This is a genomic window from Nostoc sp. KVJ20, assembly GCF_001712795.1.
Taxonomy (GTDB): Bacteria; Cyanobacteriota; Cyanobacteriia; order Cyanobacteriales; family Nostocaceae; genus Nostoc.
Map to the genome: position 1 here is coordinate 1 of NZ_KV757561.1, position 57,671 is coordinate 57,671.

The 57,671-nt window shown below is 41.7% G+C and carries 54 protein-coding genes and 1 pseudogene; 27 read left to right on the forward strand and 28 right to left on the reverse strand.

Features of this window, described 5'->3' with window-relative positions; translation table 11 throughout:
* A partial coding sequence (locus A4S05_RS04075) for a M90 family metallopeptidase (protein WP_069068548.1) occupies positions 1-752 on the forward strand: 752 nt, incomplete at its 5' end.
* A gap of 121 nt (positions 753-873) precedes the next feature.
* Here the strand turns inward: A4S05_RS04075 and A4S05_RS04080 are convergent.
* Together A4S05_RS04080 and A4S05_RS04085 are read right to left on the reverse strand one after the other, a co-directional pair.
* Positions 874-1,329 (reverse strand): EVE domain-containing protein, encoded by a 456-nt coding sequence (locus A4S05_RS04080; RefSeq protein WP_069068549.1) that lies wholly within the window; start codon positions 1,327-1,329, stop codon positions 874-876.
* A gap of 135 nt (positions 1,330-1,464) precedes the next feature.
* A complete protein-coding gene (locus A4S05_RS04085) occupies positions 1,465-2,109 on the reverse strand; it encodes a class I SAM-dependent methyltransferase (RefSeq protein WP_069068550.1) in 645 nt (214 codons plus the stop codon).
* A 278-nt stretch (positions 2,110-2,387) separates the two neighbouring features.
* Here A4S05_RS04085 and A4S05_RS04090 point away from each other — a divergent pair, with 278 nt between their 5' ends.
* From A4S05_RS04090 to A4S05_RS04110, 5 genes are all read left to right on the forward strand, one after another.
* Positions 2,388-4,046 (forward strand): ArnT family glycosyltransferase, encoded by a 1,659-nt coding sequence (locus tag A4S05_RS04090; RefSeq protein WP_069068551.1) that lies wholly within the window; start codon positions 2,388-2,390, stop codon positions 4,044-4,046.
* Between the two features lie 74 nt (positions 4,047-4,120).
* Positions 4,121-4,588: a MarR family winged helix-turn-helix transcriptional regulator gene (locus A4S05_RS04095; protein ID WP_069068552.1), complete on the forward strand. Its 468-nt coding sequence runs from the start codon at positions 4,121-4,123 to the stop codon at positions 4,586-4,588.
* A gap of 158 nt (positions 4,589-4,746) precedes the next feature.
* Complete coding sequence (locus tag A4S05_RS04100; protein WP_069068553.1) at positions 4,747-6,189, forward strand: HlyD family secretion protein; 1,443 nt, start codon at positions 4,747-4,749, stop codon at positions 6,187-6,189.
* Positions 6,190-6,391: 202 nt separating this feature from the next.
* On the forward strand, positions 6,392-7,972 hold the full coding sequence (locus A4S05_RS04105; RefSeq protein WP_069068554.1) for a DHA2 family efflux MFS transporter permease subunit: 1,581 nt from the start codon (positions 6,392-6,394) through the stop codon (positions 7,970-7,972).
* Between the two features lie 48 nt (positions 7,973-8,020).
* A complete protein-coding gene (locus A4S05_RS04110) occupies positions 8,021-8,602 on the forward strand; it encodes a Uma2 family endonuclease (protein ID WP_069068555.1) in 582 nt (193 codons plus the stop codon).
* On the opposite strand, the gene A4S05_RS04115 is transcribed toward A4S05_RS04110, so the two are convergent.
* From A4S05_RS04115 to acs, 7 genes are all read right to left on the reverse strand, one after another.
* Positions 8,599-9,357, reverse strand: a complete 759-nt coding sequence (locus tag A4S05_RS04115) for a Uma2 family endonuclease (RefSeq protein WP_069068556.1) — start codon at positions 9,355-9,357, stop codon at positions 8,599-8,601. The genes A4S05_RS04110 and A4S05_RS04115 overlap by 4 nt on opposite strands.
* Positions 9,358-9,507: 150 nt before the next feature.
* Positions 9,508-10,203, reverse strand: a complete 696-nt coding sequence (locus A4S05_RS04120) for a dCTP deaminase (RefSeq protein ID WP_069068557.1) — start codon at positions 10,201-10,203, stop codon at positions 9,508-9,510.
* A complete protein-coding gene (locus A4S05_RS04125; RefSeq protein ID WP_069068558.1) occupies positions 10,200-11,156 on the reverse strand; it encodes a nucleoside triphosphate pyrophosphohydrolase family protein in 957 nt (318 codons plus the stop codon). Before A4S05_RS04125 ends, A4S05_RS04120 begins: the two co-directional genes overlap by 4 nt.
* 103 nt (positions 11,157-11,259) lie before the next feature.
* On the reverse strand, positions 11,260-11,790 hold the full coding sequence (locus A4S05_RS04130; protein ID WP_256090819.1) for a DUF1643 domain-containing protein: 531 nt from the start codon (positions 11,788-11,790) through the stop codon (positions 11,260-11,262).
* A gap of 45 nt (positions 11,791-11,835) precedes the next feature.
* Positions 11,836-13,098 carry a nucleotide kinase domain-containing protein gene (locus A4S05_RS04135; protein ID WP_176726907.1) on the reverse strand — a complete coding sequence of 421 codons (1,263 nt, stop codon included), beginning with the start codon at positions 13,096-13,098 and terminating at the stop codon, positions 11,836-11,838.
* Positions 13,099-13,158: 60 nt separating this feature from the next.
* Complete coding sequence (locus A4S05_RS04140) at positions 13,159-13,839, reverse strand: tetratricopeptide repeat protein (protein ID WP_069068560.1); 681 nt, start codon at positions 13,837-13,839, stop codon at positions 13,159-13,161.
* Positions 13,840-14,078: 239 nt separating this feature from the next.
* Positions 14,079-16,052 (reverse strand): acetate--CoA ligase, encoded by a 1,974-nt coding sequence (gene acs, locus A4S05_RS04145; protein ID WP_069068561.1) that lies wholly within the window; start codon positions 16,050-16,052, stop codon positions 14,079-14,081.
* Between the two features lie 226 nt (positions 16,053-16,278).
* On the opposite strand from acs, the gene A4S05_RS04150 reads away from it, so the two are divergent.
* The 8 genes from A4S05_RS04150 to A4S05_RS04185 all read left to right on the forward strand — a co-directional run bounded on the left by A4S05_RS04150 (position 16,279) and on the right by A4S05_RS04185 (position 24,404).
* Positions 16,279-16,923, forward strand: a complete 645-nt coding sequence (locus tag A4S05_RS04150) for a restriction endonuclease subunit R (protein WP_069068562.1) — start codon at positions 16,279-16,281, stop codon at positions 16,921-16,923.
* A 30-nt stretch (positions 16,924-16,953) separates the two neighbouring features.
* Positions 16,954-17,682: a Uma2 family endonuclease gene (locus A4S05_RS04155; protein ID WP_069068563.1), complete on the forward strand. Its 729-nt coding sequence runs from the start codon at positions 16,954-16,956 to the stop codon at positions 17,680-17,682.
* A 92-nt stretch (positions 17,683-17,774) separates the two neighbouring features.
* Positions 17,775-18,464 carry a hypothetical protein gene (locus A4S05_RS04160; RefSeq protein ID WP_176726908.1) on the forward strand — a complete coding sequence of 230 codons (690 nt, stop codon included), beginning with the start codon at positions 17,775-17,777 and terminating at the stop codon, positions 18,462-18,464.
* Between the two features lie 68 nt (positions 18,465-18,532).
* Positions 18,533-18,973: a hypothetical protein gene (locus tag A4S05_RS04165; RefSeq protein WP_069068649.1), complete on the forward strand. Its 441-nt coding sequence runs from the start codon at positions 18,533-18,535 to the stop codon at positions 18,971-18,973.
* A 724-nt stretch (positions 18,974-19,697) separates the two neighbouring features.
* The gene (locus A4S05_RS04170) at positions 19,698-20,045 is read left to right on the forward strand and encodes a hypothetical protein (protein WP_176726909.1); all 348 of its coding nucleotides are present in this window, start codon (positions 19,698-19,700) and stop codon (positions 20,043-20,045) included.
* Between the two features lie 25 nt (positions 20,046-20,070).
* Positions 20,071-22,362 carry a hypothetical protein gene (locus A4S05_RS04175; protein ID WP_069068565.1) on the forward strand — a complete coding sequence of 764 codons (2,292 nt, stop codon included), beginning with the start codon at positions 20,071-20,073 and terminating at the stop codon, positions 22,360-22,362.
* Positions 22,340-23,005 carry an OmpA family protein gene (locus tag A4S05_RS04180; RefSeq protein WP_256090820.1) on the forward strand — a complete coding sequence of 222 codons (666 nt, stop codon included), beginning with the start codon at positions 22,340-22,342 and terminating at the stop codon, positions 23,003-23,005. The genes A4S05_RS04175 and A4S05_RS04180 overlap by 23 nt, the downstream gene beginning before the upstream one ends.
* Positions 23,006-23,018: 13 nt before the next feature.
* Positions 23,019-24,404: an EH signature domain-containing protein gene (locus A4S05_RS04185; RefSeq protein ID WP_069068567.1), complete on the forward strand. Its 1,386-nt coding sequence runs from the start codon at positions 23,019-23,021 to the stop codon at positions 24,402-24,404.
* Positions 24,405-24,424: 20 nt separating this feature from the next.
* Here the strand turns inward: A4S05_RS04185 and A4S05_RS04190 are convergent, their stop codons facing one another.
* Together A4S05_RS04190 and A4S05_RS04195 are read right to left on the reverse strand one after the other, a co-directional pair.
* Positions 24,425-24,778 (reverse strand): DUF5615 family PIN-like protein, encoded by a 354-nt coding sequence (locus A4S05_RS04190; protein WP_069068568.1) that lies wholly within the window; start codon positions 24,776-24,778, stop codon positions 24,425-24,427.
* Complete coding sequence (locus tag A4S05_RS04195) at positions 24,775-25,011, reverse strand: DUF433 domain-containing protein (protein ID WP_069068569.1); 237 nt, start codon at positions 25,009-25,011, stop codon at positions 24,775-24,777. Before A4S05_RS04195 ends, A4S05_RS04190 begins: the two co-directional genes overlap by 4 nt.
* A gap of 274 nt (positions 25,012-25,285) precedes the next feature.
* On the opposite strand from A4S05_RS04195, the gene A4S05_RS04200 reads away from it, so the two are divergent.
* Entirely contained in the window at positions 25,286-26,008 is a 723-nt protein-coding gene (locus A4S05_RS04200; protein ID WP_069068570.1) for a TerC family protein, read from the forward strand.
* 105 nt (positions 26,009-26,113) lie between these two features.
* On the opposite strand, the gene ndk is transcribed toward A4S05_RS04200, so the two are convergent.
* Complete coding sequence (gene ndk / locus A4S05_RS04205; protein WP_069068571.1) at positions 26,114-26,563, reverse strand: nucleoside-diphosphate kinase; 450 nt, start codon at positions 26,561-26,563, stop codon at positions 26,114-26,116.
* A gap of 231 nt (positions 26,564-26,794) precedes the next feature.
* On the opposite strand from ndk, the gene speA reads away from it, so the two are divergent.
* Positions 26,795-28,810: a biosynthetic arginine decarboxylase gene (gene speA / locus A4S05_RS04210; RefSeq protein ID WP_069068572.1), complete on the forward strand. Its 2,016-nt coding sequence runs from the start codon at positions 26,795-26,797 to the stop codon at positions 28,808-28,810.
* Between the two features lie 109 nt (positions 28,811-28,919).
* Here the strand turns inward: speA and A4S05_RS04215 are convergent, their stop codons facing one another.
* The 3 genes from A4S05_RS04215 to A4S05_RS04225 form a co-directional block, all read right to left on the reverse strand.
* Positions 28,920-30,089 (reverse strand): nucleotidyltransferase family protein, encoded by a 1,170-nt coding sequence (locus A4S05_RS04215; RefSeq protein ID WP_069068573.1) that lies wholly within the window; start codon positions 30,087-30,089, stop codon positions 28,920-28,922.
* 231 nt (positions 30,090-30,320) lie between these two features.
* Positions 30,321-31,151: a segregation/condensation protein A gene (locus tag A4S05_RS04220; protein WP_069068574.1), complete on the reverse strand. Its 831-nt coding sequence runs from the start codon at positions 31,149-31,151 to the stop codon at positions 30,321-30,323.
* 314 nt (positions 31,152-31,465) lie between these two features.
* A complete protein-coding gene (locus tag A4S05_RS04225; protein WP_069068575.1) occupies positions 31,466-32,551 on the reverse strand; it encodes an AI-2E family transporter in 1,086 nt (361 codons plus the stop codon).
* 115 nt (positions 32,552-32,666) lie between these two features.
* Between A4S05_RS04225 and pdxH the strand changes: the two genes are divergently transcribed.
* Positions 32,667-33,311: a pyridoxamine 5'-phosphate oxidase gene (pdxH, locus tag A4S05_RS04230; protein ID WP_069068576.1), complete on the forward strand. Its 645-nt coding sequence runs from the start codon at positions 32,667-32,669 to the stop codon at positions 33,309-33,311.
* 134 nt (positions 33,312-33,445) lie between these two features.
* Here pdxH and A4S05_RS04235 read toward each other — a convergent pair whose 3' ends face one another.
* Entirely contained in the window at positions 33,446-34,063 is a 618-nt protein-coding gene (locus A4S05_RS04235; protein WP_069068577.1) for an FMN-dependent NADH-azoreductase, read from the reverse strand.
* A 149-nt stretch (positions 34,064-34,212) separates the two neighbouring features.
* On the opposite strand from A4S05_RS04235, the gene A4S05_RS04240 reads away from it, so the two are divergent.
* The gene (locus A4S05_RS04240; RefSeq protein ID WP_069068578.1) at positions 34,213-34,608 is read left to right on the forward strand and encodes a winged helix-turn-helix transcriptional regulator; all 396 of its coding nucleotides are present in this window, start codon (positions 34,213-34,215) and stop codon (positions 34,606-34,608) included.
* A gap of 6 nt (positions 34,609-34,614) precedes the next feature.
* Here A4S05_RS04240 and A4S05_RS04245 read toward each other — a convergent pair whose 3' ends face one another.
* Positions 34,615-35,436, reverse strand: a complete 822-nt coding sequence (locus A4S05_RS04245; RefSeq protein WP_069068651.1) for a DUF3153 domain-containing protein — start codon at positions 35,434-35,436, stop codon at positions 34,615-34,617.
* Between the two features lie 415 nt (positions 35,437-35,851).
* Positions 35,852-36,394, reverse strand: coding sequence for a tetratricopeptide repeat protein (locus tag A4S05_RS04250; protein ID WP_069068579.1), 543 nt, complete (start codon positions 36,392-36,394; stop codon positions 35,852-35,854).
* 172 nt (positions 36,395-36,566) lie between these two features.
* On the opposite strand from A4S05_RS04250, the gene A4S05_RS04255 reads away from it, so the two are divergent.
* Complete coding sequence (locus A4S05_RS04255; RefSeq protein ID WP_256090822.1) at positions 36,567-37,001, forward strand: hypothetical protein; 435 nt, start codon at positions 36,567-36,569, stop codon at positions 36,999-37,001.
* A gap of 41 nt (positions 37,002-37,042) precedes the next feature.
* On the opposite strand, the gene argB is transcribed toward A4S05_RS04255, so the two are convergent.
* Positions 37,043-37,939 carry an acetylglutamate kinase gene (gene argB, locus A4S05_RS04260; RefSeq protein WP_069068581.1) on the reverse strand — a complete coding sequence of 299 codons (897 nt, stop codon included), beginning with the start codon at positions 37,937-37,939 and terminating at the stop codon, positions 37,043-37,045.
* 347 nt (positions 37,940-38,286) lie between these two features.
* Between argB and A4S05_RS04265 the strand changes: the two genes are divergently transcribed.
* Positions 38,287-38,889: a Uma2 family endonuclease gene (locus A4S05_RS04265; RefSeq protein WP_069068652.1), complete on the forward strand. Its 603-nt coding sequence runs from the start codon at positions 38,287-38,289 to the stop codon at positions 38,887-38,889.
* 7 nt (positions 38,890-38,896) lie between these two features.
* On the opposite strand, the gene A4S05_RS04270 is transcribed toward A4S05_RS04265, so the two are convergent.
* Together A4S05_RS04270 and A4S05_RS04275 are read right to left on the reverse strand one after the other, a co-directional pair.
* A complete protein-coding gene (locus A4S05_RS04270) occupies positions 38,897-39,442 on the reverse strand; it encodes a shikimate kinase (RefSeq protein ID WP_069068582.1) in 546 nt (181 codons plus the stop codon).
* Between the two features lie 220 nt (positions 39,443-39,662).
* Positions 39,663-40,229, reverse strand: a complete 567-nt coding sequence (locus A4S05_RS04275; protein ID WP_069068583.1) for a transposase — start codon at positions 40,227-40,229, stop codon at positions 39,663-39,665.
* A gap of 762 nt (positions 40,230-40,991) precedes the next feature.
* Here A4S05_RS04275 and A4S05_RS04280 point away from each other — a divergent pair.
* Positions 40,992-41,189 (forward strand): hypothetical protein, encoded by a 198-nt coding sequence (locus A4S05_RS04280; protein WP_069068584.1) that lies wholly within the window; start codon positions 40,992-40,994, stop codon positions 41,187-41,189.
* Positions 41,190-41,208: 19 nt separating this feature from the next.
* Here A4S05_RS04280 and A4S05_RS04285 read toward each other — a convergent pair whose 3' ends face one another.
* The 3 genes from A4S05_RS04285 to A4S05_RS04295 all read right to left on the reverse strand — a co-directional run bounded on the left by A4S05_RS04285 (position 41,209) and on the right by A4S05_RS04295 (position 45,082).
* A complete protein-coding gene (locus A4S05_RS04285; RefSeq protein ID WP_069068585.1) occupies positions 41,209-41,916 on the reverse strand; it encodes a hypothetical protein in 708 nt (235 codons plus the stop codon).
* A 173-nt stretch (positions 41,917-42,089) separates the two neighbouring features.
* Positions 42,090-42,710: a flavin prenyltransferase UbiX gene (locus A4S05_RS04290; RefSeq protein WP_069068586.1), complete on the reverse strand. Its 621-nt coding sequence runs from the start codon at positions 42,708-42,710 to the stop codon at positions 42,090-42,092.
* 17 nt (positions 42,711-42,727) lie between these two features.
* The gene (locus tag A4S05_RS04295; protein WP_069068587.1) at positions 42,728-45,082 is read right to left on the reverse strand and encodes a ribonuclease R family protein; all 2,355 of its coding nucleotides are present in this window, start codon (positions 45,080-45,082) and stop codon (positions 42,728-42,730) included.
* A 1,063-nt stretch (positions 45,083-46,145) separates the two neighbouring features.
* Here A4S05_RS04295 and A4S05_RS04300 point away from each other — a divergent pair.
* Together A4S05_RS04300 and A4S05_RS41325 are read left to right on the forward strand one after the other, a co-directional pair.
* On the forward strand, positions 46,146-47,033 hold the full coding sequence (locus tag A4S05_RS04300; protein WP_069068588.1) for a hypothetical protein: 888 nt from the start codon (positions 46,146-46,148) through the stop codon (positions 47,031-47,033).
* Between the two features lie 536 nt (positions 47,034-47,569).
* Positions 47,570-47,749, forward strand: a pseudogene (locus tag A4S05_RS41325) (hypothetical protein); the annotation flags it as partial.
* Between the two features lie 245 nt (positions 47,750-47,994).
* Here A4S05_RS41325 and clpP read toward each other — a convergent pair.
* On the reverse strand, positions 47,995-48,606 hold the full coding sequence (gene clpP, locus A4S05_RS04310) for an ATP-dependent Clp endopeptidase proteolytic subunit ClpP (RefSeq protein WP_069068590.1): 612 nt from the start codon (positions 48,604-48,606) through the stop codon (positions 47,995-47,997).
* A gap of 479 nt (positions 48,607-49,085) precedes the next feature.
* Between clpP and A4S05_RS41330 the strand changes: the two genes are divergently transcribed.
* The 4 genes from A4S05_RS41330 to A4S05_RS04325 all read left to right on the forward strand — a co-directional run bounded on the left by A4S05_RS41330 (position 49,086) and on the right by A4S05_RS04325 (position 53,499).
* Positions 49,086-49,241 carry a hypothetical protein gene (locus A4S05_RS41330; RefSeq protein WP_176726910.1) on the forward strand — a complete coding sequence of 52 codons (156 nt, stop codon included), beginning with the start codon at positions 49,086-49,088 and terminating at the stop codon, positions 49,239-49,241.
* A 283-nt stretch (positions 49,242-49,524) separates the two neighbouring features.
* Positions 49,525-51,582 carry a thioredoxin domain-containing protein gene (locus tag A4S05_RS04315; RefSeq protein ID WP_069068591.1) on the forward strand — a complete coding sequence of 686 codons (2,058 nt, stop codon included), beginning with the start codon at positions 49,525-49,527 and terminating at the stop codon, positions 51,580-51,582.
* A gap of 144 nt (positions 51,583-51,726) precedes the next feature.
* A complete protein-coding gene (locus A4S05_RS04320) occupies positions 51,727-52,878 on the forward strand; it encodes an outer membrane protein assembly factor BamB family protein (RefSeq protein ID WP_069068592.1) in 1,152 nt (383 codons plus the stop codon).
* A gap of 27 nt (positions 52,879-52,905) precedes the next feature.
* Positions 52,906-53,499: a molybdenum cofactor guanylyltransferase gene (locus A4S05_RS04325; RefSeq protein WP_069068593.1), complete on the forward strand. Its 594-nt coding sequence runs from the start codon at positions 52,906-52,908 to the stop codon at positions 53,497-53,499.
* A 100-nt stretch (positions 53,500-53,599) separates the two neighbouring features.
* Here the strand turns inward: A4S05_RS04325 and A4S05_RS04330 are convergent, their stop codons facing one another.
* The 3 genes from A4S05_RS04330 to cofH all read right to left on the reverse strand — a co-directional run bounded on the left by A4S05_RS04330 (position 53,600) and on the right by cofH (position 57,207).
* Positions 53,600-55,102, reverse strand: coding sequence for a family 10 glycosylhydrolase (locus A4S05_RS04330; RefSeq protein ID WP_069068594.1), 1,503 nt, complete (start codon positions 55,100-55,102; stop codon positions 53,600-53,602).
* A 380-nt stretch (positions 55,103-55,482) separates the two neighbouring features.
* Positions 55,483-55,887: a photosystem II protein Psb27 gene (gene psb27, locus A4S05_RS04335; RefSeq protein WP_176726911.1), complete on the reverse strand. Its 405-nt coding sequence runs from the start codon at positions 55,885-55,887 to the stop codon at positions 55,483-55,485.
* A gap of 174 nt (positions 55,888-56,061) precedes the next feature.
* Positions 56,062-57,207 (reverse strand): 7,8-didemethyl-8-hydroxy-5-deazariboflavin synthase subunit CofH, encoded by a 1,146-nt coding sequence (gene cofH / locus A4S05_RS04340; protein ID WP_069068596.1) that lies wholly within the window; start codon positions 57,205-57,207, stop codon positions 56,062-56,064.
* Positions 57,208-57,671: the final 464 nt, after the last annotated feature.

The window sequence follows — 57,671 nt, forward strand, 5'->3', positions numbered from 1 at the left end:
CCCCACTTTTAAAACATCCTCTGAAGAATCGTCCTTTTCCTCCACTTTGGAATGCCATTATTGAGAATAATCTTCCTATCTTTCTCTGCCTTTCTCCCGATGAAATCAGGCGACTTCAGGGGCATATTCAAGTTTTCTTAGCAGAAAAGCAATTTATTGGCTGTAGAGGATTACAGGTAACGGAGGAAATGAAACTGATCCTTGCTGCGATCGCCTGTTTACTCCTATTAAATGAACGTGGGCAGTACTTTCCCAAACTTCGTTCAATTCTGGTATATCCCAATGCTTATTTTGTTCAGGAAACGAATTCTGTCGGACAATATGTTGTTGAAGAAAGGCGTGTAGCAAGACTGGGTGAATCGTGGACAAATGACCAATTAGTAGTGTCTTGGGAACAGGTGAAACAAGACACAAATAACTGGAGAGATGGACGTAATGTTGTGCTTCATGAATTCGCCCATCAATTAGATCAAGAAAATGGTAAAGCTGAAGGAGTTCCGATACTGCAACACAACTCAGACTATACTATTTGGGCGAAGGTGATGACAGAAGCATATCAGCAACTTTGTAATGATGTTTTACAAGGTGTAAAGACGGTAATGGATAGCTATGGTGCAACAAATCCCGCAGAATTTTTCGCCGTAGCGACTGAGACATTCTTTGAGAAACCGCACCAATTGTTATCCAAGCATCCGGCACTTTATGAGCAACTGCAACGTTACTATCAATTAGATCCTGTGCAATGGGCGTGAAGTAAGCAAGAACGAATCACGACATTATGTCCAGTTAATCAACTTACTTCAAAAATGTTTTACAAATTACGAATTACGTTAGCGACGCAGGAGCGTCATTACGAATTACGAATTATTTTAATTAGGAGGTTTTCATCGCCAGAATCTTCAAAGCTATTGCTTCAGGGACAGGCATTACAGATAACCGATTTCCTTGTCTCAGCAACATTAACTCTTCGGCGCTAAACTTCTCTTTGAGTATTGATAGTAATATGGGGTTAGAAAAAGTCTCGACAAATTCCACTACAACTGTTTGCCAGCGAGGGGATTCAAAACTTGATTTCGGGTCGTAGTATTTACTTTCTGGATCAAATTGGGTCGGGTCAGCAATATCTTTTTTCACTACACGCATTAACCCAGAAATACCGGGAGGATTAGTGCTGGAGTGATAGAAAAAAGCTAAGTCTCCTTCATCCATTTGGCGCAAAAAGTTGCGAGCTTGGTAATTGCGAACACCGTCCCAGATAGTCTCGTTCTGCTGTTGCAAGTCAGCAATACTATAGGCTTCTGGTTCTGATTTCATTAACCAATAATTCATCTACAGAAATTATGTATATACAAAAGTATTTTATTTTTGAGCAGGCAAGTAAGTTCGTAGTAAGGACTTTATTCCTTATTTTCTAAGCACTAAAGTGCTTACTACAAGCCTTCTTGCACTAGGGAATAATTTAGCTTAACTGCGGTAAGCTATAACAGCATAAAACGGATCTCCTCCAGGTGCGCCCAACCACTGCAAGAAATTCGGTAATGTTGATTTTTGAGCTATAACCTCTGCGGTTGTAAATCCTGGAACTGACGCGAAGTAAGCTTTGACTAATTCCACTCGCTGTGCTTCTGAAGCCTCTCGCCAAGCTTGAATTGCTTTTTCAAAAAACATCCGGTTAGAAAAGCTGATAATTGCGACACCACCAGGTTTCAGGATGCGGTAAATTTCGGAAAATATTGCTTCTGGATATTGCACATACTGCACTGATACGCAATTTAGAACAGCATCAAAATCTCCATCTGGTAAGGGTAACTGCGGATTTTCGTTAAGATTTTGGACAAAGTAATGATTTAAGCGGGAATTTCGTGCTAGTTCCTCGGCATTGAGTCCGTGTCCCTCCACATGGTCAAACTCCATCTCTTCTGGTAGATGAGACACCCAGCTGCTCATCATATCAAAAATACGGGTGTTGGGTTTTAGGCGATCGCGATATAAATCCGTTAACTGTTGAATAAATCCTTCATCCACATGGGTTACGAAGCGGGGATAGGCATAGAATAGCTTATCGTCTTTATCGTCTAATTTCAGGCGTTGATTCGGTCTTAACTGCATAAATCCCTATTTTGGAAGACTGTTTCCGACAATTGCGGCAATTTCAGGTATTTTTAAACAATCCCTATGTAAGATATTTTATTGAAGAAGAATTCAGAAGTCAGAATTCAGGAGTCAGAATCAAGACGCTCGAATACTCGCTAACGCTGCGCTATCCGCCACTCGCACAGAATTCATTCTGAATTCTGACTCCTGACTCCTGACTCCTGAATTCTGTTTCGATAACAGCAGGACACTTAAACGAATCTAAGTAGCAGCATTCAATTTTTATCAATTCAATGTTATATAAATTACCATTGTTGCAGTATATTTGGCGTCAAATCCGCCTAGTCGGATCATTACCCTATTTTAGTTTGTTAGTTTGGATACTCCCCTTATTATTATTTACTTCTGGGCACAATAGTCTGATGGCACACGATGAAGCTCTTTATGCTTCGCGGGCCCGTCTGATGTTTGATTCTGGTAATTGGATAGCTCCTTGGGAAAAGGCACATCACAAAACCCCTGGACCTTATTGGCTAATTGCTAGTTTCTACCAGCTCTTTGGTGTTAGTGATACTACTGCGCGTCTTCCTAGTATGATTGCTGGCATTTTGAGCTTATGGCTTGTGTATGAAATCGGCAAAATTATGCTAGGCAAAAAATTAGCTTGGCTAGCTGCTGCAATTTTAAGTGTAGAATTTCTCTGGCTACAATACTCTCGCTTAAGTACACCTGATGTAGCTATGGTTCTTTTGGTTCTTTTAGCTATTTGGTCTTTTATTAAAACGGAATTACATCCTAAATATCGCTATTTTTGGACTTTTCTAGCTGGTTTAAGTTTAGGTTTAGGCTTCTTAGTCAGAAGCTTTATGATTTTTTTGCCAATCACAGGTTTATTACCTTATTTAATTTGGGAACATCGCCGTCATCGTCATCTTACTAACCCCATTTTATATTTAGGATTTTTCGTAGGTTTAATACCTACTTGTGTTTGGCTGTGGTTAAGTTGGCTGCACTATGGAAATCAGAGTTTTGAAGAGTTGCTCAACTTTCTTTTGTTTCTAAGTTCTAATGACCCTTATGATAATGGGCCGCTATTCTATATATGGAATATTCCTTTAAAATCATTTCCTTGGGCTTTCTTCGGACTTTTAGGTTTGTTTTTGACTGTCCGTCGTCCAATTAGTCGCTACAATTTAATATTAGTTGGCTTTCCACTTGTCTTATTTTTGGAACTGAGCTTTTTTACTACTCGTTTCCCTCATTATAGTCTTCTCCTTTATCCATTCATAGCTTTGCTTGCATCTGTAGGTTTAAACTGGCTAGGTAATATTTATCAAACAAGAAATTCCTCAGAATTACCTCTTCCAAAAGGTAAAAAAAATGTATCAAATCTTTTCGCCAAGCAGAATCTTCCCCGGAATCTTAGTTATGGCTTTGGTGGGTTAGGTATTTTACTGATTATGGCGAGTATTGTGATTATTAGTTGGGGTGGTTCTGATATCCGTAAGTATGCAACTATTGGCTTGGCTATGGGATTGGGTTGGCTAATTTTACCTGGGGTGTGGATTAGTCGTTACCACTTTGGCAAGAAGTTTCTTACAGCCCGTTACTGGATTGCAGGTTGGCTAATTCCCTGTTGGCTAGCTTTGGCGGCGATAGGTAGCATAGGCCTGTTAAGCGATTATAATCCTGTTTTTAGAACTTTTTTACAACAACCTGCGATCGCCTCAATTCTCCAATCTCATCCTATCTACTTTGTGCAAATGGACGATAAAATCCAAGTAATGCTTGATTTCTATCTTCCTATTCAAGCTCAACCGGTTGTCTCTATTTCCCAAGTACCCGCTTTAAGCTATGCTTGGATTTATACTAACCAGACCCCTAAATTATCTCGGCCTCACCGTATTATCGATACAGTCAAAGAGTATCAGTTTATTCAAGTTCTTCCCTAAGATAGATGCAAAGCAACTGTTGCTAAAAAAGATTAATCTAGTTACAATAGTACGTACACTAAGTATTTTGCTAAATGGTTTCTACATCTAATCAGTCCCCAGCTTTAGAGTCGTGGCAGCAAAATCTGGCACCATACAATTTAGGTTACAGAATCAAATTAGTTTCACAATTGCTCAGTCGCAAATTTACTGAGAGGCTAGAACCCTTTGGATTGACGCCATTTCACTGGCTGGTTTTGTGCTGTTTATGGCAAGAAGATGGTTTACCTACTTCTAGTATTGGGGACAAACTCAAACAAGTGGGAGGGACTTTGACAGGTGTACTAGATCGCATGGAAGAACGCGGCTTGGTGCGTCGAGAACGCGATACCCACGATCGCCGGATCTGGCGGATTTGGCTAACCGATGCAGGTAAAGAACTAGAAGCTGTCTTACCGCCAATCGCCGCAGCCGTGCGTGATGAAGCGATGGAAGGTATTTCTTTTGCTGACCGAGAACTGTTTTCCCAAATCTTGAATCGGGCGATCGCTAACCTCTCCTAAAAGCTCATCCTATAATCACCCGACCGGGGGAAGTGATGTCAGGATTGGTTTTGAGATAATACTACGCATACTAAGGAAAAAAGATTTTTTTCAGGAAATATTACGCATTCTAAATAAACGACTATCAATCAAATTATCGAACAAGCGAGTTAAGAATCATGAGCGCTAATACTTTTAACGGACACAACCAAAACAAGATCCCAGTTATAGAAAAAGAAATGATTCCTGATTCAGAGACTTTAGAAGCTGTGACTGTAACAACAGAAGCACCTGAGATCGGGAAAGAAGTTCCACCGAAGCGGAAAAAACCGACTGCTTTAATTTTGGCAGGATTAGGTGTCGCTGCGATCGCCGCAGGTACTTTTGGTTATCACTACTGGCAATATGCCTCTACCCATCAGGAAACAGACAACGCCACCGTTGCGGGAAATATTCACCAAATTAGTAGTCGCATTCCCGGAACCGTAAGTCAGGTGCTTGTGAATGATAACCAACTGGTGCAACCAGGACAATTGTTAGTGGAGTTAGATCCACGAGACTATCAAAGTAAGGTACAACAAGCCGCCGCAGCCCTAGAAAATGCTCAAAGTCAAGCGCAAGCTGCCCAAGCAAATATTGCTTTAACTTCACAAACCACTAGTGGGAAGACAACCCAAGCGCAGGGGGATGTCAGCGGTGCAGTAGCAGCAATTTCCACAGCCCAAGCAGCAGTACAAGAAGCCCAAGCTGGGATACCCGCCGCGCAAGCCCAAGTCAGACTAGCCCAAGCAGGAATTCCCGCCGCCCAAGCGCAGGTAGCGCAAGCCAATGCGAATTTGGAAAAAGCTCAAACAGATTACAATCGCTACAACGAGTTGTATAAGACAGGTGCGATCGCTCGTCAGCAGTTAGACACCGCTAAAGCAGATTATGATGTCGCTTCCGCACAAAAAAACGCCGCCATTCAGGGAGTAGAACAAGCCCAAGCCAAGTTAGCCTCCGCCAAAGTTGGTGTAGCCCAAGCCCAATCTCAATTAGCACAAGCACAAGAAAATGTAGTTAGCGCCCAAGCTAAATTGGCAGCATCCAAGGGTGGATTGCAACAAGCTACCGCCGGTGGACAAGATACAACAGTAAAACGTAGTCAATACGAAGCGGCAAAAGCTGCGATCGCGCAATCAGAAGCATCGCTTAAAGACGCACAATTGCAACTATCCTATGCCAACATTACCGCGCCCAGTGCCGGACGCATAGGTAGGAAAAACGTGGAAGTTGGCAACCGAGTCCAATCGGGAACACCATTAATGGCGATCGTGGATAACAGCTATTGGGTAATTGCAAACTTCAAAGAAACTCAATTAGAAAAGATGCGGCCACAAGAGCCAGTAGAAATCAAGCTAGATGCTTTCCCTCATCATACCTTTATTGGTCGTGTTGACAGTATTTCGCCAGCTTCCGGCGCTCAGTTTGCCTTATTGCCACCGGATAACGCTACAGGTAACTTTACCAAAGTTGTGCAGCGCATTCCAGTAAAAATAGTTTTCGACCAAAAGAGTATTCAAGGTTACGAATCGCGGATTACACCGGGGATGTCTGCGGAAGTTGCTGTGGAAGTTAAGTAGGTCATTTGTCATTGGTCGTTTGTCATTGGTCATTTGTCACAAGATAAACGAATAATGACGAAAATTTTAATACGATTTAATCATCAGAATTTGTGCTAAGTAAATCGGTGGGAGTAAAGCAAACTATTTTCAAACATCATCTTAAAACCATTACTAATGACAAATGACAAATGACAAATAACTTTAAAACAGGAAAAACATTATGGCTAATACAGGTGTAATTTATCAGCAAGCGCCGCCAGAACGTGTCCCGATAAAAACGTGGATTGGTGTATTAGCCAGTATGCTTGGCGCATTTATGGCGGTATTAGATATTCAAATAACTAATGCTTCGCTGCAAGATATTCAAGCAAGTTTGGGAGCAACTCTAGAAGAAGGTTCTTGGATATCTACAGCGTATCTTGTTGCAGAAATTGTGGTCATTCCTCTCACAGGATGGTTATCACGAGTGTTTTCTCTGCGGCGTTATCTATTAGTAAATACTGCACTATTTATTTTCTTTTCTATATGCTGTGCTTGGTCGTGGAATCTCAATTCCATGATTTTATTTCGCGCCTTACAAGGTTTTAGTGGGGGAGTATTAATTCCCACCGCTATGACAGTTGTCTTAACAACTTTACCCCAATCTAAGCAATCAGTTGGACTGGCTGCATTTGGATTTAGTGCAGTTTTTGCACCCTCAATTGGCCCAACATTGGGAGGTTGGTTAACAGAAAACTTTGGTTGGGAATACAACTTTTATATAAATGTAATTCCAGGGGCATTAATGCTGGCTGGTGTTTGGTACGGAATTAAGCAAGAACGTCCCCAAATTAGTTTACTGAAACAAGGTGATTGGTGGGGAATTATTGCAATGGCTCTTGGGTTAGGTTCCCTACAAATTGTTTTAGAAGAAGGTAGCCGCAAAGATTGGTTTAGTTCAGCACTGATTTTGCGCTTAAGTGTAATTGCAGTAATTTTTTTGGCAATATTTTTCTTTATAGAATTAACTCGGAAGCAACCATTTATTAATTTACGACTTTTGTTTAGGCGTAACTTTGGTTTAGCCAGTATTGTCAATGTGTCGCTGGGAGTAGGATTGTATGGTTCAATTTATATTTTACCGCTGTATCTCGCCCAAATTCAAAAGTACAATGCGCTGCAAATTGGTGAAGTACTAATTTGGGCTGGTATTCCCCAACTTTTTATTATTCCCCTCATACCCAAATTGATGCAACGCATTGATGTGCGCTTAATGGTAGCCGTTGGTGTAACATTGTTTTCTATTAGTGCATTTATGAACTCTGGAATGACTAATGAAACAGGATTAGATCAGTTATGCTGGTCGCAATTTGTGCGTGCAATGGGACAACCTCTAATTATGGTACCACTGACATCTATCGCCACTGCTGGATTAAGTCCAAAAGAAGCAGGTTCGGCAAGTGGTTTATTTAATATGATGCGGAATATGGGCGGTTCTATAGGAATTGCATCTTTAGCAACTTTATTAAGTAATAGAGAACAATTTCACTCGAATAGATTGGGTGATGGAATATCTTTATATAACCCAGAAACTCAACAGCGAATTGACCAAATGACACAGTATTTTATCAGTCGAGGAGCAGATTTGAGTACAGCGCAAAATCAAGCGATCGCATCTATATCCAACATCGTCCGCCGAGAAGCATTTGTGATGGCTTTTAACGATTGTTTCTACTTTATTGGCATTGCATTGTTGCTCAGTGGAATTGCCGTTTTATTCTTCAAAAAGGTGAAGCCAACTGCTGGCGTTGTCGCTCATTAGATTTGTTCTATGGGTTAAAATGTTTGATAAAGCTACTAAGGTACTAAAATGGTCATTAGCCAAAGTGAGTACTATATCTCCCCAGAAGAATATTTAGAGGGCGAGAAATTTAGTGAAATCAAACACGAATATATTGATGGTCAAGTCTACGCAATGGCAGGAGCAAGTGATGCTCATGTCACAGTTAGCCTAAATGTATCTATGCTACTGCGTAACCATCTCCGGGGTAGTGGATGCCGTGTCTATATGTTAGATATGAAAGCACAAATTGATGTCATCAACCGCTATTTTTATCCAGATGCAATGGTGACTTGTGATATACGAGATAAAGAATTTGAATATTTTAAGTGTTATCCTTGCTTAATTATCGAAGTGCTTTCTGAGTCAACAGAAGGCTATGACAGAGGGAAGAAATTTGCTAGTTACCGACACTTAGAATCACTACAAGAATATGTGCTAATTTCACCAGACCGAATGAGTGTAGAATGCTTCCGCCGTAATGAAGAAGGACATTGGGTACTTTATCCTTATGAAAAAGGGGAAGAAGTGCATTTAGCTAGCGTTGATTTTCGTTGTGCGATCGCAGAAATATATGAAGATGTATTATTAGTAGATGAGAATATTTCCTAATCCAACATTTCTGGGTCAATTCCTAAAGCATTGAGTTGTTCAGCAGAGAGCGATCGCAATTTCTCTACAATTCTCTCCCGCTTTTGTTGCTCAATCACAGCACGTTCCTCACCCGTTAACAGTAAATTTCCTTGTGCATCCCACCAGCGCAACCAAGGTAACTCTGCATTCTGATAAAATCCTTGCCAGATTCCTAACTCTACATCCATAGGAACAATTGGGTAATGTCCCCGTTCATTGGGTTTCATCAGTTGATAAGTATTATCAACTAGGTGGTAAACTTCCACTTGCGCTTTTGCTACTTCATAAATCCCATAATAAGGCACTCGAATTGCCTGCTCATAAACCCAAAACTTACCAACATTTCCACCTTCCCCTTGAGATGGCGGTGTGTTATCTCGTTCTTCGGAACCATCTCCAGAGACAAATTCCAGCACAATCAAGGGTGCAATATACTCCTTCCACAGCACATAAGAACGGCGCATTTTACCGTCAAGTGTCGGTGGTACATTGGGTACATAAAACCAGTCTGGTGCTTCAGCCCCTTTCTCAGGAGGATCTGTCAATCCCCAGTAGATACCAGAATCTTGTCCGATACAATATTGATTGTCAGGATGAAGTTTCTCTAGAACAGGTTTAATTGAATCTGTGATTAAAATGCTTTGTGAATGCTCCTGAAGATTTTTCACAAATGTACCGTCTGAGTCTGGTAACTGGGTGTGATCAGGTAAAGTTAATGCCGATAAAGAAGTCATAGGCACAACCAAGATTATATTTGTATTTTATTTATTATCCTAATAAATCTAACAAACTTTGTTGTGCTACAGGACTTGATACTTAGGAAGTTTGTACTTATTTCGTGTAAGGAAATAGGGACAGTTTGGATTAATTTCACCAATTGAGAATTAATAGATTGTAAAAGAAGATTTAATGATATTGAGTAATGGCTGTATAAATATATCCACTATTGGCTTTGCAAAAGCAAGTAAAACTCCAATAGTAATCGTCAAGACTAAAGTCTGTTTAATAGAATAATTTTCTACTTTTTTTTCCAGATCATCCAAACGTTTTACCAAATAAGGAAGAGAAGAAACTAAATCAGGACGATTCATTAAATCAGTGGGAATTGAATTATAACCTATCTTCTTTCGAGGATCTTCATCATCTTGATCCAAGTCTGCATACCATATAGGAAAAAGCCTCTCCCCTTTTTCTACTTGAATGTTAATAGGTCCAGCATTATAAACAGCGAAAATTAGTTTGCCATTATAGCCAGGATCGACATGAAAACCTGAAACATTAATCAGTCCATCTGATTTATGTTTAAATTTCATTGAAATAAACGCAAGTGCATTGTTAGGAACTTTTATTGTTTCAGAAGTTATCAGAAATGCAAACTGGCCTGGAGGAATAGGAACAGTTTCCTTCTCTCTAAGAATAATTTTTTTCCGTTCTCTCAGAGGTGTATCAGGAAGGGCTGAAATATAAACTTCTTCCCCTAAGCACAATTCGTATGATGCAGACTGAATTTGATCCTTATTAAATGGTTCAATTAAACTAGGAAGACGAGAATTCAAAGTTTGTGATGACCAAAAACTCATTTTTTCCCCCGCAATATATCGTTAAGTGAATGTTTTATTTCTACAGAGGCTAAACGCATACTAGACTCTTCCAAATAGGTTATCAAGCGTGCATCAAGGTCAACGACTACCCTTCCTCCCCTATTTTTCTCTACCTGTCGCCAGACATCATAGCCCATCAGAATCGCCTTTTCCCAATCACCCAACGAACATTGAGAAACTTCTAAATGGGATGTCATATTTTTAATAGTCTTCAATAGTTGGTAATCTAATGTTGAAACTCCTTCTAAGAAACCGTGATTTTTGGCATAGCTAAATACAAGTGCCGATATACCTTCTTCAATGGCTATTGCACGGCCGCCGTCTTCAACCTCGTCAACACTATAATTACTTTTGCGCTTACGTTTAAGCATACTACGAGTAATAACAGACCAACCTAAAACTGCGGCGTAGGAAAAATGGAAAACATCATGGAAGCGGTAGCCATCACTTGTATAGGAATTATCGGTGAGGTCATTTCCAATTTGTTGTTTGTTGATAAATGCCTTCATTTTGATTGAGTTATCTTTGCTTACCTCCGTAATTTCTACTTCAAACTGTCGTGGTAAACTTTCATTTTCGGGAAAGTCATTGTCGAATATGTAGGTTGTAGCTTTATCATCTATTTGTGCTAAATCTTTCCATTCCCAACGGTCACGGCACTTTCTCAGATTATCTTCTGCAATTTCTTCCAAATTCAGGTTAAACTTGCTTGCCAAGTTGGAAATATACCAAAGCATATCTCCCAATTCTTCCGCGATGCCTTCTTTAAATAGTTTGTGTGCATCACCGTCACGTAAATGTTTTTTATACTCAGTCATCAATGAACCAACTTCGCCAACTAAACCTAGTAGCGGTATGATTAGTTCAGTACCTTCGGCAGCAGGAATTTGATCTGTGTTCAGTGCTTGTGTTTGATACTCAGAAAAATTCATAATGAAACTGATCCAATTTCAAAGTTTTTGATTATAGGGATTATCATTGAGAAAAATATAAATCTGAGAATACTTAAAAACTATCACTATTAAAGTCTCAAATTCAGCTATTTTTATAGGGAAAAATAATTGGTTCTATATTATTTTTAAGACCTCTTGGATGGTGTGGGTCTTTATCCTTTGTCAGCTTTAGGCAGTGAAGAGGTTGTTGACCAGAAATTAGATTTAGCACTTCTTGATTACGGTTATTAATTCTGGGATACTTACCCGTACCCCATGCCAAAATAATTAATTCAGCGCGTTTTGTTGCTTCTTGAATATGGAAGTTATTTTTTTCCCCTACAGGATCATTTACTTTGGGTTGGGAAAGTTCAGGAGGTTGTGTAGCAATATAAGCGAATAAATTAACCACTTCAAGAGAACCATACTTTTTCCAAAACTTGGCAAAGTCAATACATCTAGTAAGAGTGGAATCACCTTTCTTCTCGTCAGCCTTGCTTGGATTAAGCATTACAAAAGTAACTTGCGGCAAAGTTGCATCCCATCTACACCATAGTGAGTAGCGATACTTTCTACTAATATCATCGTCGAACTTGACATCTCTTTCCATGTCTAGATATTTTTTTATTTCCATGTATTTTACTCTTAATTAAAGTTGATTTATAAATAGTATAATTCCTTAAAATAGGCACAACTGATGAGGCTTTTCTAACTCGTAACTTTGCAAAAGGTTTGTTTTTTTATTCTGAGTTTTCGGTTCAGATTTTTTCTTATTTTTTGATACATTGTCTGATGTTTCAGATGTTGTTTTTACCAGAGAATCTAACTTTAAACATAATTGTTGACAGTTACTATTTAATCGCAGAGTCTCAATATATAATCTTGGCAATCTCTGTACTAAACTTTCTTGAATTTTATCGTTAATATGCCATTTGGGTGGATAAAAATAATCAATTGGTTGAGGCGTTGAAGTAAATTTTGATTTTATCTTTTTGCGATTACTTTTCAAGTCGGGAAATGCTGCCCGGCAGTATTTATCAGTTTCACAAAAAAGATTTTGGCAGTCTATAGCTTGTAATGGACGACCCCAGAGCGATTGAAAATTTAACCCTAACCGTTGAAACTCTCTTTCTTGGTTTTCAGTCATCCAATGAATTATATCAGTATATGTTTTACCATCTGTATCAATGAAACACTTGTTGATACCACGTTCGGCTCCTGGTCCTGCTATAGTAAAACTGTTTTCATCAAAGTTGATGATTTCACTATAGTTGATATCTGTGGCTAATTGGTAAGCCATAAACTTACCTAGCAATGGATATTCTTGAATAATATGAAAAACATCTTCAAATTTTTTAGCTTTGACTATGCGATTATCTACTCTATCTTGGACAATCATTTTATCAATTAATGCCAAATGATTCTGGTGCTTCTTATCATAACCAAACTCTTTGCTGGCACAAGACATATATGCACTGGTATAAATGACATACCCAAGATTCATAGCCTCTTGTAATATATCTGAATATACATTTGAGTCGAAATTAGACAGTGTAATATAATCTCCTATTTTATTTTCTAAGTATTCCCAGGTTTCTATTTTATTAAAGATTTTAAATAATAGAATCCGTAAAATTACTTCTTCTTCATTCTTGCTCCTATTTTCATCGTAAATTACGTTTTTGATCAGATATTGTGAAACGCGATCGCTTGCTCGATATGCATTACAAAATTTATAAGTATTAATAATCGGGTCACTCGTCCAGGGTGGTGGTACATTGTTAATTTTGTTGAAAAATACTTCCTGGCGCATAGTGGCAAATCGCCAATAGGTATCAAAAATTTCTTGTCTTACTTGCATACACTGTTCTCCTGGTTTGTCGTCATCATTTTCAAACCTATTTTTTATCCATGAGGCAAGATTATGCGACAACTGCCGCATAATCTTCGTATCCGATCGCAACAACTCTTTTTAGCTTTTATCCACTGAATAATGTGATTCTCACGAAATACCAGGATCATCAGCAGTTTTGATCTCTTTCAAAATTCGTTCTACTTGGTTAACTTTTTCACCTCTATTCTGTTCTTTGAAAATATTTAAAGCTTTTTCTAAAGAAGATAGTGCCTCATCTTTTTTATTTGTTTGCCACAATGCCAGTGCAAAATTAGTCAGCCCCTCGGCATAATTAGGATTAATGTCTAGAGCTTTTTTATATTCAGCAATGGCTTCTTCCCAGCGACTTTGGCTTGCATAAACCATACCGATCGCATTGTGAGCTAGAGCGTATTTTGGCTGGAGGCGAATGGCTTCTTGATAGGCGCTAATTGCTTCTTCTGGTTTCTTTTGGCGAAAAAGCACATTTCCTAGTTGAAAGTGTCCAAAGGTATCTTTTGGGAATTGTTTAATTAATTTGCGTAAATTTTCCTCCGCACCTGTCAAGTCTCCCTGATTCAACAAAGCATTGGCTTGTTGCAGGAGTTGCGATCGCTCTGATGGCCCTGTATCGGAAAACTGTGCTAGTTTTTGTGGTTGTCTCTGTGCATTCTGTTCTGGCGTATGCAAAGAAACTTTGCCCGGAACCGCTAACACTAATGGTGATAGACCAACTACAGTTATGATACTCAGCATCATGCCGCTAAAAGATTGAACAAATGCTGATTTGGGTTTGTGCTTCACCTTCATGGCCCTGAGTGCCTCAATAATGTTCTTATCTTTATGATAAATTGGCGTGTGTTAGCGCGTAATGCGTCACAAGACAGACCGGTAAGGGTCGCATATATAAATGAGAGCCAGAGCGAATAGAATTCGCGGCTACACAGGCAAAGTCCGCCTCCGCGGACTAAGAAAAAATTGAGGGTTTGAAACCCACGGAGGTGGGTTTTGTTTGTGTAGACGCGGTTTCTAACCGCCGTTTTAACTCTTCATGCGCCTTCCCGTAATTTATCCAACACGCTTCTGTCTTCCAATGTCGAAGTATCTCCAGATACCTCTTGACCGGCAGCTAGATTCCGCAGCAAGCGCCGCATAATTTTACCCGATCGCGTTTTGGGCAAAGCATCGGTAAAGCGGATTTCTCCCGGACGTGCGATCGCACCAATTTCTTTAACAACGTGCAGTTTGAGTTCTTTAATCAGTTCCTCACTTCCCTGATAAGTGCCTTCTAGAGTCACAAAAGCAACTACTTCTTCACCCTTAAGATCATCCGGTTTACCCACTACCGCCGCTTCTGCAACCGCTGGATGCGAAACTAACGCGGATTCTACTTCCATTGTACCGAGTCGATGTCCTGAGACATTCAGTACATCATCCACACGACCCATCACCCAGAAGTAGCCGTCTTCATCTTGTCTTGCGCCATCACCAGCAAAGTAAGTATATTTACCATCTTGGGGTAGAATGTGTTCCCAATAGGTGCGGCGGAAGCGTTCTGGATCGCCGTAAACTGTCCGCATCATTCCTGGCCAAGGATGGCGAACTGCTAGATAACCGCCTTCGTTATTGGGTACAGTGTTTCCTTCCAAATCCACGACATCTGCGATAATTCCAGGGAAAGGAAGAGTTGCGGAACCGGGTTTGGTGGGAATTGCCCCCGGTAATGGTGTAATCATGATACCGCCAGTTTCCGTTTGCCACCAAGTATCAACGATTGGACAGCGATCGCCACCAATTACTTTGTGATACCACATCCAAGCTTCTGGGTTAATTGGTTCGCCGACGGTTCCCAGCAAACGCAACGAAGACAGGTTTCGCGCATTGGGATGTTGTTCGCCCATTTTAATAAATGCCCGAATTGCCGTAGGTGCGGTATAAAAAATATTAACGCCGTATTTTTCAATTACATCCCAGAAACAGCCAGGATTAGAAGCACGGGGCGCACCTTCATACATCACCGTGGTTGCACCATTGGAAAGGGGACCGTAAACTATGTAGCTGTGTCCAGTAATCCAACCTACATCGGCAGTACACCAATATACATCCGTGTCTTGCAGGTCGAATATCCATTTGGTGGTGATATGGGTATACAGATTATAACCAGCAGTTGTATGGACTACGCCCTTCGGTTTGCCCGTGCTGCCGGAAGTGTAGAGGACAAACAGCATATCTTCGCTGTCCATCGGTTCGGCGGGACAATCTGCTGATACTCCTTTTTGCAAATCATGCCACCAATGATCGCGTCCGCCCAACTGCATATCAGTTTCTTGTCCAGTGCGTTTGACAACTAGGACATTTTCAACACTGGGAACAGCACCATCAGCTAAGGCTTTATCTACCTGTTCCTTGAGAGGAACGATCGCATCTTTGCGCCAACCACCATCAGCCGTGATTACTAGTTTAGCTGTGGCATCAATTAAGCGATCGCGCAAAGCTTCGGCACTAAAACCACCAAATACCACACTGTGGGGTGCGCCAATTCTGGCACAGGCTAACATTGCGATCGCAGCTTCGGGAATCATTGGCATATATATACCAACGCGATCGCCTTTTTGTACACCCAGTTGCTTCAATACATTGGCAAACTGGCAAACTTCCCGGTGCAGTTGGGAGTATGTGAGAGTACGCGAATCCCCTGGTTCTCCTTCCCAAATCAATGCTGCTTTATTTTTGCGCCAAGTACTGAGATGTCTGTCAAGGCAGTTGTAAGAAATATTAATTTTACCGCCAACAAACCACTTAGCAAAAGGTGGCTGCCAGTCTAATACTGTATCCCATTTTTGGAACCATTCTAATTCTGTTCCAGCCAAATCTGCCCAAAATTGCTGCGGATCAGCTTTAGCTTTCTCGTAGAGGCGCTGATAGTCATCCAGGCTTTTGATATGGGCGTTTTGTGAGAATTCTGGAGCAGGATGAAAGAGGCGGTTCTCTTGTAGGATTGATTCTATAGTTGGTTGAGACATGATTACATTTACAAACGGTATTGTTACTGAAAACTATTTTTAGTTTAGTTGTGTTAGACGGTGTTTAGATTTTCGTTAAGCTAGGTAGAAATTGCCGAGTCATTTAGTTTACATTCATTTTCATCTACCGAAAGCAAGCGATTAAAAAATTTAAAGACGTTTTACAACCTATTTACCAGGAATGTTGCAATATTGTAAGTAGTCTTGACAAACAAAGGCTGAAATTATGACGCTTACCGTCGAAGCCAGTAGCTTATCACTCAACGATGTTCATCGCTTTCTTAAACTAGAAAAGCTTTCAAATGCTTCATTCACAGACTTCTTAACTCTAGAACCACTCTCTGAGTTTGAACAGCAGGATTTATTACGAATCAGAAACGACTTTGATCGTTATTTAAGCGCAGGGAAAATTTCTGAAGGATTGGTTAAATTTTTAACAATTGCACCCTTAATGCGGCTCTCAGGATTCTACGATGTGCCGATTCGGTTGACAATGGAAGATAGCATTGCGATCGCAGTTGAGGATGAAGACAGAAAAATCACCGGGCGGATGGATATTTTAGCAATCAACAATCCTCAAAGTAATATTGCGCCACCATTTTGGGTTTTAGTTATTGAAACAAAAAATAGTTCAGTCAATGTGATTGAGGGTTTACCTCAATTACTCACTTATGCTTTTAAGAGTTTACAGCAACAACCATCAGTTTGGGGTTTGGTAACTAATGGACAGCTTTATCAATTTGTTTATCTAAGACATGACAACCAGTCAACTTATGAGTTAATGCCATTATTAAATTTGAGTGAATCTCCTGACGCAATAGAGTTATTACAAGTTTTCCAAGCCATCTGCAAGTTACCGAACTTTCAGTAAAATAAACGTAGAATTGCGGGGCGATCGCTAATGTCTGAACCTGCTACCCTAGAATTTATCTCTGATAATATTTCAGAGGATGAAGTTATTTTTCCTCCTGGCGATATACTGAGTGATGAACCACCCTTGGAAAGTGACCTGCACCGTGACCAAATCGATTTGCTGATTCGCATCCTTAAATTATGGTGGCGAGAGAGGCAAGATTTCTACGCTTCTGGCAATTTGACTATTTACTACAGTCCTAACCAGAAAAAATCAGAACATTTCCGCGGCCCAGATTTTTTTGTAGTTTTGGGAACCGAGAAAAAAGACCGTAAGAGTTGGGTAGTTTGGCAAGAAGATGGCAAATATCCCAACATGATTGTGGAAATTTTGTCAAGTTCAACAACAGCCGTTGATAAAGGTTTAAAAAAACAAGTTTATCAAGATACCTTCCGTACACCAGATTATTTCTGGTTTGACCCTGTAACAATGGAACTTCAGGGATTTCATTTAGTTGATGGTAAGTATCAAGAAATCCAAGTAACTACTGATGGACGTTTGTGGAGTCAGCAGTTAGAACTTTATTTGGGAGTTTATGAAGGTAAATTAAGATTCTTCACTACTGAAAATCAATTGATACTATCATCAGAAGAATTGGCTGAACAAGAACGTTTACGTGCTGACCAGGCAGAAAGACGCGCCCAACAAGCAGAGCAAGAAATTGCTCGACTACGGGAGGTTTTACGTACACAGGGCATCGACTCAGAGAATATTTAATGACATCAAGAAATTAATTCAGTACATTTTCAAGTTAAGATTTAGTTATAAATGTGTAAAAAAAGCGTTATCTTCTGAAAGTAGGGCATCGTTTGCAAGCAAAAGAGATTAAGGATAAGCTAAAGTCCCTTATCGAGCAAGCCTCCTCGATAGATTATAATTTAGCGAAAAAATTAGATGAAATCAATCGTTGGGTAAAGAATATCAAGCCAGGTTCTCTGACTGCAAAACCTTTTGTCATTGCTTTTCTCTTAGAGGTGATTACGGACTCTACCATTTGGCTGATCATCAAATCCTTACCTTTGGAAGAACAAAAAGCAAAGTTCGAGCAAATGACACCCATTGAGAGATATTGGTATGGTTATCTCTTTCCTAGATGGATTAATGCAAGTGACTCCAAGTTTTATATTTGGAAACAAAAATTGATGGCAGGTGAATTTAATCAGGTTGATGATGATATCATTAAATCAATAGCCCAAGATGTTGTAAGTCGAGAAGGTAGTTTTTGGCAGCGTTATATCGCCGACCTATCGATGGCAACAGACCTAATTGTAAGTAGTCGTAACAATCAACCACTGTGCATTCAAGTAACTAGTGTATCTGAAGAACTTAATTACCAAAAGTACCAAGCTTGGCAAAATACACTGCGATCGTGGGAAATAGAGAGAGGACTGTTCTTAAGTTACAATCCCAAGGACGCTAATTTTGTCAACCAGTTAGTCAACGTGGCCCTGTATAACAGTGATTACCTTTCTGGTGGCAAATATTTAAAATTTTCGTGAAACTTCTGGAATTCGATACTCAAGGTTTGTGTTCTAGCCTATATACTTACGTGCTAATTATGGCTTTTATGGCTAACAAAAGAGAAACTCACTGCAACAATCAAGTAGATACATTTGCTGAAGCTTTAGAAACAGCGCGACAAATGCAACAGAACTGGCTAACTTACGGGGTTGATTTTGTCAATTTTTACGTTGAAGATGTGGATGGAGACTGGCTAGAAACGTGGGGACATGACGAAATATTAGGTAATTTTAAATTAGATACAATTAAAGAATTTTTGGTAAGTAGTGATGCTGTAGCTGTTAGGGTAAGAGAGCATTTAGGAGAGCGATCGCTATTTGATTTCGCAGTAAACTTAGAAGAATCTTGGAGAATTTCTGAAGTAGATGAGAAGTTATCTGCTGTGAGAACCTTGTTAGCTGGTGAAGGAAATAGTATTGATACTAATGATATCAGGTTCTTGGATTTAGCAAATACTCTGGTGGTAAAGTTAGCAGAGATTTTGTGATATTTTTAGTTACGTAGTGGTAAATTCAATTGCCCTTAAAGTATTGAATTTGCAATGGTAATGTTGAGCTACTAAAACAGAATATTAGCGATCGCTGTTTGATTTTACAGTAAAAAACCTCACCTTGTCCTATCAGACATCCCTCTCTTTACTAAGCCTACGGTGTACACATAAGTCAAACTACCCCCCTCAATCCCCCCTTGTAAAGGGGGGAAGCCGGAAATCCAGTTCCCTCCCCTTTGCAAGGGGAGGGTTAGGGTGGGGTAAAAAACAAATTTGTAAACTACTTCAGACTTATATGTACACCATAGCGTTACTAAGGAGAGAGACAAATTTTACATAATCAAATCAAGGTGAGGTATCTTAATTGCACATACCCTAAGTATTTATTGCAAAATTTCAATTTTTTATTGCCAATGTTCAAACAATTGTTACTCACGTTAAAGTCTTTATAAGAAAGGCTTAAGTATTTCTTGCAAAGATTAAATATTTTCTTATAAATGTTAAAGCAGTTGTTACTCAGGTTGAAGCATTTATAAGAAAGGTTTAAGCATTTCTTACAAAGATTAAATACTTTCTTATCAATGCTGAAGCAATCGCCCAAAAAGCGGCTTGGTATCAAAAAGTACTTTTATCAAAATAGATTTACCAATAAAAGTTAAATAAAAGTTCCTATTTTGGGAATTATAGACCTATTAAAGCTCAGGCAAGTAGGTCAAAAGCATTGATTAGTGAAACCGCAAAACTACTTTACCCATCGGTGGAAAAATTGGTTAACGAAATTGTGGCGGTTAACCACGCTTGGAAAGTTGCTAGTGAATTATTTGGAGAAGATTCACCCCTATCTATTTCTTCACGGGATTTAAAAACCTGTTTGCAGGTGCGTTTGTTGCGAAGCTATGCACCAGAACAGGTTTATTTAATTGAGGATAAAGAATCAGAAGGTGAACCACTTTACAGCTTACGTCTCCGAGAACCTATAGGAGAACGCCTGTATGCAGAGCATCTCCCAATGCGGATAGCTCAAGAAGTTTTTGCGGATAAAGAATTAGAACTATTCAAAAAGATATAACCAAGATAAACAAGAAAGGTGCAGCGTGGAAATAGCAAAAGTTTGGGACATTATTTGGGATAACGAACCTTTTCATTGGGCAACTGCTTTTGTCTTAATAGCCGCAATTATTGTCGAGCTTTGCACACTATTTCAGTATTGGCGCTCAGAGTGTGGCACAACTGGAGCCTCTATTAAATTTTTGAGTAATTTGAAAAATGGTAAAAATGTAAAGCTTTCAAACGAAGTTCGACAATGGTTAAAAGATCATTTAGGAACTGATGACTCCAGTAGATTCAGACAAAAAGATGGTAACTTCATACTGATAAAATATCCATCTGTTTTAGCCCACGCCATACCTCGTAGTTCCCTACGCTTCGTGACAACCTTGTGTACTGCCATCGGCGTTTTAGGAACCTTTTATGGTATACAACAGGGACTCCAAGGAATCAATTTATCTACAGAAGATACCAAAGAACTGATGACTGCCAGTAAAGAGTTGCTGGTGGGAATGAAAACAGCCTTTTCCACTTCCCTAATGGGGCTTGGTTCGGGTAGCTTGTTTACTCTAGTTTTGTTTGGGTGTGATTCGCTACGGCAGAAACGGCGCGATAGTTTGCGTCAGAAATTGAAGGCGATCGCAACTTTGAAAACGGCAGAGAACGACAACCATGAAGTAGCTGAAGCACTTAGTCTTGTAGCAAAAAACTTGACTGGGTTAAAGCAGCTAAATGCAGAAGGCATTGGTCAAGCTGTAGGTAGGAGTATTGCAGAACAATTCGCAGGTTTAAATCAGTTGTCAGCCCAAGCTATAGGTCAAGCTGTAGGAGAGCAAGTGCAGACTGCTATCCTAGCAGCGCTACGAGCAATTTTTAAAGAGCAGCAACAACTTCGACAACTTCAAGAAAACCAGGGACAGAGAGTTTTAGAAGAACTCATTAAGGATATGCGAGTTCAGGTACTCGAACCGATTGCAGATCGGCTAGATAAAAGTGCAGAGTTAACCCAACAAGCTTCTGAAGCTGTGCTGAGTCTGCATAGAGAATTGGGCGGTATATCTCAAAGTTTGGCAAGTTCTATCTTGACAATTCAGAACTTTCAAAAAGAGACTTTGCTAGAACTTCAAGGATTTGCTAAGAATTTGGGAGACACTCTCAATCAATTCCAAACAGATACAAAAGATGTTTTACAACAAACAGCACAGGAAATTAACCAAGCCGTAGACCAAAGTATCCAGGGAATGACAGCCCAGCGAAGTGCTTTTGAAGCAAGTGCAGTGCAAGCGGCTGCTACCTTCCGAGGAATTCGAGAGGAACTTCAGACAGCGCTACAAGAACGCGCAACAGTAGAACAGCAGATGCTTCAAGAATTTGCTAACAATATGGGGCAAACTTTGAGTCAATTCCAAACTGAAACTACGGGAGTTATACAACAAACATCTCACGAAATTAATCGAGCGGTACTTCAGAGTATCGAAGGAATGACAGCCCAGCGAAGTGCTTTTGAAGCCAGTGCAGTACAAGTTGCTGCTACCTTCCGGGGAATTCGAGAGGAACTTCAAACAGCGCTACAAGAACGCGCATCTGTGGAAAAGGAGATGCTTCAAGCTACTCGGACTGGAATTATCCAAATTCTCACCCAAGCAAATAGAACCTTTCATGAGCAAACTAATACTCTACAAACAGTGGGTAATCAAGCTTCTGGGTTGATGAATGATGCGAAGGATAATCTTCTGGCTACTTTAGGCAATATCGACGCAACACTCACAGCCACCCGCCAAACAGTAGAGGAAGATTTGACAAAATTCCGGCAAGAATATCAAGAGAATTTAAAGAAGTTTTTTCAAGAACAAAACAACTTACTTGAGGGGACACTAGGCAAACAACAGGAAGGATTATCTGGGGTTGTGAACAATCTTGATCAAGTGTTTAGAGAGGAATTTGAAAGACGTAGTAAATTGACTCAAGAAGTAGACGAAAGTATGATTAAAATTCAGGTATCTGTCGAACAAATTAACAAATTAGTTATTGCGGCTGGATTAAACGATTCACAACGACTAATACAACTAGCAAATCTTACTACTGATATTGCCAAGCAAGTGAACATAGTTGACAATTCATACAGAAATTTGAATGAAAAATTTGACAATAGCCTTCAGGCTTGGCAGGGTCATCTTGAAGTTTCTATGCAAAGGACTGTTGACTCACAGTTAAGCTTTTTCCAACAAGCAGATACTTCTATGGCTAGAGTTTGTGGAGGTTTACTAGAGACAGCAAAAGTTCTAGTTGCTGCACATGATAACCGCCAATTTGGTAATGGTGGAAGCAATCATGGATGATTTTATCCGAGGTGAAATTGATGCAGAGATTATAGAGGATGATGACTCTAGTATCTATCTGTCTATTGGCGATCTGATGTCTGGGTTACTAATGTTTTTTGCTTTGCTATTTATCACTGCACTACTCCAGCTTGCAGAAAAGGATGTACCAAAACGGGTAGTAATTGGTAATGTTGTGGGACAGATGAAAAGCAACAATATAAATGTCAAAGTCAACCCGGAAACTGGGGATGTCAGTATCCAAGAATCAATTCTTTTTGCCAAGGGAAGTACAGAACTTAAACCAGAAGGTAAAGCCTTCCTACGCCGCTTTATTCCTGTTTACAGTGGGGTTATTTTCTCAAAACCAGAATTTGAGCAGGAAATTAGCCGCGTAGTTATAGAAGGTCACACTAGCTCAGATGGAGACGATAAAACTAATCTACAACTAAGCTTGTTGAGATCATCATCAGTTTACAACTACATTTTTTATGATATGAATTTCCCTACCAAAGCACCTTTAAGCCAGAAAATATTGGCTGCTGGTCGTGGAGAAATTGAATCTGACAATAAACGTGATAATCCAGGCGATCGCAAGGTACTTTTCCGCTTTCAGTTTCGCAGTGATGAGTTAAAGAAAGATATTGTAAAAACCTCTCTTTAAAGGAGCTAAAACATTGAATTCTCAGTTTTACATTCCTTCCCTACCTGAAACTCCCCAGTGTAGTCCTAATCAACTTATTCAACTTGCAAGTAACTTACCAGATGCAACAATATCAATACCAAGTGTTGATAAAGTATTGGAAGCTATTGAACAGGGTAAAGCTGATCGAGTAAGTAAGTTAGACTGGATTTACTGCATCCATGCTAAAGCACAGTGGGATCAGCAAAATATTGACAGATGCAGGAAAACATCAGCAGCCATTTGGAAGGTAGCAATTTCTAATTTATGGTTGCAACATCAGCTATTGTGGCGTTTAGCTCTTTATTATAGTGGTCATCAAGAACAGGGGTTAGCAAAGTCTCTAGCTGAATCTTTTGATATCTTTGCTAATTATGACTTAGTTAGTCACTTGCTACCAGTTCAAATTATTCGGGCGCTTTGCAGTAAACAAGCAGGTAGAGAATTAGCAAAAATTGCTTGTGAACAGCGTATTAACCGAACTGAACTTCTAAACAAAATCAAAGGATATTTACCTATTTGGATTCCATTATTCAGCAGATTCATAGAAGATATAACCCCCTATTTTACTACAATTCGCTCTCCAACTCAGCAGCAAGTAAGATGGTTGTTAAGTTGCTTGGATGAAATGTCAGATAGTCAGCAAATAAAAGCTGTTAATCATTTGCTAACTAATGTTTCCAATGATATAGCAAGCAATCATTCTTTACTGGTTGATTGGTTGAGACATAACTATAGAAATGGTGAAAATTGGTATAAACTTTCAGATCCAGCAAGGCAAAGACTTCGAGAGTGGATTGGAGGTATCAATTATGGTGATTTCCAAAAGTTAGTAAATCTCATATTGAACAAGCTGGATTTAGAAAACTTCGAGTCAAATCGGCTATGTAGTCGCAGGGATTTTTGGGCTAATTACAGTAACCGCTTTGAACGGCTTCGTATCTTGTTACCCAAGACATCACAAATTGCCATAGGGTATCAAATCCAAGGTGATGTTGATCTATTAGAGGATGATGGTAGCGATCCAACAGAGGTTTGTATATTCGATTTTGGTGAGTGGTTTGTAGTCGAATTCTTTCGTGGAAGAGGTAGTGAGACGCGCCTGTTTCCGAAAAATTCCAGAAATGAGCAAATCCTTTTTGGTGAATCCACGCTTTCAGTCAAGCGGATTCGTTGTCTGGGTGGCGATAAGCACGATCATGAATTTCTTTGGCAATTCTTTTGCCGCCAATGGCTTGCACATAAGGGAATTAACCCAAATCCAGGTACTAAACCTTACAGAAACCCGACAGCAGATCAATTACAACAGCGAGAAAACAGGCTTGAGCGGTGGAAAAGAGAAATTGAATATCTGGAACGGCAACATCGAGTCTATGTGTGATATTAGAAATTTTATAGAGACTACTGATGCACAATCATGGTGTCTCGATTTATTTCAATATAGGAATGCTGCTTAAACAATTCAACTATAGATTGGAAGTTAGCTATAAATAGGGATTCCAATTCTGAGTTATTGATATTCCCTGTCGTGATTAAAAGTAGTTTATAAGGTTGCTGAACAGTTAAAAAAGAGTTGACAAAATCCACATCTTTGGTAATTAAAATTCTATTTTGTTGAATTGATATGGTATTAATCTCATTATCTGGCGTAGCATTTTCCCGTAGTAAGTCTCTGGTGTGGATCGTGTCATAACCTGAAGTTTTGAGAAAACGGGCAAGACGAACTGGTAACTGAGCATCGACAAGAAATTTCATGAGGCAATTCGATGAATGCTTTTGACTTGGCTAAGTCGAGCGGCAAATAACAAAACAGCCAAAATATCTTTAGATTCTAAATCGTCATAATCTGCCAATATTTCCTCAGTAGTCATGCCAGAACTGAGCAGTTCCAAAATAAACTCAACTGGATAACGAAGTCCTCGAATGCAGGGTTTCCCGTGGCAGATATTTGGATTATGAGTGATGCGTTGTAGAAGTGTGTTATCCATAAATTCTTACCATATTTTTGTTCTCATCTTTTAATTTTAGATGCGAACTGACAGCAGTCCATTGCGATCGCACCAAGTCAAATGTTAAAACTTTGAATGTATTGAATGATACGTAAATTACCCCACTCGCACTGCGATCGCACACATTCAACCCTCTTCAAAATGCACCATAAGCACGTTAAGCTGAATTAGAGAGACAATTTATTGCGCTTTTTAACATACACAAATCTCTGTTCTTGTCAAATTTTAATTTTTTCTGCTTGAGAAACCCGGAATGCTAGACCGAATTTTTGATTACCTCGACTTTCATTTCAGCCTTGAAGCCCTTATAGTTCTGGTGATCTTGGTGCTTTTAGAGGCGCTGTTATCTGCCGACAATGCGATCGCTCTGGCTGCGATCGCTAGGGGACTGGAAGACAAAGAACTTGAGCGTAGAGCTTTGAACTTTGGTTTAGTCGCTGCCTATGTGCTGCGGATCACCCTGATTCTCACTGCCACTTGGGTACAACAATTCTGGCAATTTGAATTATTGGGCGCTGCTTATCTGCTGTGGTTGGTATTCCAACACTTTACCTCGGAAGAATCCAAGGACGATCACCATCACGGGCCGCGGTTTAATTCATTGTTGCAAGCGATACCTGTGATTGCATTTACAGATTTGGCATTTTCTTTGGATAGCGTGACAACTGCGATCGCAGTTTCTCAAGAAAAATGGCTAGTGCTAACGGGTGCAACAATTGGTATTATTACGCTGCGATTCATGGCAGGATTGTTTATCCGTTGGCTAGATGAATATGAAAATCTAGAAGATGCCGGCTATATAACTGTAGCGTTCGTGGGCTTACGCCTGTTGTTGAAAGTGGTGAACGATAGTTTAGTTCCCCCAGAATGGATCATGATTACTGCCATCTTCCTGATTTTAGGCTGGGGATTTTCCAAGCGTGTTGGCACTGAATTACCCCAAGTAGAACCAGAAAAGAGCGAAGTCTCTAAGTAAGAAGAGGGGAGAGGGAATAGGGTACAGGGTACAGGTACAGATTATTCCCTATTCCCTATTTCCTATTCCCTGTCACCTGTCACCTGTAACCTCTCCCCTAATGTCTTACTCGCGCAACCAAGGCGTTAAGTGTGGTTGCCAACTGACTAATTCTTCATCCTTAAACCATAACGCTACTTCCTGTTGCGCGGTTTCTGGAGCATCAGAACCGTGAATTAAGTTGCGACCAATATTCAGTCCAAAATCGCCGCGAATCGTTCCCGGCTCTGCTGTTAACGGATTTGTCGCACCAATAATTTTTCTAGCAGATGCAATCACGCCATCACCTTCCCATACCATTGCTACTACTGGGCTAGAAGTGATAAATTCCACTAGACCACCAAAAAAGGGACGTTCTCGATGAACACCATAGTGTTGTTCAGCCAACTCCCGACTGACTTTCAGTAACTTTAAACCAACTAGAGTAAAACCTTTGGTTTCAAAGCGACGGATAATTTCACCTACTAATCCCCGCTGGACTCCATCAGGCTTAATTGCTAAAAATGTGCGCTCCATTGCTATCTCCCAAAGCTTAATAAAGTTTTTATCTAGTCAATTGTCCTTTGTCCTTTGTCCTTTGTCCAAAGGTTTTGCACTAATGACTAATGACTCTTGACCAATGACTCTTGACTAATGACTCTTGACCAATCAGAGTTTATCTCAGAAATTATCTTTGGGTGCATATACGTTCCCAGATGAATGCGTTAAATTGTTAACTCGTGGGTGAAAAACAGAGGTTAGGAAGAAATGGGTGTTGAGTCAACTGCTACATCTGACGAGGTGGTACAAGTACCGTCCAATGGACAAAAAGAAGTGAAAAATCATAAGCACAAAAAACTGTTACCACCTAGTCCTACCACAGGAGATTTACCTCGCTCCTGGAAAATTGAGGATAGCGAAGCCTTGTACCGCATTGAAGGATGGGGGCAACCTTATTTTTCCATTAGCGCTGCTGGTCACGTTACCGTGTCACCCAAGGGCGATCGCGGGGGATCTCTTGACTTGTTTGAATTGGTCAACTCCATGAAACAGCGCAACTTGGGACTTCCCATGTTGATTCGCTTTTCCGACATTTTGGAAGACCGGATTGAGCGGTTGAACGCTTGTTTTAGTAAAGCGATCGCTCGCTACAATTACCCTGGTGTCTACCGTGGCGTGTTTCCCGTCAAATGCAACCAAGAACGGCATTTGATTGAAGATTTAGTCAAATTTGGCAAACCCCATCAATTTGGATTAGAAGCCGGTTCTAAGCCAGAATTAATGATTGCTCTGGCCGTGTTGGATACACCAGGAGCATTGTTAGTTTGCAACGGCTACAAAGACCGAGAATACATCGAAACAGCAATGTTAGCCCAAAGACTAGGGCAAACACCAATCATCGTTTTAGAACAAATTGAAGAGGTTGATTTGGTGATTGATGCCAATCGCCAGTTAGGTATTAAGCCAATATTAGGGGTTCGCGCTAAACTCAGTACCCAAGGTATGGGACGTTGGGGAACCTCTAGTGGCGATCGCGCTAAATTTGGTTTGACAATGCCTGAAGTCATTGAGGCTGTTGACAAGTTACGGGAAGCGAACCTGCTCGATTCTTTGCAGTTGATGCACTTCCACATCGGCTCACAAATCTCTGCCATTAATGTGATTAAAGATGCCATCCAAGAAGCCAGCCGCATTTATGTGGAATTGGCAATGCTGGGAGCAGATATGAAATACCTTGATGTCGGTGGTGGCTTGGGCGTAGATTATGATGGCTCCCAAACCAACTTCTATGCATCGAAAAATTACAACATGCAGAACTATGCCAACGACATCGTGGCAGAGTTAAAAGATACTTGTGCTGAACGGGAAATTCCCGTACCAACACTGATTAGTGAAAGTGGACGAGCGATCGCTTCCCATCAGTCGGTATTGATTTTTGATGTTCTTAGTACCAGCGATGTCCCCCTCGATGCACCAGAACCTCCACAAGAGGGAGAATCCCCGATTATCAATTACCTGTGGGAAACTTACCAATCTATCAATAAAGAGAACTACCAAGAGTTCTACCATGACGCGGCACAATTCAAAGAAGAAGCCATCAGCCGCTTCAACTTAGGAATTTTACGCCTCAGAGAACGAGCCAAAGCCGAACGCCTCTACTGGGCCTGTTGTCAAAAAATTCTTAACATCACCAGACAGCAAGAATACGTACCTGATGAACTGGAAGACCTAGAGAAAATCATGGCTTCCATCTACTACGTTAATATGTCAGTGTTTCAATCGGCACCAGATTGCTGGGCGATCGATCAGCTATTCCCGATCATGCCAATCCACCGTTTAGATGAAGAACCAACGCGACGGGGAATTTTAGCAGACTTAACCTGCGACAGTGATGGTAAAATCGACCGTTTTATTGACCTGCGCGATGTCAAATCGGTTTTAGAATTGCACACCCACAAGCCCGGAGAACCCTATTATTTGGGAATGTTCTTGAATGGAGCTTACCAAGAAATCATGGGCAATTTGCACAACCTATTTGGCGACACCAACGCCGTTCACATCCAATTGACGCCCAAAGGCTACCAGATTGAACACATAGTCAAAGGTGACACCATGAGCGAAGTGGTAAGTTACGTCCAGTATGATTCCGAAGATATGGTGGAAAACATTCGCCAGCGTTGCGAGAAAGCATTAGAAGAAAAACGCATCACCCTAGCGGAATCTCAGCGACTACTGCAAACCTACGAGCAGAGTCTCAGAAGATATACGTACTTAAATAGTTAGGATTGGGAATTGGGCATTGGGCATTGGGCATTGGGCATTGGGCATTGGGCATTGCTTATTCCCCTTGTCTCCTTTGTCCATCTATTTCCCATGCCCCATTCCCCATTCCCTAATTTACATTTGTCCCCAACAATTCCTCTATTGCTTGTCGTTCAACAGGGGTATGAGATGGTGGTGTCTGACGAGCATCGGTAATTAGCCAGTCTAAAGCAGCGGCTTGAACATCAATCGCAGCGCCAGTTTTATCCACACAATAACGTCCAAATACTAGCTTATCGACTAACCGAACTCCGGGGCCCAGGCGCGACCACTCAAAAATCACGCTGTTATCTACTGTTGCGCCACTACATATCCAACAATTGGGGCCAATCATTGCTGGCCCGACAATTTTAGCTCCGTCTTCGATTCTCGTCATACCGCCGATATAAACTGGGCCTGTAATATCCACTTTGTCCCAATTTACAGCGACATTTAAGCCAGTGTAGATGCCAGGGGCGACTTCATGACCAGGAATTTGCACATTTTTGATTTCACCCAGCAGTACACCGCGAATCGCCCGCCAATAGTCTGGGACTTTACCAATATCTACCCATTCAAAGTCCATAGGAATGGCGTAGAAGGGAGCTTTGATTTCTACCAATTTGGGAAACAATTGGCTACCAATGTCATATTCCACATCAGAAGGAATATAGTTAAAAACCTCTGGCTCAAAGATGTAAATACCTGTGTTGATGTTGGTGCTGAGAGCTTCTTCAGTTGAAGGTTTTTCTTGGAAAGCTTTAACACGACCATCTTCGTCAGTCACAACCACACCGTAGCTAGAAACTTCTTCCTTGGGGACAGATTTCGTGATAATAGTAGCGATCGCTCCTTTCTCTTTATGCCATTTAACTGCCGCTGTTAAATCCAGGTCAATTAAGGCATCACCGCACAAAACCACAAAGGTATCATCAAAAAACGGTGAGAAGTCTTGAATGCGGCGCATCCCTCCCGCTGAACCAATTGCTTCCCCCTCCAGTTTACCGTCGTCATCAATTTTCCCTTCAAAGGAATAGGCAATCTGTACCCCAAACCGCTGGCCGTCACGGAAATAGTTTTCTATTTCCTCAGCCAAATGACTAACGTTGACCATAATCTGGTCAAATCCATGTTGGCGTAATAGTTCCAGTAAGAACTCCATCACTGGCTTTTGCAGGATGGGAATCATCGGTTTGGGAATTGTATAGGTAATCGGACGCACGCGAGTACCCTTACCAGCCGCGAGAATCATCGCTTTCATAAAATTTATTCCTCAACCACAAGCCAGTTTACTTTCATCGAGTGATACTTAATCATCAGTTTTTATTTCTGCTGTAAGTTATCCTTCAAAATAGGAATAACAGGAATTTAGTGGTTATTACAACCATCGGTATACTTAGATGACAAGCGATCGCTTATCTTTTCAATTTACTCGGATTTTGGAACTGAATCAAAAATCCTTAAATTATCTGTAGGGCGATTTTTGATTTTCTTAATTCATAGATTGCTCAAAAGGTTTACAGGTTTTAGCTGAATCTGTAAGTAGACGAACTTTAATCTCATGGTAAAACTCCTCTTGAAATAGCTCTACTTTGGATTGAGCCGAAAGTAATAGTAGCGCCCAAAAAACGCTAACTAAATTACTGTGTTTAGTCTCATGTCCAGACCCATTTTGCTTGAGAAGCTTTGTTTTAGTCCACAAATCTACAAGTTGTTCTAAATTCAACCAATTTTGTTCTGAATTAAGCTCCCTTGCTGATAAGTTCAACACCTGCTCCAGTTCCCCAGCTACTTCTGTCAGATTTTCTTGGTGAGCTAACTCCAGAGCCTCCCGCATACTTTGGACGCTAGGCTGCCGTCTGGGACGGATCGGTTTAGGGACTTTTTCTACTAGTTTTAGCTGGTTCGCCATAATCTGCAATTGCTTGATTAGCTCTTGCAGAGTCACCCGGCGCTTTGGTGGCGGCATTGCTGATGGACGACGACGCAATTGCCGTTCTAATGGTAGACGATGACCTTGGTGTGATAAACCATCTTCACCTTCCAATAGGGCATCATCTTCTACACCATCTTGGACATCTCCTACTGTTGACAATTGCATCAAGGTATTGGCTTTGAATAATACCAGCATTGATGCTGACAAAAATGCTTGTCCAGATTGAGACAAGTCCGCTTCATAGCCTCTTCCTATTGACTCCGGTGCCATAAGTTCTAAGTAACGGTCAATCACCTCAATCACTTGGACATCCCAAGGGTCAATTTCTCCCTGTTCAGCTTGGTAAATCAGGAGTGTGATTGTTTCTAATAGCTCGGAAGCTTCCATCAACAGGTTCTAAATTAATTAATGAGAATCAAAAGACTTTAAATTAAACAGTAAACTCATTGACTATAGCGGTTCTCGACAAGTGTGAAGTACAATTTTGACCTCACTTCCCGAAGGCGGGAAGGGGTTAGGGGGTTAGGTCTATTTGCACACCTGTACCTCACCGTATTGAAAATGGCTATATTAGCAAAGCGTGTAATTTCTACATTTGCTTGCACTTCTTTTATTTATGAATTGCCTGCTGGCAGTATCTTCTGAAATTTGTAATCAATCACCATTGTGAATTGTGAGATCAGAATGTGCAACTTTTGACATTAATCTGGAGGCGAGTCATGGGGAATAGTGACAGTTGATACAAAGTCACCCGACTTGCCGCTCTTGATGGCATCAAAAGTGCCTTTAATAGTACCAGCAATGGGAACAGCAACAAGCGTTCCCAACAACCCAGCAATCTCAAATCCCATCAAAATAGCCACAAAAATCCAAATGGGATTCAGTCCAATAAAGTTGCCAAGTAACCTGGGAGCTAACAGGTTATCTTTAACCTGCTGCATGAGAATTGCCGCCACAGCAACTTCAACTGCTAACCACCAATTTTGCAACAGTACTAAAATCGTCACCAGACCAATGCCGAGAAATGCCCCGATAAAGGGAATGAGTTCTGAGATACCGATTAATATGGCAAACAACAGGGCAAAGGGTACCTTCATCACTAAGAAAATTGGTGTTAGAGTTACCACCATGAATAGACCTAGCAACAACTGGCTGAGGAAGAAGTTCTGGAAATTTAGGCGCAAGGATGTAGTGAGGGGATCTCCAATATTAGAGGGCAAAAGATTGATCAGACCATACCAGACGCGATCGCCATATAAAAGCATATAAAATGCAAGCACAATCACTAACACTATGTCAAGTAATCCTGAGAGCAATGTCCCAGCAAATCCTACTGCACCAGAAGCTAGCTGTTGTACCAAATTCTGAATGTTGGCATTGATTTGGCTGCTTATAACTCTCAGATCAATGGGCAAGCGTCGTTGCTTTGCCACCATCTCAAATTGCTCTAAATTTGCTTGACTGGCGGTTAACCAATCAGGGATCTTATTTAACAGTTGGATTGTTTGGTCAATGATCAACGGCACTAGGGTAACGCCCAGAATCCCAAACAGGGTTAATGTTGCAAGTAAAACTATGATCACCGCCTGAGTGCGAGTGATCCGGGCACGTTCAAAGAACTTAACCGGGTAATTTAGGAGAAAAGCCAGAATCGTCGCAATGCTTAAGACAGTAATGGGATGCTGAAAATAGCGAAAAAGCACAGATAGCAGCCACACATTAAGAGCGATAATTGGGCCACTCAGACCATAAATTAACAGGCGTTGAAGGGAGGCCGAACGGCGCATCTGATGCAACCTATTTTAGATATTCTGTAAAATTCATGATGGTACTGATCATCATGATAGATATTTTTAACAAAGATATATATAAGCGTATCTGATAGTAAGGAAACAAATCACAATGGACAAAACCGTAGCTGATCTTCGTAAGGACTACACCTTGGAAGGTTTGAGCGAACTCGAAGTAGACCTCAATCCTTTTATCCAATTTAAAAAATGGTTCGATCAGGCAATCGCAGCACAACTCCCTGAACCCAATGCCATGACCATTGCCACTGCCACACCAGATGGTAAGCCCTCTGCCAGAATGGTTTTACTCAAGGATTTTGATGAACGGGGCTTTGCCTTCTTCACCAACTACAACAGTCATAAAGGACAAGAACTGGCAGAAAATCCCCAGGCGGCTTTAGTCTTCTGGTGGGCAGAACTGGAACGTCAAGTCAGAATTGTGGGGTATGTGGAGAAAGTTTCCGAAACCGAGTCCGACCAGTATTTTGAAAGTCGCCCTGGTAAGAGTCGCTTGGGTGCGTGGGTATCTAATCAAAGCGAGGTGATAGAAAGCCGAGAAGTCTTAGAGCGGCGCTTGCAAGAGTTTAATAGCAAATATGAAAATGAGGAAATCCCCCGACCGCCCCATTGGGGAGGCTTACGAGTGATCCCCACAGAAATTGAGTTTTGGCAAGGACGCCCTAGCCGTCTGCACGATCGCTTACTCTACAGGCGTTTAGATAATGGCACTTGGAATATTGAGCGATTGTCTCCTTGAGGGGATGAGGGAGTGGGGAGTAGGGAGTAGGGAGTAGGGGGAGCAGGGGAGGCAGGGGAGGCAGAGAGAGGGGAAGAATAACTCATGCCCAATGCACTATGCCCAATGCCCAATGCCCAATGCCCCACATCACATTACCACTGGGCGATCGCATCTTGAATTGCTGCCCGTGCTTCTGATAGAGATTGGGTACGGGCATCACCCTCATTCAAGCTGTTAGCGTTAATAAATTGAATGTCTGTAATCCCAATAAAACCGAAAATCGTCCGCAGGTAGGGTTCTTGGAAGTCGTATGCAGAAGCAGGAGATGTCGGGCTGAAGTCACCGCCGCGGGCTGTGATGATAACTGCCTTTTTACCCTCGACTAACCCTCTAAAACCTTGAGCATCTATTGCAACAGTCCGGTTAATGCGAACGATTTGGTCGATATAAGCCTTAAAAGTGGAAGGTATATTGAAGTTGTACATTGGCACTCCAAAGACGTAGCGATCTGCTGCCAAAAACTCATCAACCAGTTCGTCAGAAATCCTAATTGCCTCAGTTAATTCTGGGGTATGGGTTTCTGGTGGGGAAAATGCTGCCGCAATCCAAGCTTCATCAACGTGAGGAACTGGGTAATGCCCTAAATCTCGATAGACGATCGCATCTTCAGGATGCTTTGCTTTCCAAGCACTGACAAATTCCTTAGATAGTTCTCTGGAGTGCGATCGTTCAGCACGGGGGCTGGAATCAATATGTAGAATGTTTACCACCAAATATCTCCTGATTAGCTAGGATTTACTGCTTTTACTTTTTTTGAGTCTTTATTTCAAAGCATTACATTAGATACTAAAAGTAACTAGTTACTAAAGTAAAGTAGTTACTATAAAGTAACTACCGGATAATTTTGGCTAATTTATCGATGTCTGCTTCTAAAAATCCTGATGCTTGCCCAATAAGTATTTTGATGTCCTTATTATCAGGGCCCTGGACAATGTATATACTCTGGGTGTTGGGTAATAGTGGGCCTACTCGCTTTGGTGCATTGAAGCGACAAGTAGAGGGTATCTCAACCAAAATGCTGACAGAAAGACTGAGGATGCTTGAGGCAGCAGAAATTATTTATCGCCAGTATGAACCAACTATCCCACCCCAAGTAACTTACGGTCTTACAGAACGCGGACAGGAATTAATTGATGTGCTTCATCAACTCAATGCACTTGCTGAACGTTGGTATGGTAGCGAACAACAGTCTGAATGTGAATTAAAAAAGCCGATGGAGAATGCATCGGCTTCGCTAACAAAATTCAACAGATGATATAGTCTACTGTTCCTGGATCGCTGCTGCTTTGGGAGGAAACTGAATTCTGGGATCTGGCATGAAATTGTATCTCAAGTACAATCCTCCCCAGACAAACAAGACAATTAACAACGCACCAATACCAAGAGGACTGGGAAGCCAGAAAACAGCCTCTATGTGGTTTAGCTCACCAGGCTGGAGTTTCCAGACTAATCGATTGCCATTTTTTTCTAGCTCTATGGCAGTTTCAGTTAGTTGAATGTTTTTGGCTCCCCAAGGAGTCTTCAAGCTAAATTCCAAATCCAGAATTGAACCAGCATTAGCCAAGACGTTACCTTTACTGGCAATTAGAGATAGCGATCGCAAATCCAAATCATAAATCAACCGATTTCTGACTAAAAGCAAAAAATTGTTCTCCTCTAAGAGGACGTTTGATTCAATTTTCGGCAGTTCTGAGTCAGATTCGCTCTGGACAGGCTCAGAGGGTTGATTTGCATGGGAGTTAAAAAATTCGTTGAACTTTTCTTGCAATTCCGTACCACTGCTAAAAGGAATGGTGACAATAATTTCTTCTTGGGAAACTCGCTGCGTTTTACCTTCTAGTTGACGGGCGCGGCGTTCTATGCTGTTTAACCATTCGTATACAGAATCACCACTAAAACTAGTTAATCGTTCTCCCAACTTAATATGCTGTACTAGTTCACCACTATTTGAATTGTCAAAATTAACCCCCACATCGTACTTTACACAGCCAGAAAGTAGCAGGGATGTTAACAATACTAGCCACAGAATAGGGCTTCGCATGGGAAAGACACGGTTCATTCGATTTCGACCATTTAGTTTCATTGAAAGCGACGGGAAACTCCATCCCCAGGTGTCTGTAGAGGGATAGTCGCCCCGTCGCTTGGGGCATTGGGCATTGGGCATTGCTAACTTCTTCCCCATGCCCCATGCCCCATTGCCCATGCCCAAAAACTCCATCCACAAGGGGATGGAGTTTTTCATATTTCTCAATACAAAATTAAATGGTCTGATGAACCACAAAAAAATCTTTCCGAAAATTGAAAAATTCATAATTATAAATCTCCCCAAAAGTCAACAGATTTTGGATTTTAAATTTTGGATTTTGGATTGATCCTACCGATAAACGGATGAAGCCCAAAGATTTTAAATTTTGGATTTTGCTTTATGCCTTATCCCTTGTGAGTGAGATATAAACCAAAAGAATCTAAAATCTAAAATCCAAAATCCAAAATTGATATCAGCTAGGAGTTCCTGAAAAATTCAACCAAAGCAAACACGAGATGGTTAAACCAATGGCAATTAGCGCCACCCAGATAAAGCGATTATCTCTGGTATTGACCTGACTGAGATCAACGAATTCTGGCTCCGTAGGTTTAGGTTTTTGCTGAACAGAAGATTTAGTGGATTTAGCAGCTACAGAAATTTTGAGTTCATTATCGGGTAGTGCGGCCAAATCAGGGATTTCGGTCATCCATTCGCTAGGTCTTTTCAGCTTTGGTGCTTTTAAAATGTAAAGCATCCGTCGCGCTTGTTTGCTGGTTTCAAAATAGGGATGGCGTTTGAGTCTTTCGCAAAGAGCGATCGCATCATCGGTGCGTCCAGCTGCTTCATAAGCTGTCACCAGATAAATTTCTACTTCACCCCCAAGCCGAGAATTACGAGCTAAAAGGGCGCTGGCCTTTTCTAAATTTTCTACAGCTTCGCGGTATTGCCCATTTTCAAAGGCAATTTTTCCAGTCTGGTAGTGGGTTTTAGCAATTTCTAAACTTTCTGCACTCACGTCTTATATAAAAATCAGCACTGTTTTCATTTTGCCAATGTCAGCAATCTTTTTGGAATCTTTTCAAAAGCTGGCAATCTGAAAGTGGATAAACTTCTAAAATTTTAACTAAGTAGCTGCGACTATTTTCTGATTAAAAATTCCGGTATCTTATGCAGGTGAGCAAAATATCTTGAAAATCAAGCATTCACAACTGAATTGGCTCCTAGCAGGTATGACTTTAGCAGTGATGGGTGTAAGCATTACTCCAGCTTCCGCCCAGCGTGCGATCGTGATTGATGGTGGCTATGGAGTTAGGCATAGCTGCGGAGCTGCTTGTCGTCAGACATCGCCATCTGTCGGTTCCTTTATTTATGGTAGTCCGATTCCTACACCTATGCCTGTAGACCCAGCAACAGGATTAATCCCACAACGCAATCATTTCCGCGATTATTCCTATCCTCAATTCAGGCAAAATGTGAGAAATTCCACCCTGATTAATCCAACTCTGGTTAATCCGTCAATTCGAGACTCAACCATAGTTAATCCGGTGATTATCAATAATTCATGGCGTCGTACACCATTTAGTGGCGGGCGATCGCGGGTTATTATTACCTATCCCCGCTAGAGAAGTGGAGGAGCAGTAGGAGAACTCCTCACTCCTCACTCCTAAGAGGTAAACTGCGAACCGAGAATCATCGTCCCAATCCCAACATCAGTAAAGATTTCTAGTAATAGGGCGTGGGGAATGCGGCCATCAATGATGTGTGCTGCACGGACTCCTTGAGCAAGCGATCGCACACAACAACTTACTTTGGGAATCATCCCACCACTGACTATACCATTAGCAATCAACTCGCGAGCTTCGCGGATATCTACTTTCGGAATCAAAGTAGATTGGTCTTTGTAATCTTTTAAAATTCCACTGGTATCGGTCAGTAAAATTAACTTTTCTGCTCCTAGTGCAGCAGCGATTTCTCCGGCTACAGTATCAGCATTGATGTTATAAGCTTGTCCCGTTTCGTCTGCGGCGACGCTGGACACTACCGGAATATAGCCATTGCTAGCGAGGGTGTCCAAAATCTTGATGTTGACATTGCTAACTTCCCCCACAAAGCCGATGCCTTCTTGACCTTGAGGACGGGCTGTAAATAGATTACCGTCTTTACCGCAAAGTCCTACAGCCAATCCACCAGCTTGGTTAATCAGCGCGACAATTTCTTTATTAACTCGACCAACTAAAACCATTTCCACCACATCCATTGTGGCAGCATCAGTGACTCGCAAACCATTCTTAAATTGTGGTTCGATGCCCAGCTTATCTAACCAACTGTTAATTTCTGGGCCACCACCGTGTACTACAATCGGACGCAAGCCCACGCAGGATAAGAATACAATGTCGCGGATAACTTTGTCTTTGAGTGCGCTATCTTTCATAGCTGCACCACCATATTTGACAACAACAGTGCGACCGGCAAATTGTTGAATATAAGGTAGTGCTTCGCTTAGTACACGTACACGAGTGGCTTCAGCTTGCCTGATGTATTCAGAATCGTTGTCCGTCATGAGGAGCCGCCGTTGAGAGTTAAAACCTATTTCAGTAAGTGTAGAAGACTTTGTAACCTGTAACAATGTCTTGTGGCTGCCAAGAGCAAAATAAGCTTTTTGTATAAGTATCACTTACAAAAACTTATTTTAAGATACAAGATTAGGTGCAGCGTTAGCGGAACCCAACATTATAAATAAACTGCTTAAGGAGCAATATTTCAGTACAACATTATGCCTGATGGTAGTGTTCGGAATAACTGATACCAAATAAATCACTGTTGCCAGATTACCCGACATAACAAGCAAGCGATCGCTCCTTCAAACCTCTAGAATTGAAATCATTCGGCTGAAGCTAGGGAATGAAAATGACCACGCTGCTAATTCAAACTGAAAGCACACCCCTAACGGTAAATTTCCCCTCCCTTGTGCAGATGACAAATGAGCAGTTCTACGAATTCTGCCAAGCCAATGGAGATTTACGAATTGAGCGTACTGCCAATGGGGAAGTCATCATTATGCCACCAGCTTTTTCAGATACGGGCAACCGTAACTTTAACATTGCTGCACAGCTTGGGTATTGGACTGAACAAGATGGCACTGGCATAGGCTTTGACTCCAGTGCAGGTTTTACACTACCCAATGGAGCGATGCGTTCCCCTGATGCTTCTTGGATTGAACTGGAGCGCTGGAATGCTTTAACAGATGCACAAAAAGCCTCATTTGCACCAATTTGTCCCAGCTTTGTGATTGAGTTACGCTCCTCTAGCGATCGCCTGATAAAATTACAAGACAAAATGCAGGAGTATATCGATAACGGTGCGTTACTAGGCTGGTTAATTGATCGGCAAAATCGAAAAGTCTACATTTACCGTATGAATCGAGAACTTGAAATTTTGGATAATCCCGAAGTAGTTAGTGGCAATCCAGAATTACCAGGATTTATCCTGCGTATGGGCAAAATTTGGTAACTTACGCCTAATGTGAAACTTGTGTTTTGAGAATGTTGGGAATTCCCTCAAGTACTCGCTTGGCAATGTCTTCAGGTGTATCCCCCTCTCGCTCGGTGATGTGCAAATCGGCTTGAGAGTATAGTGGTGTTCGTTGTTCGAGGAGCGATCGCAACTTAGCTTTAGGATCGGCATCTTGCAGCAGTGGTCTTGTGGTATCCTCAGCTAAACGGTTGTAAATTATCTCCACTGGCGCATCTAGCCACACTATCAACCCGTGGTGCAAGTAACCCCAGTTTTCTCGCCGCAGTACAATGCCCCCACCAGTTGCTATAGTCAACTTTGTAAAAGCACAGACTTGTGAAAGTACATCGCTTTCTAACTGACGAAATCCTGCTTCACCTTCTTGGGCAAATAACTGATTGATAGATTTACCTGTTGCTTGGGCAATAACATCATCGGTATCGACAAACCCATAGCCCAGTTCCTTTGCTAGTAAGTGCCCTACTGTCGTCTTACCAACGCCCATCATCCCAATTAAGTACAGGTTGACTCCTTGTAATAAGCTGCTCACCAGTTGCTTCGCTCCAATTATTAGTTCTGAGTCACAGTTTAAAATTATAAACTCAATGACTCAATCTAAGATTTAAAAATACGGAGTTTTGCATCTATCTCGCAACCAGATATACAAAAGAGCGATCGCGCTATGGGTAGTCACAAAGGCGACGCACCCATCCCAACCAAAACGTAGGGGTTTAGCATTGCTAAACCCCTACACGCCAACACATCTACGACTAAAAAGGTACATCTAATAGCAAACCGTGCTGCTGGGAAATATCACCAGGATTTTCACGATCATTTTCCCATCCTAAAGGATTATTAATAATATATTTTCTAATTGATTCTAAAGATTCTTCATTGCTATTAATATGTTCATAAAAATTTCTTTGCCATACTGAAGATATACCTTTTAGATTGCAAATTTGATTAATCTTTTTGGTAACGGCACTTTTATAAGACCTAATCACACAAGGAATTGAACCAGATACCATTTTGCCATACTTCCTTAGCTCATTCTCGCTGGTAATTGTGTTATGAATCCATAATATTCCATGAATATGATTGGGCATAATCACAAATATATCTAATTGTATGTGTGGAAAATGTTGAGGAATTTCTTGCCAGCAGTCACAAGCAATCGTCCCTAGCAAATTGAATTTCATTTCTCCTTGTTTGATATCACCAAAGATACATTGTCTGTTTTTTGTACAAATGGTAATGAAATATGCACCTTCTTGGGTGTAATCATAATCTTTTAATCGAATAGAACGGCGATGGTGAATTTGTGGATTATAAAACACTGTTATTTTGAGGACTTATCTTGATAAAAGTGAATTTCTGGTGATGGTCACATCGTTGGTATTATTACATTGTAATCCCGTAATATCATGACCTACTAGGTATTACGGCGTAGGGGTTTAGCAATGCTAAACCCCTATATTTATTGACGATAGACGAGCGATCGCTTGTCAGGTTGGTAATGCTACCCCACGCTATTATTTTTATGATCGCTACCCTTAGACCTGATTGCACTCTTATTGCTATGCCCACAACGTCAGGGTAGGGGTTTAGCATTGCTAAACCCCTACAAATCTATTATTGATAATGTATTTAAAGTAACTTAGATAATAAATTAAAGATTCTTCTGTGAAATTACTACAAGTAATAAATTACGAATTTGTCAGGAATGTAGTAAATTCGCTGAAGTAACTTGGTAATTGCTGCATAGCGATCGCTATGCTTAACGAAAAAATTAATATAGCTTGTTTGAAACTTTATCCAAACAATATCTGTCTATCTAAATAATCAGGATTTTTACCCTGGTAGGTAATTTTAAGTATACACAATACTGTGTTTCTAACAGCACAGGGTCGTTATTCTAAAAGTTCAGTTATAACAAGCCCCACTCCATTAAATGTTTTTTGTAAAGGTGTAAATGATGACTTATTTGCTGCGATCGCTAAAAAAAACCTTGCAAAGTTGAAGTTTCGACGCAAAAACTACTGCATATTTCACCCCAATAAGCCTGAATGAATAAATATAGTATGAATGAGGTGTCAACCATGACTCGAATTCGTGACGTTGTACAAAGAGCTTTAGCTACTGGCTATTTGACAGTGGAAGCTGAAGATCAACTACGACAACTGTTGACTACCCGATATGACTTAGAAGATTTTAATGCTTTCATGACTTTGCAGGAAGCTGCCATGACTGGTAAGGTCAAGCAGGAGTCTAGAGAGCAGTGTGGCATTAATAAGTAGAGACCTAGCCTACTACATCTCACCGACGGGGGCGTTTATCATCATCCTCAAAATCATCATCATCCTCAAAAAATTCCCAATCATCATCATCGGCTTGATTCGCTTGATTGCTAGTCGGCGGCTGATAAGGGGGGATGATTACTCGGTAATCAGCATCATAAACAGATTCACTTTTTCCCGCAGCTGTATTTTTTGGCTCACGGTAGCTGTAAGAATAAACTGAACCAGACTGAGAACTGCTTTTGGCTTCTGATTGACGTTCGTAAGTTTTAGAATCTCTAGGCTGTTGAGCTTGAGAATTGGGGGTAGGCGCTTCCTCTGACTTTTCATCAAAGTTCCAATCATCATCTCTACCATTTGTCTCCCAATCATCAAATACGTCACTGCTAGCCTCTTCTTTTTTACTAGCTGGTGGTGGAGGACTGGCAGGACGAGATGTTGGTTCTTCTCTCCGAGTTGCCTTTGCACGCGTTGAAGTTGCAGTTGCTCTGTTAGGAGTTTGGCGTTGTCCTCCTACAAAATAACTGGATAATTTAAACAAGGTAGCAATCAATACAGATGTGAAAGCACCAGTGGCAGTACTGAAAAAAATCCATATCGCTAGTGGTAATGGTTGAGTTTTCACCCCCAAAAATACTAGCGATAGGGCAGGTGAGAAATTTTGGACTAACAACAGTGTTAGTCCTCCCAGTACTGCCACCAATAGAATTAAGCGAATTACAGCCATAGTAATTTTGTCGGTTGTCAGTGGTTAGTTGTCAGTGGTCAGTGGTCAGTTGTCAGTTATCAGTCTGATTACTCTTCACTAATTACCGTTCACCGACTACTGACACTATCAGCCATCTCTATCATTACCCTTTTAGGACTATTGTGAAATTTCCGATGAGTCCACTGAGGGCGTTAGCGACGACCTTCCCACCGCTGAATTGGGATGCAGTCAATATCTAGTTGATCTAAAGCACGGGCAACTACAAAATCAACTAAATCTTCGATGGTTTGGGGATTGTGATACCAGGCGGGAATAGCAGGAACAACTCTAACTCCAACTTCTGCTAAAGAGGTTAAGTTACGCAGGTGGATGAGGCTAAAAGGCGTTTCACGCGGGACAATGACCAGCTTTCGCCCTTCTTTGAGTTGGACATCCGCTGCCCGTTCTAGTAAATCGGAACTCAAGCCAACTGCTAGCTTTGCCACTGTACTCATGCTGCATGGAATGATCATCATCCCCAGAGTGGCAAAGGAACCACTGGCAATTCCGGCTCCAACATCACTCCAAGGATGGCAGCGGAGTTTACCCGAAAGTGCAACTCCAGCTTGCTCTCGCCAAAATTGTTCTTGCCCGGTTGGCTCTGGTGGCATCCGAATTTCCTGTTCTGACTGCCAAACCATGTAAGTTGATTTAGAGGCAACCAATTCAATGCTATACTCCGCTTCTAGCAAAAATTTGATCGCGCGAACAGCGTAAATCAGACCAGATGCGCCCGATACGCCTAAAATTAAAGGTTTGGTGTTATTTGACACGTAAATTTTAGTGGATTTTACTCATCCTCAGAGTAAGGATCTAGGTCATCAGGCTCAATGTCATTTGGTAAATAAAGGTCTGAAAGCTCCTCACGAGAATCATTGCCAGTTAAACCTTTGGCTACACCATCACTGCCGACTGTTACCAAATCAATTTGCTGACGGTAGTAATCGACACTCTTAACTTGCACAGCGACGCGATCGCCTAATCGATAAGAAGCGCGATTTTTGCGCCCAAATAGTGCCTGTTGTCTGGCGCGATATTCGTACCAATCATCTTTGAGAGAACTGACGTGTACCAATCCTTCCACCCGCAAAGGCACACCAGGATTACTGCTGGACTCCACTTCGGCGGCTGGTACTTCAATTTCCACAAAGAAACCGTAGGATTGAACCCCGGTAATTACGCCTTGAAATACCTGACCGATGCGCTGCTTCATCAGTTGGGCTTTTTGCAGTCCAGCTAAATCGGCTTCAGCTTCTTGGACTTCTTTTTCTCGGTCGTTGATTTGGACAATTACCCTAGTTAAATCGCTTTGCAGTTCTTGTTGCAATTCTGGGGGTAAAACGTTCCAGTTAATTTCCTCGTGGCTGGAGGAGTGACGCAGGTTAACGCGCTCTCTGACACGGGTATTGCGGCGATCGCGTCCGTTTTCGAGTAGCGTGTAATACACTCTCTGCATCAGCAAATCTGGGTAACGCCGTAAGGGAGCGCTAAAGTGGACATATTGCGGTAGTGCTAGACCAAAGTGAGATCCTTTGGTGGTACTGTACGCAGACGGCTTAAGTGTATCTTGTAATAAGTAAGTAAGAACTTGCTCAGAAGGAGATTCCGCAAAAGCTGTAGTCAAATGTTGATAATCTAAGGGTTGAATATCGACTTCTGCATCTAATGTGAGATCAACGCCTAAATTGACTGCCAATTTCAGCATTTCCTGAACATCTTCAACATCGGGTGTACCTTGGACTCGCCAGATAGCGGGAACACCAAGAGCATTTAAGTGAGTTGCGAACAGTTGGTTAACTAGCAGCACTAACTCCGTGAGTAGCGATCGCACTGGTAAATCATTGACCACCACAGCGCCTAAAATCCCCTCATCATAATAGGCGTTTTGGCTAGGCGGCAGATTTAACTGGAGGCTACCACGATTCAACCGCACCTGTTTGACGGCTATTTGCAAGGCTTGGAGGTCTTGCAGGATTTGGGAAACCTGTGATGATTTATCTTGAGCTTCACCTGTGAGAATTGCTTGAGCTTGTTCTGTACTCAGTGCAGTCTCTACGTTAATTACGCTGGGCTGAATTTCCCACTCCAGCACTTCTCCCGATTGGGGATCAATGGTAATTAAAAAAGAGATGGTTAAGCGATCGCTCCCAGGTACTAAAGAACAGCGTTCTGCCACCACTGGTGGCAAAATTGGCAGCACTAATTCTCCCAGATACACTGATTTACCCCGTTTGAGAGCTTCTCGATCTAGGGCTTCGTCAGGTTGGACATAGTGAGAAACATCAGTGATATGAACGCCCAACAGCCAATTTCCGGCTAAGTTTTTTTCTAAACTAAAAGCGTTTTCTATAACTTTGGTATCGCCATTTACCCCTTCAATGGTGAGAGTAAACAAATTACGCAAATCTAGCCGATTTTTTAGGTCTGCTTTGAGCAGCTTTTTGGGCAACCTGGTAGCTGCTTCCAGGACATTATCTGGAAAAGTCCGGGAAAGGTCGTGTTTGCACGTAACTAAATCTATATCAGCAGCAGCTTCGGCATCGCTGCCGAGGATTTGCACCACTCGACCGAGGGGAGGATATTGTGCCAACGGATAACGCAAAACTTCCACATGAACCAGGTGATCGATCGCTTCTTCCAGCTTTGCCTCATTAGGTTGAATCTTGAGTTCAAACAGCAATCGATCATCTAAAGGCACAGCTCGGAAACCAGTTTCCACCTGCTTAATCCGTGCCAGTAAAGTGTGGTTAGAACGTTCGAGAATCAGCTTCACCTCCCCTTCGGGAGAGCGACGGCGGCTGCCTTCCTTGAGAACTCTAACCAAAACGCGATCGCCATTCCAAGCATTACTCAGATGACTTTCGCGGATGTAAATATCCTCAGCGCCTTCCACATCTTGAATAGCAAAGCAAAAGCCTTTACTAGAACAACGGAGTTTTGCCTCAATGATTCCGTCTTCTGATATCCGGCGGTACTTGCCCCGTTCCTTCACTAAAATACCGATTTTTTCAAGAACATCTAAGGCAATGTGAAGTTTGTGTAAGCTTTTTTCATCTTCACAGCCAAGTTTCTTTTCTAAAACCTTCCGAGCTACCAATTTATCATCGGTGAAATTGGCAAGGAGTGTAGCGATTGAAAATTCCATGCAGTGAACCGACCTTTGGTCAAAACATCATTTTTTGTTTAATCTAGTTCCTTTCTGTATACCCTCACGGCTTACAGAAACAAGTTGGAAACGAATTGCCCAGAGGCAAGGCTTCCTAAGTTCCAAGGGAAGGAAGCCCGACCCAGCAAGAGTGGGAAACTACTCCCGCAGTTCCGAGCAAAGGAAGCCGACCCACGGACAACTCTGGGCGTCTACGAACTTCTCACTGCACGATGCTCTCAGAATTCGCCTGCGTTTAAGTCCCTTCACCTAACCAAACTTAAGATTGCACGCCTGATTCAAATTTAGCCCCGCTAGGTAATTACGCGACGGGTTTTTGAGAAGCTGGGTTTAGAGAATCCATACTGCCCAAAAGCGCTATACAGGGGAGCCACTGCGGTGAGGCAGCCCCCGTTTTGGCGGTTTCCGTCGTTAGCGCTAGCGATAGCGAGGAACGAGCGTCGGAACGAGCGTCTGGGGGACTTGCCGAACCCGAAGGGTCTTGGGGTCTCCCCAAGTGGAGGAGGCAGTGCGGTCTTGGGGTCTCCCCAAATGGAGCAACTGCCGTCAAGTGGCGTGGAAACTACAGGTGTTTGATTGTCTAGAGTGAAGGTAATTTTACGCCATTAGACTCTGATTTTTAACTAGGAGGAACTGCTGGTGAACCCAATTGTCCCACATGTAGAATCGGTAACAATTAGGTGAGCAGCTTAATAAGCAGTGAGGGCGAACCTTATCTTCATTATTGTAGATTTAGAGCGCACTTCCAGAAAATAGTTCTAGATAATGAGTTGGGTCATCAGTATAGCATTGCAGGCAAGACTACCCAGGTAAGTTAGCACTAGCCAAAATTTTCGTCAAAAAAGAGCTACTGCTACAATTGGGACACAAGGCAAAGCAAAAATATTACTTTAAAAGGGACTGGGGATTAGGGATTGGTGATTAGGGATGAGGTATTAGGGATTAGGATTAAGATAATTCTTTCCCAATCCCCAATCCCTAGTCCCCAATTCCCAAATTCCCAGTCCCTAGTCCCCAACAGATTTAGATTGGTAGCAGTATTATGTTGGCTCAATTCCAGAGCTTGTATCCCAAGGGCAGTTTGATTTCTGAATTAGTACAGATTTTTCAAGGAAAATATATTGTCAGGGCAAGCGTACAAATTGAAGGCGTAACCCGTGCTACGGGTATGGCAGCGGCAGAAACAGTAGAAGCAGCAGAAGACCAAGCCAGAACTAGGGCGCTGATAGTTTTGGGTATTACAAATGCGTCACCAGAATCAGTGGCATTTACCTCAAATCCAATTTCCCCGGTACAACAAAACCCTCCCTTGAACCCCAAAGGTGGATTGCATGAGCCTGCTGCCTATTCTCCTGCAAAAGATGGAGATTTTGTTAGTAGTCAGTGGCCACCGGTTAGCGACAAAGAAATATCTATACCGCCTTCCAAAGGACGGAACATTAAACCAGAAGTAGTAACAAGCAGTAACGAACAGTACGAGTACAGCAATACTGCACCCCTAACAAGCGATACCTATAGCCAGGATTTAAATCAAAACTTTCCTGTTACTCCCAATCGGGAGCTAGAATTTGATCCTCCAGTTGAAAAATTGGAAATAAACTTTGATAACCAGGTGGAAAATCAAACCTTTCCAGCAATTTCTGCTAATAATGTCACACCATTTACACCCCGGAGTTACAGCCCTCAAGAGGATGTCCCTACCCCTTCAGGAACAGGAAAGAGAAAGAAGAAAGCTGAACCCGTGGATTTATCGGATGTAATTGCTAAAACAGATGTTGAACTTCAGCGTTTAGGCTGGACACCAGAACAGGGACGAGAGCATCTGATTAAAACTTACGGTAAGCGGGGGCGAACTTTGCTAACTGAAGAAGAATTGCACGGATTCCTCAAATTCCTTCAATCTGAGCCAGACCCAATAGCGGGATTTTGATTTGTCATTAGTCATTGGTCATTAGTCATTAGTCCTTACTAATGACTAATAACGTAGGCTGTTGAAACAGTAACGAAGCTATGGAACCTGTGGATTTTTCTGAGGTAATTGCTCAAACAGACGTTGAAATGCAGCGACTAGGGTGGACAATAGACCAGGGACGGGAACATCTCATAAAAAATTATGGGAAGCGATCGCGTACTTTTCTGACAGAAGTAGAATTATTAGACTTCCTCCAATACCTTGTATCTCTACCGACACCAACATTACACGAAATTCTGATTGCCAAAATTAATGTTGAAATCGAACGGTTATGGTGGACAGAAGAGGAAGCCTGGGAACATCTCAAAAAAACTTATGGTAAGCGATCGCGTACCTTACTGACAGAAGTAGAATTACTAGACTTCTTCCAATACCTTGTATCTCTACCTACAATAGAATCCCCCACGGATTTTGACGCGGAATATGAAGAGTTCCAAGATTTCTCTACATACTCAGAAGAATCAGACAAGGTAATTACTAGAATGTCTTCTGAGGATTTATCTCAGATATTGGATAAAACTGATGTCGAAATGCAGCGTTTAGGGTTGACAACAGAACAGGGACGGGAGCATCTGATTAAAACTTATGGGAAGCGAGGGCGTTTTTTGCTTACAGAAGTCGAATTATTAGACTTCCTCAAATATCTCCAATCTCAGCCAGACCCACTAGTTTGATGGATGAATAAGTTTGTAGTAAGGACTTTAGTCCTTGATTTGAGCGCTAAAGCGCTCACTACGAACCAAGCAAACTTGACTTGACAGACTACTAGCGGGATTTTAGTTAGTCATTTTTGCAAATCGGTATTAAGTACTTGAGTAGACTACCCATTTCAAAAATAACCCCTCTTCACTTATGAAGAGGGGTTATTTTTGGGGTTTAAGGGAATTAAAAGTGGTAAATCACCATTTAATCGTGATTATTAATTAACAGCAGCAACGGCTGGACGGCTACCAGCGGCGTGACGGTCAATCACTTGGTCAATTAAGCCATATTCCCTGGCTTCTTCTGGCGACATAAAAAAGTCACGTTCAGTATCTTCAGCAATCCGCTCAATTGGTTGACCTGTATGTTCAGCTAAATAGTCGTTTAGCCTCCGCTTGTGGTACAAAATTTCCCGCGCCTGAATTTCAATATCAGTCGCCTGTCCTTGAGCACCCCCTAAAGGTTGATGAATCATAATCCGAGAATGGGGTAGACTCATTCGTTTACCCTTAGCACCTGCACTGAGGAGGAAAGCGCCCATGCTCGCCGCCAATCCGGTACAAATTGTACAGACATCAGGGCGAATGTGTTTCATAGTGTCAAAAATGCCCATACCAGCCGTCACCGAACCACCGGGAGAATTGATGTACATATAAATGTCTTTCTCCGGGTCTTCAGCATCCAAATACAGCAGTTGGGCAACAATCAAGTTAGCAATGTTGTTGTCAACCTGTTGTCCCAAAAAGATGATGCGCTCACGTAACAGCCGTGAGTAGATGTCAAAGGCGCGTTCACCTCGACCCGATTGTTCAATAACGATAGGAATCATGGAAGCGTGTTTGTGGCTACTTTAAATACATTTTATCGGTGACAGCACAAAACTGGGGTTTATCTCTACTGTTCTCAGCTAGATAGAAGCAAATCTTTCCTATTCTGCTTTATCAAACAAGGGAGCAAAAGCACATTTTGCAATAGATTCAACCTTTAAGGGCACTTTTTAGTGTTAAAAGCTGTCTAAGAGAATATCCCGCTTTAGGGAAGAACTGATTAAAAAACTCCAACTCTCGCCATCTCATGTTTCGGCCTTTGCTGCACAATCTTGGCGATGTGTGTGATTAGACCGATAACCGAAATCCGACTTGCTTAGGGAATTATATTAAATATCGAGTAACATTTTAAACATTTTTTTATAATTTCCCTCAGCAATTATCAAGTTATTTTTGTTAGATTCGGTAAATCGATAGTACGAGGTGTATTTAGAATAACCAGTCCTAATTGAAATGCTATCCACTAAGAGAGAGACGTGCCATGCTGGAAAAACTTATACAAGCCGCCATCATCACCTTCTTGCTCCATCTGATAGCAGGACTTAGCCCAAATACTTTAATTCAGACAAAAACAGCATCACCTGTGCGAGAAACGCCACCAAATATTGTTAGCTTGCTATTGCGAACTTTTCAGTAAAAATGTTTCATAAGTTGCACAGGTGTAAGTAAGTCGGCGCAAATAAACCTAACCATATAAAGATGATTTCCTTGTAATCAATGCTTTACAACTAAGGCATTGATTACAAACTCGAAATTTTTTACACCAACTTACTTAGGCGATATCAAAAAGATGCATTGCTACCTTCTACCCAAGGGGTAATTTGCGCGTAGGGTTTCTTGCTTATGTACATAGCCATCTCGGCTAACACTCCTGGGAACAGGATAGACTGAGCAAAGAAGGCAACTACTTGCATTTGAACATGACTAATCGCCTTGCTGAAGCTAAGAGCCTCTATCTCCGCAAACACGCCGAAAACCCCATTGATTGGTGGCCTTGGTGTGACGAAGCGCTTGCAACTGCAAGGGCGCAAAATAAACCGATTTTTCTCTCCATTGGCTACTCTAGTTGCCACTGGTGTACTGTTATGGAAGGCGAGGCTTTTTCTGATATTGCGATCGCTGACTACATGAATGCCAATTATCTTCCCATCAAAGTAGACAGGGAAGAAAGACCTGACCTCGATAGCATCTATATGCAGGCTTTGCAGATGATGAGCGGTCAAGGAGGTTGGCCTTTAAATATTTTTCTTTCCCCAGAAGATTTAGTGCCGTTTTACGCTGGTACTTATTTCCCTGTAGACCCGCGTTATGGTCGTCCAGGATTTTTGCAGGTGTTGCAAGCCCTTCGCCGTTATTACGATACAGAAAAAGAAGATTTACAGCAACGCAAAGCCTTAATTATTGAGTCTCTGCTCACGTCTGCGGTGTTGCAAGACGATACAACAACGGAGCTTGAAGACCATGAATTACTTCGCAAAGGTTGGGAAACCAGTACGAGTGTAATTACTCCTAGTCAATCTGGTAACAGTTTTCCGATGATTCCCTATACAGAATTAGCACTGCGGGGAAATCGATTTAATTTTGAATCTCGCTATGATGGCAAGCAAGTTTGTACCCAACGGGGACTAGACTTAGCGCTGGGAGGCATTTATGACCATGTGGCCGGTGGTTTTCATCGCTATACTGTTGACCCGACTTGGACAGTTCCCCACTTTGAAAAGATGCTCTACGACAATGGACAGATTGTCGAGTATTTAGCTTCTTTGTGGAGTACGGGAGTACAAGAACCAGCATTTGAGAGGGCGGTTGCTGGTACTGTACAATGGCTGAAGCGGGAAATGACCGCACCTGAAGGTTACTTCTATGCTGCTCAAGATGCCGACAGCTTCACTGATCCCACGGCAGTAGAACCAGAAGAAGGAACTTTTTATGTCTGGAGTTACAGTGATTTAGAACAACTGTTAACGCCTGAAGAATTAACGGAATTACAACAGCAGTTTACCGTGACCCCTAACGGCAACTTTGAAGGACGTAATGTTTTACAAAGAAGGAATTCAGGTCAACTGAGTGCAACGCTGGAAACGGCACTGAGCAAGCTGTTTACAGCTCGTTACGGCGTTAGTTCTGAGTCTCTAGAAACCTTTCCCCCAGCTCGTAACAACCAGGAAGCAAAAACCACTAACTGGCCAGGTCGCATTCCCTCAGTGACAGATACAAAAATGATTGTCGCCTGGAATAGCTTGATGATTTCTGGGCTGGCTAGGGCTGCTGGAGTGTTCCGACAACCGTTATATCTAGAATTAGCAGCACAAGCGGCGAATTTTATCTTGGAAAATCAGTTTGTAAATGGGCGTTTCCAGAGACTCAACTATCAAGGAGAAGCGACCGTTTTAGCTCAGTCTGAAGATTACGCTTTGTTTATTAAAGCTCTCTTGGATTTACAAGCTTCCAACCCTGAGCAGAAGCAATGGTTAGAAAATGCGATCGCTATCCAAGATGAATTTAACGAATTTCTCTGGAGTGTAGAGCTAGGTGGTTATTATAACACATCAAGCGATTCTAGTCAAGATTTAATTGTCAGAGAACGCAGTTATGCGGATAATGCTACACCATCAGCTAATGGAATTGCGATCGCTAATCTTGTCCGTCTCACCCTACTCACTGATAATCTAGATTATTTAGATTTAGCGGAACTTGGTTTGAAAGCTTTTAAGAGTGTGATGCATCGCGCTCCTCAAGCTTGTCCCAGCTTGTTTACAGCTTTGGATTGGTATCGTAATTCTACCTTGATTCGCAGTACAACCGAGCAAATCAACGCTTTGATCCCCAAGTATTTGCCGGTGGCTGCGTTTGCCATCACATCTGATTTACCAGAGGGAAGCGTTGGGTTAGTTTGCCAAGGTTTGAAGTGCCTTGCACCAGCAGAAAGTGTAGAGCATTTATTGCAGCAAGTGCAGGAAAGTCAAAATAGAGGATAACTTTGGCAACATCGGACGCATAACCATAAATAAACCGCCCATACCTGGAAACATCAGCCTGATTTATTCCTATTGGTGGCGATATCGCTTTTTATAAACCCCACATTCCGCACCAAGAAATGTCACAATCAGTCATTAAAGGTAATGTTCCGAGCAAACCCTCAACGTACTGGTGTATACAACACAACGGGTATCCGTCATTTCAAAGAGGTAAAGTGGAAGCTTCAACTTACAAGTTTTGATGTTCATTTTTCTGCCTGTCCAACAGTTGCCGACGGAGTGATTTGCATTGGGGACGGTAAAAGAAATTTCTATGTGATAGATACACAAACGGGGCAGCAGAGGTGGACTTTCAACCCTGGAAGTAGGTACATTGCTTCTCCAACAGTTGCTAATGGAATAGTTTACATCTGTAGTTCAGATGGCATCATCTACGCTATTGAACTAGAAACAAGGCAGCAGAGGTGGCAATTCAAAATAACTGAAAGGATTGGGCTTGGAGAGTATTACTCTCCCGTAGTTGTGAATGGAATTGTATATATCGGTAGTCCCGAAGGTTATCTTTATGTCTTAGACGCTTCCACAGGGAAGCAAATCTGGATCTTACAAACTACAGGCAATCAGCGAACTTCTGCACCATCAATTGCCGATGGAATACTCTACCTTGGCAGCAGTGATGGATGTGTCACAAGTGTAGATATGGAAACAAAACAGCGAAAGTGGGTATTTCAACCTTCTTATCCCTTAATCCTAGATAGTCCTTTTTTGCCTGTCATTACTGAGAAAATTGTTTACTGCGGTAGCAAAGGACAAGCTCTCGTAGCATTAGACATTAAAACAGGGGAGCAAAAATGGACATTTGAGCTAGAAAATGCAACGCTACTTTATCCACATCTAAGTTATCCATCTGTTGCTAATGGAATCGTTTGTGTTGGTAGCAGCAATACTATTTACGGATTAGATGAAGCCACTGGACAAATACTCTGGAGGTTTGCAACAGAAACTTCGGCTTCGTACCCAGTTATTGCTAATGAGGTAGTCTACGTTGGAATTAACGGAGTACTGTGGGCTTTGAAGCTCGCCACTGGACAAGCATTATGGCAGTTTAAACCGCCAGAGCCAGAACTACCATTAACAGATCCAAGAAGATGGTTGTATGCATTTGGCAAATTGGCAGTAGAAAAAGGCTGGGTTGCTTATGCTCCAACGGTTCTTTCACCTGCGATCGCTAACGAAGTAGTTTACGTTTTAGTGTATTACAGTTTAGATTGCACAGTTCTCTATGCATTAAATTGACATTTGGAATTAGGTGATTTGAGAATTATGACCTGCTGTACATTAACAGCAATTGTATTAGCTGGCGGTAAAAGTTCTCGCATGGGTCAGGATAAAGCCTTGATTCCCATTCAAGGGATACCATTGTTGCAGCGAGTTTGTGGGATTGCTCAAAGCTGTACAGATAGTGTTTATGTAGTGACTCCCTGGCCAGAACGCTATCAAAACTTACTTTTACCTGGTTGTCAGTTTATCCGAGAAGTGCCTTTATCTGGAGAATCTCTAGCCCACGGGCCTTTAGTTGGTTTTGCCCAAGGATTAGCCGAAATACAGACAGAATGGGTGCTGCTGCTAGCTTGTGATTTGCCGAGATTGCGGGTTGAGGTGTTGCAAGAATGGGTAACTAGACTTGATAGCGTGGGAGATAATGCGATCGCAGCTTTAGCTCATCATCCCAAAGGCTGGGAACCTCTATGTGGTTTCTATCGCCGTCGTTGTTTGCCACAACTTTTAGAGTTTATCAACCAAGGGGGGCGATCGTTTCAGCAGTGGCTTCGGCAATATCCGGTAGAAGTTTTGCCTTTAGCAGAACCCGAAATGCTGTTTAACTGTAATACACCAGAGGACTTGGCTTTAAGTTAATTGAAGAAGATACAGAATTCAGAATCAATGAGTGTGGGATAAGAGAGATTAGGAAAATTTTCCTTCTGAATTCTGAATTCTGACTCCTGAATTCTGGTATTTACTGAGTGCGACAGAATTTGCGATCGTTATCATGCTGAGGGTATTGCCAAGAATAGGCAAAATGGCTGACTCCCTTTAATTGGGGAGAAAATTTGCGAAGTGACTGCATTTGCGCTTCTAGGGATGGACGATTACTAATTGATTCTCCCCATTTGCCGGCTAAAGCTGGAATCACTTGAGTACCCGGTTTAGTCATACTCAAAACCCGTTGCACTTGCGCCACAATACAACTGACATTACCGCAAGTTCCATAAGCCATTGGATGCCACTCTAATGTAGTGGGGAATCGATCCCAAGGCTGCAAACGGGAATCATATCCTTGTCCTACAGTTTGATTGCCATCGGGGAAAAACACCACTCCTGTGGAAACACCTTGCTGTTTTGCTGGGTAACTAGCTATGGTGACAAAATCTAAAATTCCTTGCATGGCGTGGGCAACGGCAAGCTGCCACAATTCCCATTGTAAAAGTGGTTGTCTATCGGTTGCAGACTGGATTGATTTTTGCGCTGGTGAGGGAGTACGTCCTTGCCAAAGGGGTTCGCCTTCTTGGGGATAAAGTTTATCAACTTCCGTTATATCTGTGCCAGTGACGAATCCCTTCCTCAAAAAGCGGCGAATTAAGTCCAACCCTTTATAATTTTGTGCCCGTTTAAATAAAGCTTCTTGGATTGCGGGACTAAAGAGCCATAAATCTGAAACTTTGGTGGCGATAGAATCACTTCCAGCTTGTCGGGGATAACGCACGTAGTCCAATAGCAAGCCATCTGGGCGACGGCGCAAAACTTCTTGTACTAATTGGTAGTAGTCGCGTTTCGCTTGCGTGTTGTAGGGGTCGATAAATAGTTGAGAACCGTTATCTACCACATATAGGCTCGTTTGACCTTTGCCATTACGAGCGATCGCATCTTCTCTATCTGGGCGCTGGGCGTAAGTATAGCCGAAATTGTTGGCAAACATCCAGGCATAGACCTTTAAACCACGTTCCCGACCTTTTTTAATTGCTGTGGCGAATAAATCGATGTTTTCTGCTCCTGGAGTGCGAATCACAGAAGGCCAAGCCGTCGGGTTAGCTGTTGCGGGCAATAATACCTGCCCATCGTAAAATACTTCTAAATAAACTTGGTTATAGCCACGGTTAACAATCCGATCCATAACCTGATCAATTGCTCCTGGCTGAATGTCACAAGGATACAAGCGCAACCAGAGGGCTTGGACTTGCGGCCAAGTCCGAGTGCGGCAATTCTTTAATTCCTGTGCTTGTTTTTGTAATATATTTTGGTAACGCGTTTGAGCATTTTGGTTGCCTTTGAGGGCTGATAAACGTAAGTTTTCTTTTTCTTGCGCCGCCGCTGATGATAACTGACAATATTCAGTTACTTGTGCCCTTGCTGGTTCGCCCCCAAAGTTGGGAAGCAACGAACTACTAGTAAAAACAACAGCGAATAGGCGCTGCCAAAATAATAATGTTGATCTTCCAACGTTCAAGGGACGGTTAGACATATCTACCAGTAGATGAACACAATAATTAATCATTCACCCCAACCCAGATAATTAGGGGCAACGTGTATCAAATTATATATAAGAATCCTAAATGATATGTGAAAAATTTTAAGTAATGTTTAGATATGACTGTGCCTCACATATCCAGGTTTTGGTACGTAAAGCCTACCCTACATATATTTCAAACAGAATTCAGGAGTCAGAATTTAGCAATGTTTTCTGTCTGACTGGTGAATATGGCAGTATAAAAAACCTGAATAGAGAGTAAGTTTAATATGCTATTGGGTAAGTTATATTGACAAATTGCTCCATCATCAAGGGTCAGGAGTCAAAACTTTTGACTCCTGACTCTTGATGATTGAGTAGGCAATAGTTAATAATTAACCGCCACGATTCAGTGCCGTCTCTACCTGCTGTAACTCTTTCTCTAGACGAGTTTTGAGTTTTTCGGGTACGGGACGGTTTGGGTAAGAACTGTAATGTCCAGCCAGGGAGTTGAGGGCTGTTCGTATGGTTGTAAAGGAGCCAAGACCAGAAACAGAGTTAGCCCGTTGGTAACGAGCTGAAAAGTCATTTATTTTTTGACGCGCTTCTGCTTGAATTGCTGCTTTGTCTGGCGAATCTTCTGATAGTTCTAAAGCTTGTCTCATGATATTGACTACAGCCAAGGTGTCTTGGCGATAATCTCCACTTAAACTATCTGGACTACCAGAACAGCCCATTAAGCCGATAGCTACAACCAAAACCAGCGCAAGCAAACGCGACCAATAGCGCTTCATATGCATTAAGTAAAAGTATACGTAAATCAACGTCCATCCTATCTTGGATTGGTATCTTGGGGATCAATTCAGTGGGGAGTGGGGAGTAGGAAGATAGGGGAGTGGGGAGTGGGGAGTGGGGAGATAGGGGAGACAAGGGGAATACCGCATGACCAATGACAAATGACCAATGACAAATGACTAATGACTAATGACTTTTTGATAAAGAGTATCTCGTTGTTGGTAAGGTCGTTCTAAAGAAGCGATCGCAGCTTGCAAGGTTTCCACTTCCATACACGTACCGCCCAAAGCTCCTGCCATTGTGGTAATGTGTTCCTCCATCAATGTGCCGCCGATATCGTTGCAACCCCAAACTAAGGCTTCCGTCGCACCTGCAAGCCCCAGTTTTACCCAACTCTGCTGATGGTTAGGAATCCAATTACCTAAGTAAATCCGCGCCACAGCCCCTAAGAGCAGTGCATCACTCAAAACTGGTTGATCGCGTCCCACACGACGACGTAAGGATTTGGGCGCTTCTTGCCCAACGAAGGGTAATAGAATAAACTCTGTGATCCTTGCTGGATATCCCTGATTGATGGCGGTTTGTTGGAGCGATCGCAATTTTTCTAAATGCCCGATTTGCTGTTCGTGGGTTTCAATATGCCCAGATAACATGGTGCTAGTGGTATGCAAGCCTAATTTATGAGCGGTGCTGACAATTTCTAGCCAAGTGGCTGTATTAATCTTCTCTGGACACAGTATCCGCCTTACTTCATCGTCTAACACTTCCGCTGCTGTTCCCGGCATTGAACCAACACCAGCATCGCGCAAAGCAATAATCACATCAGCATATTCAAGTCCGTCAAGTCTGGCGATAAATTGCACTTCCTGGGGAGAGAATGCGTGGAGATGTATGTGGGGAAATTCCTGTTTAATCGTTTCTACGACCTTGAGATAATAGGGCAAAGATTTGCCGTTTATCAGTGCTTGCGGATTTAACCCCCCCTGCATACAGATTTCTGTCGCACCCCGGCGCACCGCATCTGTCGCTTTTTCCAAAATTTGCGCCGAATCTAACCAGTATGCATCGGTATCACCATCATCTCGACGGAATGCACAAAAACTACAGTGCTGCTCACAAATGTTAGTAAAATTGATATTACGATTAATTACATAAGTAACCGTATCGCCGGACTGAGTGTGGCGGAGTGTGTCGGATGTAGCACGTATTGCTGCGATCGCCTCCGGGTCAGTTTGTTGTAACAATACCACTCCCTCTTCGAGAGATAAATCGTACCCCATCAAGGCACGTTCCAGAATATTTTCAACAGCAATTTTTGTCAGCATTACTTTCTTAATTTATTAGTAAATTTTAATTTTATCAACAATAATTCAGGATTCAGAAGCGGAGCCGGAGACGCTCCGCCTCCAGTCAGAATTCAGTATGAATGAGAGTCTATCTAAGTGATAAATATTGGTTTAAAATTTCCCTAAACTTTTGATAAGACTAGTATTAAATAATATTTTTTAATAAAACCTAAAAATGCTTATCAAAATTTATTTAGCCGCGATTTATATTGTTTATAAACCAATTAAATACGCTACAGATTAACGATACTTACTTGCTGGCGTTTATATCCAAGGTGCTATTATACTCATTGTCTGTACTATAAATACTGATAAGTTAATAAATATAGTAACAACAAGCATGAAACAGTTAGTTTTTTCTCAATATTATTTATATAGGACTCATATTTGANNCTCAGTACAACTAAGAAGCCTTCTTGACTGTTGCCTGTAGCAAGATTGCC

Bases quoted from the DNA above. Each gene is read 5' to 3' on its own strand.
- A4S05_RS04080 (WP_069068549.1), bottom strand. From the start codon at position 1,329: ATGAATTATTGGTTAATGAAATCAGAACCAGAAGCCTATAGTATTGCT.
- A4S05_RS04085 (WP_069068550.1), bottom strand. From the start codon at position 2,109: ATGCAGTTAAGACCGAATCAACGCCTGAAATTAGACGATAAAGACGAT.
- A4S05_RS04090 (WP_069068551.1), top strand. From the start codon at position 2,388: ATGTTATATAAATTACCATTGTTGCAGTATATTTGGCGTCAAATCCGC.
- A4S05_RS04095 (WP_069068552.1), top strand. From the start codon at position 4,121: ATGGTTTCTACATCTAATCAGTCCCCAGCTTTAGAGTCGTGGCAGCAA.
- A4S05_RS04100 (WP_069068553.1), top strand. From the start codon at position 4,747: ATGAGCGCTAATACTTTTAACGGACACAACCAAAACAAGATCCCAGTT.
- A4S05_RS04105 (WP_069068554.1), top strand. From the start codon at position 6,392: ATGGCTAATACAGGTGTAATTTATCAGCAAGCGCCGCCAGAACGTGTC.
- A4S05_RS04110 (WP_069068555.1), top strand. From the start codon at position 8,021: ATGGTCATTAGCCAAAGTGAGTACTATATCTCCCCAGAAGAATATTTA.
- A4S05_RS04115 (WP_069068556.1), bottom strand. From the start codon at position 9,357: ATGACTTCTTTATCGGCATTAACTTTACCTGATCACACCCAGTTACCA.
- A4S05_RS04120 (WP_069068557.1), bottom strand. From the start codon at position 10,203: ATGAGTTTTTGGTCATCACAAACTTTGAATTCTCGTCTTCCTAGTTTA.
- A4S05_RS04125 (WP_069068558.1), bottom strand. From the start codon at position 11,156: ATGAATTTTTCTGAGTATCAAACACAAGCACTGAACACAGATCAAATT.
- A4S05_RS04130 (WP_256090819.1), bottom strand. From the start codon at position 11,790: ATGGAAATAAAAAAATATCTAGACATGGAAAGAGATGTCAAGTTCGAC.
- A4S05_RS04135 (WP_176726907.1), bottom strand. From the start codon at position 13,098: ATGCGGCAGTTGTCGCATAATCTTGCCTCATGGATAAAAAATAGGTTT.
- A4S05_RS04140 (WP_069068560.1), bottom strand. From the start codon at position 13,839: ATGAAGGTGAAGCACAAACCCAAATCAGCATTTGTTCAATCTTTTAGC.
- acs (WP_069068561.1), bottom strand. From the start codon at position 16,052: ATGTCTCAACCAACTATAGAATCAATCCTACAAGAGAACCGCCTCTTT.
- A4S05_RS04150 (WP_069068562.1), top strand. From the start codon at position 16,279: ATGACGCTTACCGTCGAAGCCAGTAGCTTATCACTCAACGATGTTCAT.
- A4S05_RS04155 (WP_069068563.1), top strand. From the start codon at position 16,954: ATGTCTGAACCTGCTACCCTAGAATTTATCTCTGATAATATTTCAGAG.
- A4S05_RS04165 (WP_069068649.1), top strand. From the start codon at position 18,533: ATGGCTAACAAAAGAGAAACTCACTGCAACAATCAAGTAGATACATTT.
- A4S05_RS04180 (WP_256090820.1), top strand. From the start codon at position 22,340: ATGGTGGAAGCAATCATGGATGATTTTATCCGAGGTGAAATTGATGCA.
- A4S05_RS04190 (WP_069068568.1), bottom strand. From the start codon at position 24,778: ATGAAATTTCTTGTCGATGCTCAGTTACCAGTTCGTCTTGCCCGTTTT.
- A4S05_RS04195 (WP_069068569.1), bottom strand. From the start codon at position 25,011: ATGGATAACACACTTCTACAACGCATCACTCATAATCCAAATATCTGC.
- A4S05_RS04200 (WP_069068570.1), top strand. From the start codon at position 25,286: ATGCTAGACCGAATTTTTGATTACCTCGACTTTCATTTCAGCCTTGAA.
- ndk (WP_069068571.1), bottom strand. From the start codon at position 26,563: ATGGAGCGCACATTTTTAGCAATTAAGCCTGATGGAGTCCAGCGGGGA.
- speA (WP_069068572.1), top strand. From the start codon at position 26,795: ATGGGTGTTGAGTCAACTGCTACATCTGACGAGGTGGTACAAGTACCG.
- A4S05_RS04215 (WP_069068573.1), bottom strand. From the start codon at position 30,089: ATGAAAGCGATGATTCTCGCGGCTGGTAAGGGTACTCGCGTGCGTCCG.
- A4S05_RS04220 (WP_069068574.1), bottom strand. From the start codon at position 31,151: ATGGAAGCTTCCGAGCTATTAGAAACAATCACACTCCTGATTTACCAA.
- A4S05_RS04225 (WP_069068575.1), bottom strand. From the start codon at position 32,551: ATGCGCCGTTCGGCCTCCCTTCAACGCCTGTTAATTTATGGTCTGAGT.
- pdxH (WP_069068576.1), top strand. From the start codon at position 32,667: ATGGACAAAACCGTAGCTGATCTTCGTAAGGACTACACCTTGGAAGGT.
- A4S05_RS04240 (WP_069068578.1), top strand. From the start codon at position 34,213: ATGTCTGCTTCTAAAAATCCTGATGCTTGCCCAATAAGTATTTTGATG.
- A4S05_RS04245 (WP_069068651.1), bottom strand. From the start codon at position 35,436: ATGAAACTAAATGGTCGAAATCGAATGAACCGTGTCTTTCCCATGCGA.
- argB (WP_069068581.1), bottom strand. From the start codon at position 37,939: ATGACGGACAACGATTCTGAATACATCAGGCAAGCTGAAGCCACTCGT.
- A4S05_RS04265 (WP_069068652.1), top strand. From the start codon at position 38,287: ATGACCACGCTGCTAATTCAAACTGAAAGCACACCCCTAACGGTAAAT.
- A4S05_RS04280 (WP_069068584.1), top strand. From the start codon at position 40,992: ATGACTCGAATTCGTGACGTTGTACAAAGAGCTTTAGCTACTGGCTAT.
- A4S05_RS04285 (WP_069068585.1), bottom strand. From the start codon at position 41,916: ATGGCTGTAATTCGCTTAATTCTATTGGTGGCAGTACTGGGAGGACTA.
- A4S05_RS04295 (WP_069068587.1), bottom strand. From the start codon at position 45,082: ATGGAATTTTCAATCGCTACACTCCTTGCCAATTTCACCGATGATAAA.
- A4S05_RS04300 (WP_069068588.1), top strand. From the start codon at position 46,146: ATGTTGGCTCAATTCCAGAGCTTGTATCCCAAGGGCAGTTTGATTTCT.
- clpP (WP_069068590.1), bottom strand. From the start codon at position 48,606: ATGATTCCTATCGTTATTGAACAATCGGGTCGAGGTGAACGCGCCTTT.
- A4S05_RS41330 (WP_176726910.1), top strand. From the start codon at position 49,086: ATGCTGGAAAAACTTATACAAGCCGCCATCATCACCTTCTTGCTCCAT.
- A4S05_RS04315 (WP_069068591.1), top strand. From the start codon at position 49,525: ATGACTAATCGCCTTGCTGAAGCTAAGAGCCTCTATCTCCGCAAACAC.
- A4S05_RS04320 (WP_069068592.1), top strand. From the start codon at position 51,727: ATGTTCCGAGCAAACCCTCAACGTACTGGTGTATACAACACAACGGGT.
- A4S05_RS04325 (WP_069068593.1), top strand. From the start codon at position 52,906: ATGACCTGCTGTACATTAACAGCAATTGTATTAGCTGGCGGTAAAAGT.
- A4S05_RS04330 (WP_069068594.1), bottom strand. From the start codon at position 55,102: ATGTCTAACCGTCCCTTGAACGTTGGAAGATCAACATTATTATTTTGG.
- psb27 (WP_176726911.1), bottom strand. From the start codon at position 55,887: ATGCATATGAAGCGCTATTGGTCGCGTTTGCTTGCGCTGGTTTTGGTT.
- cofH (WP_069068596.1), bottom strand. From the start codon at position 57,207: ATGCTGACAAAAATTGCTGTTGAAAATATTCTGGAACGTGCCTTGATG.